The sequence below is a fragment of the Solirubrobacter deserti genome, assembly GCF_027587175.1.
Lineage (GTDB): Bacteria > Actinomycetota > Thermoleophilia > Solirubrobacterales > Solirubrobacteraceae > Solirubrobacter > Solirubrobacter deserti.
The window spans coordinates 1-55,912 of sequence record NZ_JAPCID010000038.1 but is presented as its reverse complement, the minus strand read 5'-3'; the positions used below and the strand labels follow the sequence as shown (position 1 = coordinate 55,912).

Annotated in this window: 52 protein-coding genes (1 of these 52 cut by a window edge); 31 read left to right on the top strand and 21 right to left on the bottom strand. The window is 71.7% G+C overall.

The genetic code is table 11. The features are described from left to right. The 5 genes from OJ962_RS23020 to OJ962_RS23000 form a co-directional block, all read right to left on the bottom strand. Positions 1–1,119 carry the 5' portion of a peroxidase family protein gene (locus OJ962_RS23020; protein ID WP_202953282.1) on the bottom strand. The gene continues 120 nt to the left of window position 1, outside the view, so 1,119 of the gene's 1,239 nt are visible here — the first part of the coding sequence; the start codon lies at positions 1,117–1,119; its stop codon lies beyond the left edge, outside the window. Further along, positions 1,116–1,712: a sigma-70 family RNA polymerase sigma factor gene (locus tag OJ962_RS23015; protein WP_202953283.1), complete on the bottom strand. Its 597-nt coding sequence runs from the start codon at positions 1,710–1,712 to the stop codon at positions 1,116–1,118. Before OJ962_RS23015 ends, OJ962_RS23020 begins: the two co-directional genes overlap by 4 nt. Next, on the bottom strand, positions 1,709–1,948 hold the full coding sequence (locus OJ962_RS23010) for a hypothetical protein (protein ID WP_202953284.1): 240 nt from the start codon (positions 1,946–1,948) through the stop codon (positions 1,709–1,711). Before OJ962_RS23010 ends, OJ962_RS23015 begins: the two co-directional genes overlap by 4 nt. 62 nt (positions 1,949–2,010) lie before the next feature. Next, the gene (locus tag OJ962_RS23005; RefSeq protein WP_270006629.1) at positions 2,011–2,976 is read right to left on the bottom strand and encodes an alpha/beta hydrolase; all 966 of its coding nucleotides are present in this window, start codon (positions 2,974–2,976) and stop codon (positions 2,011–2,013) included. After that, positions 2,973–3,686, bottom strand: a complete 714-nt coding sequence (locus OJ962_RS23000; RefSeq protein ID WP_202953285.1) for an alpha/beta fold hydrolase — start codon at positions 3,684–3,686, stop codon at positions 2,973–2,975. Before OJ962_RS23000 ends, OJ962_RS23005 begins: the two co-directional genes overlap by 4 nt. Before the next feature lie 148 nt (positions 3,687–3,834). Between OJ962_RS23000 and OJ962_RS22995 the strand changes: the two genes are divergently transcribed. Further along, the gene (locus tag OJ962_RS22995) at positions 3,835–4,626 is read left to right on the top strand and encodes an alpha/beta fold hydrolase (protein ID WP_202953286.1); all 792 of its coding nucleotides are present in this window, start codon (positions 3,835–3,837) and stop codon (positions 4,624–4,626) included. Here the strand turns inward: OJ962_RS22995 and OJ962_RS22990 are convergent. Continuing rightward, on the bottom strand, positions 4,595–5,401 hold the full coding sequence (locus OJ962_RS22990; protein ID WP_202953287.1) for an isocitrate lyase/PEP mutase family protein: 807 nt from the start codon (positions 5,399–5,401) through the stop codon (positions 4,595–4,597). The two genes, OJ962_RS22995 and OJ962_RS22990, sit on opposite strands and share 32 nt — an antisense overlap. Before the next feature lie 48 nt (positions 5,402–5,449). On the opposite strand from OJ962_RS22990, the gene OJ962_RS22985 reads away from it, so the two are divergent. The 7 genes from OJ962_RS22985 (at position 5,450) to OJ962_RS22955 (ending at position 12,654) form a co-directional block, all read left to right on the top strand. Then, entirely contained in the window at positions 5,450–5,860 is a 411-nt protein-coding gene (locus OJ962_RS22985; RefSeq protein ID WP_202953288.1) for a helix-turn-helix domain-containing protein, read from the top strand. A 20-nt stretch (positions 5,861–5,880) separates the two neighbouring features. Further along, entirely contained in the window at positions 5,881–7,371 is a 1,491-nt protein-coding gene (locus OJ962_RS22980; RefSeq protein WP_202953289.1) for an Ig-like domain-containing protein, read from the top strand. 57 nt (positions 7,372–7,428) lie between these two features. Beyond that, entirely contained in the window at positions 7,429–9,417 is a 1,989-nt protein-coding gene (locus OJ962_RS22975) for a diguanylate cyclase (RefSeq protein ID WP_202953290.1), read from the top strand. Between the two features lie 62 nt (positions 9,418–9,479). After that, positions 9,480–10,406 (top strand): DUF6282 family protein, encoded by a 927-nt coding sequence (locus tag OJ962_RS22970; RefSeq protein ID WP_202953291.1) that lies wholly within the window; start codon positions 9,480–9,482, stop codon positions 10,404–10,406. Continuing rightward, complete coding sequence (locus tag OJ962_RS22965) at positions 10,399–11,115, top strand: PIG-L deacetylase family protein (protein WP_202953292.1); 717 nt, start codon at positions 10,399–10,401, stop codon at positions 11,113–11,115. Before OJ962_RS22970 ends, OJ962_RS22965 begins: the two co-directional genes overlap by 8 nt. Then, positions 11,112–11,723 (top strand): 4-carboxy-4-hydroxy-2-oxoadipate aldolase/oxaloacetate decarboxylase, encoded by a 612-nt coding sequence (locus tag OJ962_RS22960; RefSeq protein WP_202953293.1) that lies wholly within the window; start codon positions 11,112–11,114, stop codon positions 11,721–11,723. Before OJ962_RS22965 ends, OJ962_RS22960 begins: the two co-directional genes overlap by 4 nt. Further along, the gene (locus OJ962_RS22955; protein ID WP_202953294.1) at positions 11,716–12,654 is read left to right on the top strand and encodes a VOC family protein; all 939 of its coding nucleotides are present in this window, start codon (positions 11,716–11,718) and stop codon (positions 12,652–12,654) included. The genes OJ962_RS22960 and OJ962_RS22955 overlap by 8 nt, the downstream gene beginning before the upstream one ends. Before the next feature lie 3 nt (positions 12,655–12,657). Here the strand turns inward: OJ962_RS22955 and OJ962_RS22950 are convergent, their stop codons facing one another. The 3 genes from OJ962_RS22950 to OJ962_RS22940 form a co-directional block, all read right to left on the bottom strand. Further along, on the bottom strand, positions 12,658–12,795 hold the full coding sequence (locus OJ962_RS22950) for a hypothetical protein (RefSeq protein ID WP_202953295.1): 138 nt from the start codon (positions 12,793–12,795) through the stop codon (positions 12,658–12,660). Between the two features lie 25 nt (positions 12,796–12,820). Further along, on the bottom strand, positions 12,821–12,982 hold the full coding sequence (locus OJ962_RS22945; RefSeq protein ID WP_270006628.1) for a hypothetical protein: 162 nt from the start codon (positions 12,980–12,982) through the stop codon (positions 12,821–12,823). Positions 12,983–13,269: 287 nt separating this feature from the next. Then, positions 13,270–13,851: a hypothetical protein gene (locus OJ962_RS22940; RefSeq protein ID WP_202953297.1), complete on the bottom strand. Its 582-nt coding sequence runs from the start codon at positions 13,849–13,851 to the stop codon at positions 13,270–13,272. Between the two features lie 519 nt (positions 13,852–14,370). On the opposite strand from OJ962_RS22940, the gene OJ962_RS22935 reads away from it, so the two are divergent. The 3 genes from OJ962_RS22935 (at position 14,371) to OJ962_RS22925 (ending at position 15,247) form a co-directional block, all read left to right on the top strand. Continuing rightward, a complete protein-coding gene (locus OJ962_RS22935; protein ID WP_202953298.1) occupies positions 14,371–14,571 on the top strand; it encodes a hypothetical protein in 201 nt (66 codons plus the stop codon). Between the two features lie 107 nt (positions 14,572–14,678). Continuing rightward, entirely contained in the window at positions 14,679–15,110 is a 432-nt protein-coding gene (locus OJ962_RS22930; protein ID WP_270006627.1) for a hypothetical protein, read from the top strand. After that, positions 15,107–15,247: a hypothetical protein gene (locus OJ962_RS22925; RefSeq protein WP_202953300.1), complete on the top strand. Its 141-nt coding sequence runs from the start codon at positions 15,107–15,109 to the stop codon at positions 15,245–15,247. Before OJ962_RS22930 ends, OJ962_RS22925 begins: the two co-directional genes overlap by 4 nt. 39 nt (positions 15,248–15,286) lie before the next feature. Here OJ962_RS22925 and OJ962_RS22920 read toward each other — a convergent pair whose 3' ends face one another. The 3 genes from OJ962_RS22920 to OJ962_RS22910 form a co-directional block, all read right to left on the bottom strand. Continuing rightward, positions 15,287–15,484 (bottom strand): hypothetical protein, encoded by a 198-nt coding sequence (locus tag OJ962_RS22920; RefSeq protein WP_202953301.1) that lies wholly within the window; start codon positions 15,482–15,484, stop codon positions 15,287–15,289. Next, on the bottom strand, positions 15,481–15,762 hold the full coding sequence (locus OJ962_RS22915) for a hypothetical protein (protein ID WP_270006626.1): 282 nt from the start codon (positions 15,760–15,762) through the stop codon (positions 15,481–15,483). The genes OJ962_RS22920 and OJ962_RS22915 overlap by 4 nt, the downstream gene beginning before the upstream one ends. Positions 15,763–16,057: 295 nt before the next feature. Then, positions 16,058–16,366: a metal-sensitive transcriptional regulator gene (locus tag OJ962_RS22910; RefSeq protein WP_202953303.1), complete on the bottom strand. Its 309-nt coding sequence runs from the start codon at positions 16,364–16,366 to the stop codon at positions 16,058–16,060. A gap of 322 nt (positions 16,367–16,688) precedes the next feature. Here OJ962_RS22910 and OJ962_RS22905 point away from each other — a divergent pair, with 322 nt between their 5' ends. From OJ962_RS22905 to OJ962_RS22895, 3 genes are all read left to right on the top strand, one after another. Then, entirely contained in the window at positions 16,689–16,910 is a 222-nt protein-coding gene (locus OJ962_RS22905; protein ID WP_202953304.1) for a heavy-metal-associated domain-containing protein, read from the top strand. A 9-nt stretch (positions 16,911–16,919) separates the two neighbouring features. Next, positions 16,920–17,588: a DUF4396 domain-containing protein gene (locus OJ962_RS22900; protein ID WP_202953305.1), complete on the top strand. Its 669-nt coding sequence runs from the start codon at positions 16,920–16,922 to the stop codon at positions 17,586–17,588. Between the two features lie 177 nt (positions 17,589–17,765). Further along, positions 17,766–19,196 (top strand): MFS transporter, encoded by a 1,431-nt coding sequence (locus OJ962_RS22895; RefSeq protein WP_202953306.1) that lies wholly within the window; start codon positions 17,766–17,768, stop codon positions 19,194–19,196. Between the two features lie 150 nt (positions 19,197–19,346). Here the strand turns inward: OJ962_RS22895 and OJ962_RS22890 are convergent, their stop codons facing one another. Continuing rightward, positions 19,347–20,246 carry a LysR family transcriptional regulator gene (locus tag OJ962_RS22890; protein WP_202953307.1) on the bottom strand — a complete coding sequence of 300 codons (900 nt, stop codon included), beginning with the start codon at positions 20,244–20,246 and terminating at the stop codon, positions 19,347–19,349. A gap of 64 nt (positions 20,247–20,310) precedes the next feature. Between OJ962_RS22890 and OJ962_RS22885 the strand changes: the two genes are divergently transcribed. Then, on the top strand, positions 20,311–21,468 hold the full coding sequence (locus tag OJ962_RS22885; RefSeq protein WP_202953308.1) for an MFS transporter: 1,158 nt from the start codon (positions 20,311–20,313) through the stop codon (positions 21,466–21,468). A 30-nt stretch (positions 21,469–21,498) separates the two neighbouring features. On the opposite strand, the gene OJ962_RS22880 is transcribed toward OJ962_RS22885, so the two are convergent. Next, a complete protein-coding gene (locus OJ962_RS22880; protein ID WP_202953309.1) occupies positions 21,499–21,792 on the bottom strand; it encodes a hypothetical protein in 294 nt (97 codons plus the stop codon). A gap of 184 nt (positions 21,793–21,976) precedes the next feature. Between OJ962_RS22880 and OJ962_RS22875 the strand changes: the two genes are divergently transcribed. The 6 genes from OJ962_RS22875 to OJ962_RS22850 all read left to right on the top strand — a co-directional run bounded on the left by OJ962_RS22875 (position 21,977) and on the right by OJ962_RS22850 (position 28,589). Then, complete coding sequence (locus OJ962_RS22875) at positions 21,977–22,168, top strand: hypothetical protein (protein WP_202953310.1); 192 nt, start codon at positions 21,977–21,979, stop codon at positions 22,166–22,168. A gap of 32 nt (positions 22,169–22,200) precedes the next feature. Beyond that, positions 22,201–25,392 (top strand): BTAD domain-containing putative transcriptional regulator, encoded by a 3,192-nt coding sequence (locus OJ962_RS22870; RefSeq protein WP_202953311.1) that lies wholly within the window; start codon positions 22,201–22,203, stop codon positions 25,390–25,392. 63 nt (positions 25,393–25,455) lie between these two features. Further along, positions 25,456–25,989 carry a YceI family protein gene (locus tag OJ962_RS22865; protein WP_202953312.1) on the top strand — a complete coding sequence of 178 codons (534 nt, stop codon included), beginning with the start codon at positions 25,456–25,458 and terminating at the stop codon, positions 25,987–25,989. Between the two features lie 2 nt (positions 25,990–25,991). Next, positions 25,992–26,522 carry an NADPH-dependent FMN reductase gene (locus OJ962_RS22860; protein ID WP_202953313.1) on the top strand — a complete coding sequence of 177 codons (531 nt, stop codon included), beginning with the start codon at positions 25,992–25,994 and terminating at the stop codon, positions 26,520–26,522. Further along, positions 26,519–27,919: an MFS transporter gene (locus OJ962_RS22855; RefSeq protein ID WP_202953314.1), complete on the top strand. Its 1,401-nt coding sequence runs from the start codon at positions 26,519–26,521 to the stop codon at positions 27,917–27,919. Before OJ962_RS22860 ends, OJ962_RS22855 begins: the two co-directional genes overlap by 4 nt. Positions 27,920–27,956: 37 nt before the next feature. Continuing rightward, complete coding sequence (locus OJ962_RS22850; RefSeq protein WP_202953315.1) at positions 27,957–28,589, top strand: sigma-70 family RNA polymerase sigma factor; 633 nt, start codon at positions 27,957–27,959, stop codon at positions 28,587–28,589. 342 nt (positions 28,590–28,931) lie between these two features. Here OJ962_RS22850 and OJ962_RS22845 read toward each other — a convergent pair whose 3' ends face one another. The 5 genes from OJ962_RS22845 to OJ962_RS22825 all read right to left on the bottom strand — a co-directional run bounded on the left by OJ962_RS22845 (position 28,932) and on the right by OJ962_RS22825 (position 37,672). After that, positions 28,932–33,485, bottom strand: coding sequence for a ThuA domain-containing protein (locus tag OJ962_RS22845; protein ID WP_202953316.1), 4,554 nt, complete (start codon positions 33,483–33,485; stop codon positions 28,932–28,934). 781 nt (positions 33,486–34,266) lie between these two features. Further along, positions 34,267–35,091, bottom strand: coding sequence for a metal ABC transporter permease (locus OJ962_RS22840; protein WP_202953317.1), 825 nt, complete (start codon positions 35,089–35,091; stop codon positions 34,267–34,269). Further along, a complete protein-coding gene (locus tag OJ962_RS22835) occupies positions 35,084–35,827 on the bottom strand; it encodes a metal ABC transporter ATP-binding protein (protein ID WP_270006625.1) in 744 nt (247 codons plus the stop codon). Before OJ962_RS22835 ends, OJ962_RS22840 begins: the two co-directional genes overlap by 8 nt. Then, entirely contained in the window at positions 35,824–36,855 is a 1,032-nt protein-coding gene (locus OJ962_RS22830; protein WP_202953318.1) for a metal ABC transporter substrate-binding protein, read from the bottom strand. The genes OJ962_RS22835 and OJ962_RS22830 overlap by 4 nt, the downstream gene beginning before the upstream one ends. Then, complete coding sequence (locus OJ962_RS22825; protein ID WP_202953319.1) at positions 36,848–37,672, bottom strand: metal ABC transporter permease; 825 nt, start codon at positions 37,670–37,672, stop codon at positions 36,848–36,850. Before OJ962_RS22825 ends, OJ962_RS22830 begins: the two co-directional genes overlap by 8 nt. Positions 37,673–37,978: 306 nt before the next feature. Between OJ962_RS22825 and OJ962_RS22820 the strand changes: the two genes are divergently transcribed. Beyond that, positions 37,979–39,121, top strand: coding sequence for a GTP-binding protein (locus OJ962_RS22820; protein WP_202953320.1), 1,143 nt, complete (start codon positions 37,979–37,981; stop codon positions 39,119–39,121). A 61-nt stretch (positions 39,122–39,182) separates the two neighbouring features. Here the strand turns inward: OJ962_RS22820 and OJ962_RS22815 are convergent, their stop codons facing one another. Next, positions 39,183–41,834 carry an NHL repeat-containing protein gene (locus OJ962_RS22815; protein WP_202953321.1) on the bottom strand — a complete coding sequence of 884 codons (2,652 nt, stop codon included), beginning with the start codon at positions 41,832–41,834 and terminating at the stop codon, positions 39,183–39,185. Here OJ962_RS22815 and OJ962_RS22810 point away from each other — a divergent pair. The 7 genes from OJ962_RS22810 to OJ962_RS22780 are packed head-to-tail and all read left to right on the top strand — an operon-like array spanning position 41,819 to position 47,988. Then, positions 41,819–42,328, top strand: coding sequence for a Fur family transcriptional regulator (locus OJ962_RS22810; RefSeq protein ID WP_270006624.1), 510 nt, complete (start codon positions 41,819–41,821; stop codon positions 42,326–42,328). The two genes, OJ962_RS22815 and OJ962_RS22810, sit on opposite strands and share 16 nt — an antisense overlap. Positions 42,329–42,340: 12 nt before the next feature. Further along, positions 42,341–43,354, top strand: coding sequence for a TIGR03773 family transporter-associated surface protein (locus OJ962_RS22805; protein ID WP_202953323.1), 1,014 nt, complete (start codon positions 42,341–42,343; stop codon positions 43,352–43,354). A gap of 7 nt (positions 43,355–43,361) precedes the next feature. Then, a complete protein-coding gene (locus OJ962_RS22800) occupies positions 43,362–43,967 on the top strand; it encodes a TIGR03773 family transporter-associated surface protein (RefSeq protein WP_202953324.1) in 606 nt (201 codons plus the stop codon). Positions 43,968–43,969: 2 nt separating this feature from the next. Further along, on the top strand, positions 43,970–45,499 hold the full coding sequence (locus OJ962_RS22795; protein WP_202953325.1) for an anchored repeat ABC transporter, substrate-binding protein: 1,530 nt from the start codon (positions 43,970–43,972) through the stop codon (positions 45,497–45,499). Further along, positions 45,487–46,383 carry a choice-of-anchor M domain-containing protein gene (locus OJ962_RS22790; RefSeq protein ID WP_407697536.1) on the top strand — a complete coding sequence of 299 codons (897 nt, stop codon included), beginning with the start codon at positions 45,487–45,489 and terminating at the stop codon, positions 46,381–46,383. Before OJ962_RS22795 ends, OJ962_RS22790 begins: the two co-directional genes overlap by 13 nt. Continuing rightward, positions 46,380–47,099 carry an anchored repeat-type ABC transporter ATP-binding subunit gene (locus OJ962_RS22785; protein WP_202953327.1) on the top strand — a complete coding sequence of 240 codons (720 nt, stop codon included), beginning with the start codon at positions 46,380–46,382 and terminating at the stop codon, positions 47,097–47,099. The genes OJ962_RS22790 and OJ962_RS22785 overlap by 4 nt, the downstream gene beginning before the upstream one ends. 1 nt (position 47,100) lies before the next feature. Continuing rightward, positions 47,101–47,988 carry an anchored repeat-type ABC transporter permease subunit gene (locus tag OJ962_RS22780; RefSeq protein WP_270006623.1) on the top strand — a complete coding sequence of 296 codons (888 nt, stop codon included), beginning with the start codon at positions 47,101–47,103 and terminating at the stop codon, positions 47,986–47,988. A 23-nt stretch (positions 47,989–48,011) separates the two neighbouring features. On the opposite strand, the gene OJ962_RS22775 is transcribed toward OJ962_RS22780, so the two are convergent. Continuing rightward, complete coding sequence (locus OJ962_RS22775) at positions 48,012–49,991, bottom strand: TIGR03773 family transporter-associated surface protein (RefSeq protein ID WP_202953329.1); 1,980 nt, start codon at positions 49,989–49,991, stop codon at positions 48,012–48,014. 222 nt (positions 49,992–50,213) lie between these two features. On the opposite strand from OJ962_RS22775, the gene OJ962_RS22770 reads away from it, so the two are divergent. Together OJ962_RS22770 and OJ962_RS22765 are read left to right on the top strand one after the other, a co-directional pair. Then, complete coding sequence (locus tag OJ962_RS22770; protein WP_202953330.1) at positions 50,214–53,135, top strand: NHL domain-containing protein; 2,922 nt, start codon at positions 50,214–50,216, stop codon at positions 53,133–53,135. Then, a complete protein-coding gene (locus tag OJ962_RS22765; protein ID WP_270006622.1) occupies positions 53,135–55,465 on the top strand; it encodes a choice-of-anchor M domain-containing protein in 2,331 nt (776 codons plus the stop codon). The genes OJ962_RS22770 and OJ962_RS22765 overlap by 1 nt, the downstream gene beginning before the upstream one ends. The last annotated feature ends 447 nt before the right edge of the window (positions 55,466–55,912 follow it).

Sequence of the window (55,912 nt, the reverse complement as noted above, 5' to 3'; positions counted from 1 at the left end):
CCGGCCGCCGACCGGGCCGAGCTGGTCGCCGCCGTGCAGCACCTCGGCCTCTTTGAGGATGTAGAACCACAGCGGCGTCTCCGTGGTCCAGCCCAGGCCGATCTGCTCGGCGGGCAGCGGCTCCACGCCCAGCCGGCGCGCGATCGCCTCGCCCGAGGGGAGCCCGACCGCCTGGCCGCGCTGTAGGTCCCGGTTGGCCAGCGACGCGTAGTCGGTCCCGGGCCGCGCGCCCGAGATCTGGGTGGGCAGCGTGATCAGTGACGTCGGCAGGCGCACGTCCATGCGCTTGGCGCGCTGCTCGAGCGGCAACGCCCAGTCGATCGCGTGCTCCGGCGCGACCGTCCCGAAGCCCATCAGGTCCGGGAACAGCGGCACGGGGCCGAACGTCGCGTTGACCTGGTAGCGATGGCGGATCTGCGCGTGGCCGTAGCGGTACGCGGCGTCGGCGAACTCGAGCGGCACGTACGGCTCGTCGTCGGCGCGGTGGAGCCGCGGCCCGTCCTCGAGCAGCTCCGCGGTCAGCGGCGCGCCGATCAGCCCGGGCAGGAACTCGCGCAGGATGACGTGCTGGTAGTGCCACGTGAGCTCGCGCCGGGCGGCGGCGAACACATCCGCCGCGCCTTCCGCCCGCAGGCGATCCACGAACCGGTTGTGCAGGCGGATGAACGCCACCGCCATCTGGCTGGTGAACAGGTTCGCGTCGTTGCGCGGGTCGCCGACCAGCGCGATGCCCTCGTGGTTGCGCGGGACGTCGACGCCGGAGGCGGAGAGCAGCAGCTTGGCCGGGTCGTCGCTGCGGTACAGGTACGGCTCCCCCACCGGCCCGGCGCCGTACAAGGCCTCCAGGTCCGCCCGCGGTGTGCGGGCGTTGAGCAGGCGCGCGGGATCGGCGCGATCGACCAGCGGTGAGCGGTCCGCGGTGATGTCGTGCGCGAGGAACTGACCGAAGAACGGCCACACCGCCGCGACGGCCGAATCGGTGTCCTGCGCGCAGTCCTCGCCGAGATCGCACGGGCCGCCCGGCCGGCCGAGCGCGTGCAGGGCTTCGGGGTCGACGTGCAGCGGCGCCAGATCCGCGAAGAACGAGCGGTAGCTCGGGTGCGCCAGCGGCGCGGTCATGCCGCGAGCTCGCGCTCGAGCCGCGGGAGGTCGCCGGTGCGCGCAGCGGCGACGAACGCTTCGACGAGCCGCGCGTGCGTGCCGGGATCGGCGGTCCCGTGCGGTTCGCCGTCGAGCCGGCGGCGCGCGCGCCTCGCGACCTGGCGGACGTTGGCCTCGCTGAGGCCGACGACCTCCGAGATCCGCCGGTGCGGGTAGTCGAACGCCTCCCGCAGCACGTACACCGCGCGCTCGGTCGGCGACAGCGTCTCGCACACCGTCGCCAGCGCGTGAGCGACCGCCTCGCCGCGCTCGGCGTCGCGCACGGGATCGGCGGCCGCGTCGACGATCTCGGGCGAGGACGCCCCGAAGTCCGTCTCGTGGCGCACCCGCGCCGAGCCACCGACGTTGAGCGCGAGCCGCGCCGTGGTGGTCGTCAGGAACGCTGTCGGGTCACGCACGACGCTGCGGTCGCTCTCCTGCCAGCGGACCCACGCGTCCTGGACGACGTCCTCGGCGTCCGCGGGGCCGCCCAGCACGCGCCGGGCGACGCCGACCAGGCGGTGGCGCACGTGCAGGAACGACACGGTGTCGGTGTCGGAGACGGCGCTCATGCGGAGGCCCGGCGGAGCATCGTCACGAGGCCGGCGGCGAGGGCCGTGACGGCGGCGAACGCCGCCACGGTCCCCAGCGCGAGCACGAACGCGGCGCTCAACATCACGCCGACCAGCAGCCACGGCACGACGAAGAACAGGATCGGCGGGCCGTAGATGGCGACCGAGCAGAGCAGCGGCATGATCTCGCCGAGCTCGGCGCCGACGGTGGGGGCTTTGGACTGGGTTGGGCTCATGCCGCGAGCCTCCTCCGCCTCCGCCCCCCCGCTCGTCAGGGGAACTCCCTAGTCGTGGGTCCCTAGGGGCCCAAGGTGTCCCGCAGGAAGGCGAGCGCCTGGGCGATCGCGGCGCGGGTGGCGTGCGTCCCGCTCAGCGGGTTGAGCATCATGAAGTCGTGGATCGCGCCGTCGTAGCGGACGGTCGTGACCGCGACGCCGTTCGCCCGCAGCCGCGCCGCGTACGCCTCGCCCTCGTCGCGCAGCACGTCCGCCTCGTCGACGATCACCAGCGCGGGCGGCAGCCCGGCCAGCTGCGAGTCGGCGGCCTGCAGCGGGGACGCGTACGCCTCCCGCCGGGTCTGCAGGTCTGGGGCGTACGCGTCCCAGAACCACGCCATCGCCTTGGCCGACAGGTGGTAGCCCTCTCCGAACTCGCGGTAGGAGCCGGTGTCCATGCCCGCGTCGGTGACGGGATAGAACATCGCCTGCGACACGAAGCGCACGTCGCCGCGGCCCTCGGCCATCAGCGTCAGCGCCGCGGTCATGCAGCCGCCGACCGAGTCGCCCACGACCGCCATCCGGTCCGGATCGAGCCCGTGCGCCGCGCCCTCCCGCACGATGTGGCGCGCGACGGCGTAGCCCTGCTCGATCGCGACCGGATAGCGCGCCTCGGGCGAGCGGTCGTACTCGACGAACGCGAGCGCGGCGTGCGCGCCGACGGCCAGCTCGCGCACGAGCCGGTCGTGCGTCGTCGTCCCGCCCAGCACCCATCCGCCGCCGTGCATGTAGAGGATCACGGGCAGCGTGCCGGTCGCGCCGGCGGGCCGGACGATCCGCACGCGCACGTCGCCGACCGCGGCGGGCACGACGATCCAGTGTTCGTCCACCTCCAGCAGCTCGATCGGCTCGGACTGGACGTCGTCGAGGACCTTGCGGGCGGCCTCGGGGTCGAGCTCGTAGATGAACGGCGGGTATGCGGTCGCGTCGGCGAACGCCTGCGCGGCCGGCTCGAGCACGACCCGCGTCTGCGTCACCGGCGCGCTCACGACGCCACCACGCGCAGCGCCGCGGCCTCGCGGATCATGTGGGCGGTTGCCAGCGGATGCGCGACGGAGATCGCGTGCGACGCGCCCGGGATCTCGACGGTCCGGTGCGCCCGCGCCCGCTCGGCCATGTGGTGCATGGCGGCCGCGGGGATGTTGCGGTCCTCCTCGCCGAAGATGAACCATGACGGGCACGTCTTCCACAGGGGCCGCTCGCCGGAGGGCTCGAGCAGGGCCTCCTGGGTGACGGGACGCTGCGTGACGGCCATCCGCGCCGCCTGTGCCTCCGGCACGTCGGCGGCGAACTGCGCGTGGAAGCGGTCGGCGGTGATGCGCAGGTCGGTGGTGCCGTCGCTGCGGCGGGTCATCTCCAGCGCGTCGCCCAGCGTGCTGCCGGGGTACTCGCCCGCGAGCGTGAAGCAGCTCTCACCCGGCGCGGGGGCGAAGCCGGCCACGTAGACGAGGCCGATGACATCGCCGACGTCGGCGACGTTGGTGATGACGGCGCCGCCGTAGGAGTGTCCGACCAGGATCACGGGGCCGACGACGCCGGAGACGACGTCGCTGACGGCGGTGGCGTCGGCGGCGAGGCCGCGCAGCGGGTTGGCCACGGCGATCACGGGATGGCCGCTGTCGAGCAGCGCGTCCACCACGCCGTCCCAGCTCGCGGACTCGGCGAACGCGCCGTGCACGAGCACGATCGTGGGTTCCATCAAGGGGTCCCTTCCGTTGGGTGCGGTTGCATCAGTGCTTGACCGGGCGGCGCGGGGCATCCGTGACAGCGCCGTGCCGCTGTCACAGAACGGCAGGGCCGGGCGGTCCCACAGGTGCCCGACCCACCACCGGAAGGAGCCCTTCCCCGTGCACCCGTTCGCACGCTCGCTCGTCACCTTCGCCGCCGCCACCGCGGCCGCGATCGCCCTCCACGCCGGCGAGGCCGCGGCCCGCACGCCGGCCAAGCCCACGATCGCGTTCGTCCATGGCGCGTTCGCGGACGCGTCCGGCTTCGGCGAGGTGACCAGCCGTCTGCAGGACCGCGGCTACACCGTCGTCTCCCCCGCCAACCCCCTGCGCGGGCCGGCGAGCGACGCCGCCTACGTCGCCAGCGCGCTGCAGCCGGTGAAGGGCCCGATCGTGCTCGTCGCCCACTCCTACGGCGGCGCCGTGGCCACGCCCGCGGCCAAGCTGGTGGGCAACGTCAAGGCGCTCGTCTACCTCAACGCGCTCGCCCTGGACGCCGGCGAGAGCAACTTCGGCATCATCGAGCGCTTCCCCAACCGCTTCGGCGAGGCGCTGCGGACGCGGCCGTTCCCGCTGCCCGACGGCACCGAGGGGACCGACTTCTTCGTCGACCCGGCGCGCTTCCGCGAGTTCTTCGCCGCCGACGTGCCCGCCCGGGCCGTCGCGCGGATGGCCAGCGCGCAGCGGGCCGTGTCCCTGTCGGCGGTTCAGGAGCCCGCGGGCGAGCCCACCTGGAAGACGATCCCGTCCTGGTATCTGATCGGTCGCCAGGACGAGGTCATCAGCCCCGCCGCGCAGCGGTTCATGGCCAAGCGCGCCGGCTCGCGCACGGTCGAGATCAACTCGTCACACGCGTCCTACATCTCCCAGCCCGACCGCGTCACCGAGTTGATCCTGCGGGCGGCGCGCTGAGGCTCGCCAGCTCCTCGCCGAACCGGGCCATCGCGTTCCAATGCAAGAACGGACCCCAGCTGATCCGGGCCACGCCCAGCGCGGCGAGCTCCGCGGGCGAAGGCGCCTGCGGGAGACGCACCACGTTGACCGGAACGCTCACCTGGGACAGCAACCGGCGGAGCGCGTCCGTGTCCCAGAGACCGATCGGGTACACGCAGTCGGCGCCGGCCTCGGAGTAGGCGTCCGCGCGCCGGACCGCCTCCGGGACGAGCTCCGCCAGCACGTCCGCACCGGCGCCCGCGAGCACGGGGGCGAAGAAGACGTCGACCCGGGCGTTGATGACGAGCGGGTAGCCGTCGGCGTCCGCGGCCTCACGGACCGCGCGCAGCCACTCGGCGTGCTCGTTGGCGTCGCGCACCGAGCCCGTGGCGTTGTCGGTGTCCTCGAGGTTGCAGCCGGCGGCCCCCGCGGAGCGCAGCATGTCGACGAGCTCCGCGGGCGGCAGCCCGTAGCCGCCCTCGGCGTCGACGGTGACGGGAACGTCCACCGCGCGCGCGATCCGCGCGGCGGCGGCGAACATCTCGTCGGCGGGCGCGCGCTCGTGGTCCTCGTGGCCGAGCGCGGCGGCCACGCCGGCGCTGGTGGTCGCGACGACGGGGAACCCGGCCGCGACGACGGCCCTCGCGGTGGCGGCGTCCCACGCATTGGGAAGCAGCACGGGCGCGCCGGGGCGGTGCAGCGACCGCAGCCGGTCGCACCGGGCGGACAGCTCGGTGTCGGTTGAGAGGCGCATGCGGCGAGCCTACGCCTGATTGGTGCGCGGGCGATAATGCGCCGCTCCATGCTCGCGGCCCCCAGCCTGGTGAACCGCGTCAGCGAGTGCGGCGCGCTCGAGGCGCTCGTCGCCGGCGTCCGCGGCGGCGAGAGCCGCGTGCTCGTCCTGCGCGGTGAGGCCGGCGTCGGCAAGTCCGCGCTGCTGCGCCACCTGGCGGCGTCCGCCGAGGGGTGCGAGATCGTGACGGCGTCCGGCGTCGAGTCCGAGATGGAGCTCGCGTTCGCGGCTCACGCCCGACACGCGCGACGACCTGACCCCGCAGGAGCTCCAGGTCGCGGGCACACCAACCCGGAGATCGGCTCGCAGCTGTTCATCAGCCCGCGCACGGTCGAGTACCCCCTCCACAAGGTCTTCCGCAAGCTCGACGTGCACAACCGGCGGGAGCTGCGCGCGGCGCTCGCCGCCACCGCTGCATGAAGAGGGAGTAGTGTCGGCTCATGAAGCGTTCGCTGCTGGTCGTGGGTGTGGTCGTGAGCTCCGGTCTCGTGGGTGCGGCGCCGGCGGGAGCGGCGACGCTGACGCTGGCCAACGGCACGTTGACGTACGTCGCGGGGGCCGGCGCGTCCAACAACCTGGCATTCAGCGGGGACGCCGCGCAGGTGATCGTCGAGCGGCGGATCGACACCGACGCCGACGTCATCGCCGGCGCGGGCTGCACCGGCGTGCCGGAGGGTGAGCGCTACGCGTGCGCGGGCGTCAGCCGGGTCGTGGTCGAGGCCGGCGACGGCGCCGACCGGGTCGACGCGCCGACCCTGGCGGTCCCGATCACCATCAACGGCGGCGAGGGCATCGACGCGCTCACGGGCGGCAGCGGCGCGGACGCGATCAGCGGCGGCCCGGGCGATGACCAGGAGCTCGGCGGCGGGGCGGGCGCGGACGTCGTCGACGGCGGCGTCGGCGACGACCTGATCGGCGGCGGCTCTGGCCCGGACGCGTTGGGCGGCGGCCCGGGCCTCGATCGCGTCTCCTACTCGAGCCGCCCCAGCGTGACCGTGACCCTCGACGGCGCGGCCAACGACGGCTCGCCGGGCGAGGGCGACAACGTCCTGGGCGACGTGGAGGACGTGACGCTCGCGACCACCGCGGACGGCGCGGCCAGCCTGATCGGGGACGCCGGCGGCAACTTCCTCGACGTCGACGGCGGTCCGGCGACCATCGACGGCGCGGAAGGCGCGGACGTCATCTATGGCAGCGACTACAACGACACCATCAACGCCCGCGACGGCTTCCCCGACCGCATCTACTGCAACGCGGGGACCGACACCGCGGTGCTGGACCAGTTCGACGTCGTCTCCGCCTGCGAGAACGCACCCGTGGTGGTGGTGGCCGGCGCCCCGACGCTCGACGACGCACCGCCGGTCCTGACCTGGACCGCCCCGGCGGCCCGCGTCAGGTTCCGCGGCGATGTCCCGCCGGTGCTGTCCGTGAACGCCAGCGACGACCGCGGCGTCGCCAAGGTGCAGTTCTACGACGACGACCGCTTCGTGTGCGAGGCGCTCGCGCCTCCCTACGCGTGCACGTACACGGTGCGTGGCGCGGATGTCGGCTCTAACACGCTGACCGCCGTGGCGATCGACGGCGCCCGCCAGCAGACCAGCGCCGTGCGCGTCGTCACCGTGACGCGCTTCCGGCCCCGGTTGTCGCTCACGCTGCGGCCGAGCCGTGACCGGCGGATGCCCTACCGGTTCGTCGTGCGCGGCCGGCTCGCCAGCGCCGGCGCCTGCTCCGGCCGCATCCGCATCACGGTCAAGTCCGGCCGGCGCACCGTGTCCGCGCGCCGCACCGCCCTCTCACGCCAGTGCCGCTACTCGATCGCGGTCAGTTTTCCGACGCGCGTGGCGGCCCGCCTGCGCTTCGGCGCGCGCTTCGAGGGCAACGCCAGCACGCTTCCGCGGTCCGCGAAGGTCAGGAGCGCGCGGCTCGGTTAGACGACGAAGTCTCCCTCGCTCACTCAAGACGGCGACAAGCTCGTCGATTGCTAGATAGTGGAGCTTCTTCGTCGTCCGTATCTCCAGACGTGGTTGCTCGCCGCCGCGGCGGCGAGCCTCGTCGCCGTTCTCCTGCGCGTCGTCGGCGTCCTTCCCCCGGGCCCCGGGGACAAGGCCTACAACGCCGTCGAGTTCCTGGTCGTGATCGTGTGTGGGCTGCGCGCCCGCGCCTCCATGGGCAGCGAGCGCACGGCCTGGGCGGTGCTGACCGTGGGGTTGCTCGGCTACGCCGCCGGCGACGTGTACTACACGGTCGCCCTCGAGGACCTGGACGCGCCGCCGTACCCGTCCTGGTCGGACGCGGGCTACCTGAGCATCTTCCCGGCGGCGTACGGCGCGCTCGTGCTGTTGCTGCGCGCCCGCGCCGGCCGCGTCTCCTCGGTGCTGTGGCTGGACGGGCTGGTGTGCGGGCTCACGATCGCCGCGGTCGGCGCGGCGCTCGTCTTCGGCGTCGTCGCGAGCACCGAGGGGACGTTCGCCACCGTCGCGACCAACCTCGCGTATCCGCTCGGGGACCTGATGCTGCTCGCGTTCGTCATCGCGGTCATGGCGATCACCGGCTGGCGCGTCGGCGCGGCCTGGGCGCTGCTTGGCGCGGCGTTCGCGATCTGGGCCGTCGGCGACGTGATCTACCTCTACCAGGCCGCCAAGGGGACCTACCAGGACTACACGCTGCTGGACCTCACGTGGCCCGGCGCCTACCTGCTGATGGGCGCTGCCGCTTGCCTGCCCGCCCGGCGCCTGGACGCGCGCCGCCTGCGCGGCGGTCTGCTCGTCCTGCCCGCAACGTTCACGCTGGTGGCGCTCGGCCTGCTGGTCGCCGACCACTACGTCCGTCTCAATCACGTGGCGATCTGGCTCGCCTGCGGCGCGATCGTCGCGGCCGTCGTCCGCTTCGCCCTGACGTTCCGGGAGAACCTGCGCACGCTCGGCGTCAGCGAGACCGAAGCGCTGACCGACGCGCTCACGGGCCTCGGCAACCGCCGGGCGCTGCTGCTGGACCTCGAGCGCGCGATCCGCGACGCCCGGCCCGGACGCGGTGCCGTGCTGGCGACGTTCGACCTGGACGGCTTCAAGGCCTACAACGACAGCTTCGGCCATCCCGCGGGCGACGCGCTGCTCGTGCGGCTCGGCCACAACCTCGCGGCCGAGATCGGCGGCCTCGCCCACGCCTACCGCATGGGCGGCGACGAGTTCTGCGTGCTCGCCACCCACCCGGACATCGATCCCGAGCGCCTCGTCAAGCAGGCGACCGCGGCGCTCAGCGAACGCGGCGAGCGCTTCACCATCGGCTGCTCGGCGGGCGTGGTCCTGATCCCGACCGAGGTCGCGGACGCCGCGGACGCCCTGCGCCTGTGCGACCAGCGCATGTACGCCGCCAAGGGCCGCGGGCGCCGCACCGCCGACGAGGCCGTCCACCACGTGCTGTTGCGCGTCGCCGCCGAGCACGACGGCGACCTGCGCGAGCACGTCGACGACGTCGCCCAGCTCGCCGAAGCCGTCGGCGAGCAGCTCGGCCTGGACTCCGCGGACCTGCTCGACCTGCGCCGCGCCGCCGCGCTGCACGACATCGGCAAGATCGCGATCCCCGACGCGATCCTGCACGCCCCGCGCGCGCTCGACGAGGCCGAGTGGCAGTACATGCGTCAGCACACGATCATCGGCGAGCGCATCATCGGCGCGACACCCGGCCTGCAGACCGTCGGCCGCATCGTGCGCTCCAGCCACGAGCGCTACGACGGCAACGGCTACCCCGACGGGCTCGCGGGCGAGGAGATCCCGCTCGCCGCCCGCATCGTCGCCGCCTGCGACACCTACGACGCGATCGTCACCGACCGCGCGTACCGCGCCGGCCGCTCCCCCGAGGAGGCGATCACCGAGATCCAGCGCTGCGCGGGCACGCAGTTCGACCCGTGCGTCGTGGACGCTCTCACGACCGCGCTCGAACGCCTCCGCCGGCGTGAACCGGCCGCCCACGTGCGCTGAGCGGCCGGCGCACACCGCGGTGACCGATGCGTCGTGCGCGCGGTCGGAGGAACATCCCGGCTGTGCCTGAGCACCCCGTCCCCTCTGCTCGCGCGCGGGAGCTCGTGCGTGGCGGCTTTGACCCGTACGTGCACGCGGCGCCGGACTTCGCCCCGCGCCGCATCACCGACCTCGAGCTGGCCGCCCGCCATCTGGAGCTCGGCCTGGCCGGCTTCGGGCTGATGTCGCACTACACGGCGACGGCCGAACGCGCGGCCGTGGTGAACGCCGCGGTCGGGGCGCCGATGGCCGTCGGCTCGATCGTGCTCAACCACGCGGTCGGCGGGCTGAACGCGACGGCGGTCGAGGTCGCCGCCCGCCAGGGGGCGCGTTTCGTCTGGCTGCCGACGGTCAGCTCAACGGGCGAGTTCGACAAGGTCGAGCGGGCGCAGCTGCACGGCAACGTCCCCGTCTGGGTGCGGTTCGAGCGCGAGCTGCGCGAGGCGGGCGCTCCGCCGCGCGCGGTGCCGGTGCTCGACGCCGAACGCGCCCCGCTGCCCGCGCTGCGCGCCGTGCTGGACGTGGTGGCGCGCCACGGGCTCGTGCTCGCGACCGGGCATCTGTCCCGCGACGAGATCTTCGCCGTCGTCGACGCGGCCGTCGACGCGGGCGTGGAGACGGTCGTGGTGACCAACCCGGAGTTCCCGTCGCACCGCGTCGGCCCGGCCGACCAGCAGCGGCTGGCCGAGCGCGGCGCGTTCTTCCAGCGGGCGCTGACCACGCCGTATACCGGCAAGTGCACATGGGAGCACGTCTTCGAGGCAACCCGCGCGGTCGGCGCCGCCCGCACCGTGTGGGGCAGCGACCTCGGGCAGGTCTTCAACCCGCCGGCGGAGGACGGGCTGGCCATCCTGGCCGACCGCTTCCTCGCGGCCGGCTTCAGCGAGGAGGAGATTCGAGTGATGGCTGTAGAGAACACGCGGCGGCTGGCGGGGCTCGACGGTGCCTAAGAGGGTCCAGGTCATCGGGGCCCATTCGGCCGACTTCGTCTGGCGGGCCGGCGGCGCGGTGGCCAAGGCGGTGGCGCTGGGCGGCGAGGCGGAGGTGATCGCGCTGTCCTACGGGGAGCGCGGCGAGTCCGGCGAGCTGTGGAAGGCACCGGACCAGACGGTGGAGAACGTCAAGCGGCTGCGCCACGCCGAGGCCGCGGCCGCCGCCGAGCACCTTGGCGCGTCGTTCCGCTGCCTGGACTTCGGCGACTATCCGCTGCAGATCGACGGGGATCGGCTGCTCGAGATCGCGGAGGCGATCCGCGCGTTCGGGCCCGACGTGCTGATCACGCACACCGACACCGACCCGTTCAACCCCGACCACCCGGTCGCCTACGCGGCGGTGGACCGGGCCCGCTCGCTGGCGGCGGGTGCCGGCGTGCCGAGCGCGTTCGGCACCGTCAAGCCGCCGCAGCTGTTCCTGTTCGAACCGCATCAGCCCGAGCTGTGCAACTTCACGCCGACCGTGCACGTGGACATCACGAGCGTGTGGGACCAGAAGGTGGCCGCCATGGGCGAGATGCAAGCCCAGCGGTACCTGCAGGCCTACTACGCGCAGCGCGGCGAGCAGCGCGGCAATCACGCGCGCCGCGCGTCGGGGCGCTCGGAGGTGCGCTACGGCGAGTCGTTCATGCGGGTGCTGCCGCAGGTCGTGGAGGAGCTGTCGTGAGTGTGACCGGCGAGCTGGCGCGGCTCGGCGCCGCGACCGTGTACGAGGCCTCGGGCCGTGAGGGCCTCGTCGACGCGGAGTTCAAGCGGCTGGTGCCGCGTTCGCGCGCGTGCGGGCCGGCGCGGATCGCGCTGTGCGCGCAGGACGACAACCTGATGGTGCACGCCGTGATGGAGCGGCTGCAGCCCGGTGAGGTGCTCGTGCTCTGCATGCCCGAGCCGCGCCCGGTCGCGCTGCTCGGCGACCTCCTGCTCACCCAGGCCGTCGCGCGCGGCGCGGCCGCCGTGCTCGTCGACGCCGCGGTCCGCGACAGCGAGGAGCTGTCCCAGATGGCCGTTCCGGTGTGGTCGCGGTGGATCCGCTCCCGCGGCGCCGCCAAGGAGACGGCCGGGCAGCTCGACGTGCCGGTGGTGATCGGCGGGTGGGAGATCCGCCCTGGTGACCTGGTCGTGCTCGACGCCGACGGCGTGACGGTGGTCGACGCCGCGCGCGCCGACGAGGTCCTGGAGGCGTCGCTCGCGCGCGAGGCCAAGGAGGCCGACAAGCGCGCGCAGCTGGAGGCGGGAGCGTTGTCGTTCCGGCTCGACGGGTTGGACGCCCGTGTCTGAGCTCGCGCACCTCGGCCCGGTGGAGCTCTTCACGCCGCGCTTCGACGAGAGCCTGGCCTTCTTCGTCGACATCCTCGGCATGGACATCGAGGCCCAGGATGGCCCGTCCACCTACCTGCGCGGCTGGGGCGACTACCAGCGCTGGTCGGTCAAGCTGACCGCGAGCGACACCAGCGGGATGGGCATCCTCGGGCTCCGCGCGTGGAGCCCGCAAGCACTCGAACGACGCGTCGCCGGCGTCGAGGCCACCGGCCTCGGCGTGGGCTGGACCGAAGGCGACCTGGGCCGCGGCCCGTCCTACCGCTTCCGCGATCCCGACGGCCACGTCTTCGAGCTCTACTACGAGTGCGAGCGCTACCTCGCCCCCGAGCACCGCGCGCCGGCCCACAAGAACGTCCCGGGCCGATACACCGGCCGTGGCTGCGCGATCAAGCGCCTGGACCACATCAACCTCCTCGCGTCCGACGTGCGCGCGAACCGCGAGTTCTGCGTCGACACGCTCGACTACCGCCTCTACGAACGCATCGAGCTCGACGACGGCTCCGAGGCCGGCGCCTGGATGAGCGCGACCATCGCCGCCCACGAGCTCATCTACACCCGCGACGCCCACCGCGCGCACGGCCGCCTCCACCACGTCGCGCTGTGGGTCGACACCCGCGAGGAGTGCATGCGCGCCGCCGACATCTGGGTCGACGCCGGCATCCCGATCGAGGCCGCACCTTCCAAGCACGCCATCGCCCAGGGCTTCTTCCTCTACGGCATCGAGCCGGGCGGCAACCGGATCGAAGTCACCACCGGAGGCCGCTTCGTGTACGCGCCCGACGAGCCGGCGGTCGTCTGGACCGAGCGGGAACGAGCCAAGGGCCAGGCCTGGGGCGTCAAGACCGTCGAGTCCTTCCACACCTACGGCACGCCACCCGTCGACGCCTAGCGCTCACCGCGCGCCGCCGAGCCACACGCCGGCCGCGGTGAACACGAGGCCGATCAGGAGCAACATCACGATGCGACCTGCGCCGAACCTGGCTCGGTCGATGCGCGCGTGCTCGGGCTTCGCGGGGCGGCGCCGGAGCAATTCGCCATCGACGCTCAGGGCGTCGTCAGCGCCGTGACGGCGCTGCGCGGTATCGGCGGTCGGCCGACCGCCGCGTCGTGGCGGCGGGCAAGACGCTGACCAGTGTGAGCGTGCCGATCGAGCAGACGAGGCCGAGCACCCATGCCCCGGCGCCGAGCGAGTCCACGAGCACCGCGAGGGCGACCACTATGGCGACGATCGCCGCGCACGTCAGGATGCGCTCGACAGGCACACGCTGCGGACGCGGGGATGGTCGGGCACTGCTTGCGCGCGGCCCGCGCTGCACGGCACGGGCTCTACGGCGTTCGTCACGCTCGGCCACAGGGTCCCAGCGCGGCGGTGCCTCCGGTTCTTGCGCGGCTTGTGGCGAGAGCGGCTGTGGCTCCCCGTTGGACGGCTTCGTATGCATGTCAACGACCTTCCTGAGGGCGCTCGCCGCTTCGGCGCGCACCGCTTGTCGGCTGGGCCTGAGGGTCAGGACCGATCGCCGATTCCTGAGTCGCGCCGCCAGGAACGCCAGCTGGCATCGACCCGGTCGTGGAGGTCTCGCAGCTCTGCGGAGCCCAGGAGCGAGGGGTCCTCGGCTGCGAAGACCGCGTCGGCCAACAAGAGTTGCACCAGCTCCCGCAGGTCGGCCACAGCTTCGAGGGCGGTGACGGCCGCGGCGATCGGCGCAGGGTCGACGTCTGCCGGAATCAACCGAGCGACGACCCGCGGTTCGGGAAGCCGCTCAAGGCCTTCGCGAACCAGGTCTGGCTCCCAACCCGTCAACTCGACCAGCCGCTCGAACGGGACGCCGGACGCCGCCGCCCTCCGCAGCGTGAACGACACAAGGTGCACGGATCGGGCGAGACCCTTGACCGCCACGTGCTGACCGGCCTGCGGAAGGCCGGGCATCTCCAGGGACGCCAAGGCCTCGCGGTGTCGCTCGGCAGCGGCGGCCAGTTGCCGTTCAGCTTCAAATCGAGGTTCGTGCGTCTGCTCGGACGGGATGACGGATGTCATGTCGCCGTCCTTTGCCGCAGCACCGTCGGATGCCAGCAGTCGGTCGCGCATGAGGTCAGCGCTCTTTCCCGAGGGCGGCCGCCCGTCAGGCGTACGCTGGCTCGCTCGTGGGACGGCGCTCCGCTCGTGAGCGAAGCGCCTGGCCGCGACTATATCCCCTGAGTCCTCACCGCTCTGGCACCGCTAGGGAATGCCAGGGGGTCTATGCTCGTGATACGCGCAGGCACGCCCCTTCGCCTGTCGCGTCTCTGGTCACTCTGAAGGAGCTCAGATAGGAGCACCGATGCTTGACCGACACACACCGCGGCTCTGCAGCGGATGCAGCGCGCCGATGGCGCGGCAGTCCCAGCGATGCTGGCGCTGCCACACCGACAGCTCGGAGCCGGCTGGGCCCCCGCGCCGATCGCTGCAGGAGAGCACCACGCATGTCCTGAGCGCCCGGGCACGCAGACACGCCGACGGACTCCGTCGCGACCGGACGGCCGTCAAGCGCCGGCTCGGCTTGCCGAAAACCACTGCCTGATGCCGCACAGCCCGTAGATCACGAGTCAGAGAACCCAGGAGGACGAATTGGCAGACAAGCAAGCAGCAAAGCTTCGCCGGCGCAACAATCGCGAACAGCGCGAACTCGACAAGTCGGCACGCACAGGCGACTCTCCGGCCCAAAAGGCCGAACAGGCGCGCAGGGCCAACGAAGCAGCCGCCGACGGAAAGCTGAACGGATCCGGGCGTGCTGCCGCACGACCCGACATCACCGAAGGCGGGGAGTAGGCTCCCTGGCAAGCGCTTGGGTTCCTCTTCTCCTCGGCGTCTCCATTTCAAGAAGGGGCAGGAAGCGAGGCCGACATGGCCGCGAGCGTCAACGCAGGAGCCGTCGCATGAAGCGCTCCACCAGAACCTTTCTCCGGCACTTCGGTCGCGGCCGGGGCGACGCCGCCGCAGACGGGAGCCAGCCAGCAACCGCGGCGCTCCGTGAAGCCGGCGCGGGGTCCGGGCCGGTGACCACCCGCTACGACAAGCTCACCGTCGATCAGGTGCTCGCGCACTTGGAGGAGCTGGCCCCGCGCGACCTGGCTCGGCTCGGAGATCACGAGCGCAGCCACCAGAACCGCGTCACGGTGTTGGCCCACATCGACGCGCGGCTCGGTCAGGAGCCGTGGCCAGGCTACGACGCGCTCGACGTGGACGGCGTCCGGTTCGGGCTCGACGGCGCGGAACCCGAGCGGTTCGTCATTGTCCTCGCGTACGAACGGGCACACCGGAACCGAGCCGGCGTCGTGCTGGCTGCGCAGCAGACCCCGACGCGGTGACGTTCGCGGTCGACCACGGCAACAACCGCTGGGGGAGGCGGCTACTCGGCGCGCACGACCAGCGTGATGCCCGAGAAGCCCTGCTGCTCGAATGGTGCCGCAGCAGCGAACAGCGCCTGCGTCAGCAGGCCATCTGACGGTTCGTGCTGCGGCGCTCGCCCACCTCGGCGAAGTCGTCAGCGATCCTCTTGACGATGCAGGTCGCGCATTTCGCGGCGAGCGCGCTCTGCGGCCTCACCCATCACCACGGCCTCCTTGGCGTCACGCCGGCGCATGGCGGCGGCCTGCGCGATCTCGTTGCTGCGTGCGACTTCCTGCAGGTGCGCCCGGTATGCGGCTTGGCCCCGAAGTGGCTCGGTCTGCGACTTCTTCATGACAGTGAGCCCAGTGCCGCCGCCGGAAGGACGTACCGACCCGGCGTCCGCCCACCGAGCGGGGGCGCGTCGCGCCGGAACGGGTGAAGCCCTTCGCCTGGGCGATCGAGCGTCACAACCTCAGGCTGGCCGCCGTTGTCGATGACCCACGCCTCGATCGCCGCGGAGCTCTTGCCCTCGGCGATGATCGCGGCACGCTCGATGACCGCGCCACCCTGCCCGTCGGGCCGCGACAGGCGCCGCACGACCGCGCGGATCGCCGCTTTGGAATCGTGCAACTCGCTCGAACTACTGGCGGGCATGCGCCCTCCCTGCTCGGGGCGACAACCGGCGCCGCGCGTCGCTACGGCTGGGCGAGGTCGTCTGCGTTGTCGCGGAGACCTCCGCGACTAGCCCGAACACTACCGCAGCCACTCCAGCCGCTCGCCCACAAGACCCAGCGCAGTCAGATCCCGCCCGTCAGCGCCGGCCAGTGTTGACGGCCCACGAGCACCAGGAGTGCCGGAGGTCGTCGACGATGGGCCGGGTGACGCGGTCATCCGCGACGTGATCGTTGACGATTTCGGCTGAGACTTAGCCGCGGCGCATGAGTCGGCCCACGGCCGCCATCAGCTCGTCGGCCTTCTCGGCCTGCTGGTCCGGCTCGACGCCGATGACGCAGTGGCGGGCGTGCTCGTCGAGCAGGCCGAGCGCCACCTTGTCGAGCGCGGCCTGGATCGCGGAGATCTGCGTGAGCACGTCGATGCAGTAGCGGTCGTCCTCGACCATGCCCTGGACGCCGCGGACCTGACCCTCGATGCGGCGCAGCCGCTTCTGGAGCTGGTCCTTGGTTGCGCTGTAGCCGCGAGTGGGCGTTGTCTGCTGGGCGTCGGTGGCGGCCATTGCGGAATCTCCGGGAGCTGTCGTGGTACCACCACTATACCCGCTGGGGGTACTTTTACGGGGCTCACCTAGGCATATCTCCGTCGCGTGACAGGAAGAAGACGATGAGCCAGATCTCCAGCGAATCGCCCGCGAATACGGGCAGCGATACGGGCGACCACGGCTCCGGCCACGGCTGACCCGGGGCCCAGCAACGGCGGCGGGACCCGCTCCCGTCGCCGTTCCCTGGCCGCAGATACCCCCCTGGCGTATTTGACACCAGCGGGTAGAAGGTGTTACGGTTCGCCGCGCCAATACCCCCTCCCCGTATTTAGGAACCCACATGACCGAAACCACCCACGTTGACGAGTCCCGCGAGTACAGGGTCACCGGTATGACGTGCTCGCACTGCGCCGCGTCGGTCCGTGAAGAAGTCGCCGAGCTCCCGGCCGTGCGCACGGTCGACGTGGACGTCGCCGCCGGCCGATTGGTGGTGACCGGCACCGATATCGACGACGACGCCATCCGCGCCGCCGTCGCCGACGCCGGGTACGAGGTCGTCTAGGCGCGCGTCATGGAGGCCCACGCGCAGCACGGCCACGCCAGACACGAACATCACGGCGGGCACGAGCACCACGAGCTGCCGACGTCCGGCCGAGCGCTCACCAACACCGCGATATCCGCGACACTGCACTGCCTGACCGGGTGCGCCATCGGCGAGATCCTGGGCATGGCGATCGGCACAGCGCTGGGCTTCTCGCGGTGGGGCACCGTGGCGCTCGCCGTTGGCCTCGCGTTCCTGTTCGGCTACGCGCTCACGAGCCTGCCGCTGCTGCGCGCGGGCCTCGCCGTCAGCGCCGTGATCCCGATCGCCCTCGCTTCGGACACCTTCTCGATCGCGGTGATGGAGATCATCGACAACGGCGTGATGCTGCTCGTGCCTGGTGCCATGGAAGCCGGACTGGGGTCCGTGTTCTTCTGGGGCGCGCTCGCGTTCGCCCTCTCGGTGGCCTTTGTGGTCGCGCTGCCAGTCAACCGCTGGCTGATCGCCCGCGGCAAAGGCCACGCCGCCGTCCACCGCACGGGCATTCACGGCGGGCCGAATCCTCGAGTGGTCGGCGTCATCCTCGCAGTGGCGTTCGTGTTCGGCACCACCGTCCTCGCCATCGAGGCGCTCGACGGTGACGACGGCGGCCACCTCGGCGAGCCGCACGCTTCCCTCATGCTCGGAGCCCAGTGGTGACTGAGCGTTGGTTCCGTCGCTGGGCTGCTCGCGCGGGCGCGAGCGGTTGCGGCCGATGCGCCGTGGCCGTCTAGCGCCTTAGCGCGCCAGACGGCCGGCCGGGTCCGCACCCGGCGCGTCGCACGCATCCACTCACTCCTGCGGGCCGGCCTCCCCACGGCCCAGAAAGGCTTCCTCATGCAGACCGCACATCCGCGGCGCTGGACGGCCCTTGCCGTCATCGCGCTCGCGCAGTTCATGGTGATCATGGACACCTCGATCATCGGCGTCGCCCTTCCCGAGATCCAGGCCGACCTCGGATTCACACCGGACTCCCTCTCGTGGGTGTTCAACGCCTACGTCATCGCCCTCGGCGGCCTGCTCCTGCTCGGCGGCCGCCTCTCCGACCTCCTGGGCGCCAAGCGCATATTCAGCCTCGGCTGGCTCGTCCTCGCCACGGGGTCCCTCGCCGCCGGACTCGCTGACTCCACCGGGGTCGAGATCACGGCCCGCGCCGTCCAGGGCGCAGGCGCCGCGCTCATCGCGCCGTCAGCCCTCACCCTCCTGATGATGCTCTTCGGCAACCAACCCAAAGAGCTGATGAAGGCGTTCGCCATCTACGGCGCGGCCGCCCCCGCAGGCGGCACCGCCGGCGTGTTCCTCGGCGGGGTCATGACCGAGTGGATCTCCTGGCCGTGGGTCTTCTACATCAACATCCCGATCGCCCTCGGCGTCCTCGCCGTCGTGCCCGGCCTGATGCCCAGCGCTCCCCCGCGCCGCGGCTCGATCGACTTCGCCGGAGCCCTCACCGCCACGGCCGGTCTCGCCCTCACTGTCTTCGGCGTCGTCCGCGCCCCGGAGCAAGGCTGGAGATCAGCCGCCACGCTCGCGAGCCTCGCCGGCGGCGTGGCGCTCCTCGGCCTCTTCGTCGTCGTTCAGGCCGCCCGGCGAGAGCCGCTGATGCGGCTCGGCATCTTCCGCGCCCCGAACCTCGGCGCCGCCAATGTCGTCCAGCTGCTGCTCGGCGCCGCGTGGATCCCGATGTGGTTCTTCCTGAACCTCTACCTGCAGCAGGTCCTGGGGTATGGCGCGTTCGAGAGCGGGGCGGCGCTCCTACCGATGACGGTCACGATCATGGTGCTGATGGTCGCGGTTGCGCCGAAGGTCACCGCTCGGTACGGCCCCAAGTCGCCGATCGTCGCCGGCTTGCTCCTCCTCGCCGCCGGTATGACCCTCATGGCGCTGGTGCGACCGAACGGGTCCTTCCTGGTGGACGTGCTCCCGGCCTCTCTGATCGCAGCAACCGGGATGAGCCTCGCGTTCATCCCGTCGCTGGGTACCGCGATCCAGTCGGCCAAGCCCGAGGAGGGCGGACTCGCCTCGGGCATCGTCAACACGAGCTACCAGGTTGGCTCCGCCCTGGGCCTTGCTGTCATGACGGCGCTTGCCACCAGCCAGGGCGCCGACCATCTCGGCAACGCCAGCGCCCTGACCGACGGCTACTCAGCCGCCTTCCTCGGCGCAGCCGGCATCGCGCTGATCGGCGCGCTCGCCGCGATCGCGCTCGTCCGCATTCCCAAGACGACCGCCGCCGAACCGTCCGAAACCCCCGAGGCCATCGCAGCCTGATTACCGTGCCCGGCGTCGCCGGGCACGGCTGTACCGCGCGGCGACGACCGGCGAGCAGCAAGACACCTCGTTCGGGTCACGTTGTCGGGGCTCGACCCGCGCGGAGCAGCTCAAGCGGCGCTGCGGCATTGACGCTGTCGCCGGGCTGCTTCAGCGCGCTAGCGGGCCTGGAATTCCCGGCCACAAGAATCGGCCTCGCCTTCCAGGTCGCGCCTTACAAGCGCTCGCGAGGACGTCGAGAAGCCGGCGCATGGCCGGCGAGCGAAGTGATTCGGCGCGCACGGCAACCGAGAGCCGCCGCGCGGCACGATGATCACCCACCGCACGCGCCGGCAGGCGCAGCGACGTCGATGTGCATGAGGGCCACACGGCGACGCCGTCACCGCGCGCGACCAGCCCTTCGGCGTGCACGAGCGAGGCCGCCATCCGCTGCGACCCGCCGGATTCGGCGAAGCGTCCTCCGCAGTCCGGGTGCGGGGGCGAGACGACGTCCTCGCCGCGAAGTGCCTCGAGCTCGAGCGCGTGGCCGGTGAGCAGACGATGGCGAGACGGCAAGAGCACGACGTACGGTTCGAGCAGGAGGTCGAGGACTGCCAGACCGTCTGGGCGGTCGTCCGGTCGCCACTCGGTGATGACCGCCGCCTCCGCCTGCCCGTCGGCCACCACTTGTAGCTCACGGCACGCTTCGAGCGTCCTGGGCCTGAACGCCTGGGAAAGCTCGGCCGGCATTCGGTCCAGCAGCCTTGGGACCAGCCAGCCCTCCACGCTGGCGAGCACACCGAGAACGGGCCCAGATTCGCTCGCGGGCCGCTGGAGATCCACGAGCAGCCGCACGACCTGCCGCGCACGAGCGACCAACGCCTGCCCGTCCCGAAGCAGCACGCTCCCGTGCGGTCCTCGACGGACAAGCGACTGGCCGACCTGGCGTTCAAGGCGCTGCAGTCGGCGCGTGACCGCCGGCTGCGACGAGTTCAGCGCACGGGCGGCGGCCGCGATCCCACCATGGTCGGCGACGGCGATCAGCGCTTCGAGATCGCGTGGGTCGAACATCGTCACGAAGCTTATGCCCGATTGGCATACCCGGGTGGGGCATACCGCTTCAGCCTCGGTTCCGATGAACGCGACGCTGAGGACGGCAGGACAACTCGCCGGCGCACCCGGCCTGCTCGTAGCCGTCGGGATCGCGCGGCTCGGCGTCCCAGCGCTCAGCCTGGCGATGCTCCTTGCGGCGCGCGACGCGTCGGGCAGCTACGGCGCCGCCGCACTGGTCAGTGCGGCGTTCGCGATCGCAGCGGCGGCCTCGCAGCTGCCGTGGGGACGCCTGGCCGACCGTCACGGCGCGCGCCCGGTCCTCCAATGCCTCGCGATCGGGCAGGGACTTGCGCTCGTCGCGTTCGCAGCCCTTGCACACCGTGAGGCCGGGGTGGCCGCCATGGGCATCTCCGCCGCGCTGGCCGGCCTGTGCTTCCCGCCGATGGGGACGGTGAGCCGTGCAGCCTGGCAGCAGACCCCTGACGAGGAGACTCGCCGCGCGTTGTTCGCGCTCGACGGCCTGACCACCGAGCTGACCCTGATTCTCGGGCCGCTCCTCGCGAGTGCGCTTGTCGCCGCCGGCGGCGGGCCCGTCGCCGTCGCAGTTGGCGCAGCGATGGTCGTGATCAGCGTGATGGTCGGCGCGCGGTCCCGGCTGTTGCCGTCGGGAGGCACCCACCCCCTCCCTTCGGGCCTCGTCGGCTTACCGCCACGGGCGCTGGTCGTCTTGCTTGTGGCCACGGTGGCGATGGCGGCTGCGCTCGGCGCGGCGACGGTCTCCGGAGTCGCGCTCGCCGACCGAGCCGGGTTCCCGGAGGGCTTGCCGCTGACGCTCATGGCGGCCGGAGGCGTCGTCGGCGTCCTGGCATGGAGCTCGCGCCCGGTGGCGCTCAGTCGACGTGCACAGCTCATTTGCGGGCTGGTGCTGTACGCCACCGTCGTCGCGGGAATCGGGATCGCACCGACCGCCCTGGCGGTGCTGCTCTTCGTCGTAGCCGGCGGTTTGATGGCACCGTGCGACGCGCTTCAGGCACAGCTGTGCGGTGAGGCGGCTCCGCCCGTCCGCCTCTCCGAGAGCTTCGCGTGGCTGAACTCGGCGAACTGGATCGGCTACGCCGGCGGAACGGCGATCTCCGGTCCGCTGCTGGATCAGGCCGGCATTTCGGCCGGCTACTTGGCCTGCGCGGTAGCCGCCGTCGCCGCCGCCGCCCTGCTCACGCTGGCACGACCTGACCCGTGAGCGACCGCCGAGGAAGCTCGTGGCGGCCGCTCAACTCCGGGCCTTCACCGCCGTCACGATGTCCGCGATCGCCCGGCCGGAATCGGCTGCGTCCGGCCTTGTCCTTGACGAGTGAGGCGCGTGTCGAGCCCGCACGGTGCGGTGGGCAGAGGTGGTCGACAGCCGCGCCAGGTCGTCCTGCTGGGCAGCCCACTCTGCCCGCGAGCCGGTGGCGGCGGTGACGACGCTGCGCGGGCGGTCGCCGAGGGTCGTCAGCCTGGCGGCGCGGTTCAGCGCGGGCGGCGTTGCCTCGATGTCGCGAACGAGCAGCGCGGCCTGGCTCACCGGCTCGCCGTCACGGGGATCGAGGAAGAGCCCGCGCGAGGCGAGCGACTGAACGCCATCGACGGCGAGAACGAGGGGCGTCTCGTCGACCGGCCGCGCTTGACGACGCCGAGCGTCGTCAAGCGAGCGTCAAGCGCCGAGCCGTTACATCGGCCGCGTTGTCGACGCCTCAGGAGAAACTGACATGTGGGAAGTCCTCGAGCTGTTCACCGGCTTCGTGATCCTCGCCGGTGCGCTGTTCCTGCTCGCCGCGCCGGCGGCCGTGCTGATCGCGGGCGCACTGCTGCCGTTGCTGGCCGCCGCGCTCGTGCTCGGGCCGATCGCCGCGCTCGTCTGGCTCGCGCGTCGCGTCGGTGCGCGCGCACTCGCGCGCTGACCGGGCGGGGGCGCGTCCGATAGCGTCGCGCCATGCCGCGAGTGGTCAGCCGGCCACGGATCACGCACCGCCTCGCCGCGGCGCTCGACGACGGCCATGCGCTGCTCGTCGCTCCTGCCGGGTACGGCAAGACGACCGCGGCGCTGGAGGCGGTCGCCGGAAGGTCCCCGGTCGCCTGGCATCCGTGCCGGCGGGGGCACGGCGACCCGTTCCGCCTGCTCGCCGGTCTCGCCGCCGCCGTCGAGCGCGCGCAGCCCGGGCTGGCCGGCGGTGTGCTCGACGCGCTCGCCGATCCTGGCGACCCCCTCGCGTTGGGCGGGTTGCTCGCGCGCGACCTCGACCGGCTGCTCGTCGACGACCTTGTCTTGGTCGTCGACGATGCCGAGCACCTGAAGGCCTCAGACGACGCCGTAGGGCTGCTCGACGTGCTGCTCGAAACGCAGCGGCTCCGCATGCTGCTCTGCACCCGGGTCGAGCTGCCGCTGCGCTCCCGGGCGGCGCTGCAGATGACGCGCGTGACCGCTGACGAGCTCGTCTTCAGCGGAGAGGACACGGCGGCGCTGCTCGAGGACCGGCTCGGGCGCGAGGCGAGCGACGAGGAAGTGCAGAGTGTGCTCGACCGGACCCTCGGCTGGCCGCTCGGCATCGCGCTCGGGTCCGGGCTGGCCGAGGACCATGACCCGGAGGTTCTGGCCGCACGGTTGCTCGATCGCGTGGACGAGGCGGCGCGCGCGGCGTTGCTCGACTCGTGCGTCGTGGACGAGGTGACGCTGGGCGTCGCGCGGGCCCTCGGGGTCGATGTGGCGGCGGGCCACTCTGCCGGCCTGGTCGCGCGGCCCGGGCTTGCCGACGGTTCCGTGGCGTGGCATCCGCTCGTGCGTGAGGCGCTGCGCGCCGTGTGGCGGCGCACGGTGCACGAGCCACGGCAACGCTCGGTGCTGGGCCGGGCGGGCCGCGCGCTCGTGGCCGACGGCCAGACACTCGCGGGCGCGGAGGCACTGATGGCGGGCGGCGACCACGCTGCCGCGCTCGACGCGTTGCTCGAAGACGCGGACCGGCTGCTCCGTCGGACCCCGGCCACGGTCGCGGCGTTGCTCGACGCGCTGCCGGCATCGGTGGACGAGCCGGCTGCGCTGGTGCTCCGTGGGTGGCTCGACAGCGTCCGCGGCCACGCTGCGGCCGCGGTGGGACCGTTGCAGGAGGGACTGCGACGGCTCGAGGACGAAGGGAGAGCCCACGACGGCGCGGGCGCGCGCCTGGCGCTGTGCGAGAGCCTGTACTTCCTCGGGCGGCTGGACGAGGCGATCGTCGAGGCGGGGCGCCTCGCGGACGATCCGGGCGCACCGGTTCCGCACGCCTGGATCGCCGCTGCCTGGCGCGCGTTGTACGAGGCCGCGGCGGGCCGGCCCGAGCAGGCGCGCCTGCGGATCGGCGAGGTGCTCGCGCGCGACCGTACCGGCGCCGCGGCCGGGCTGATCGCGTCCGCGGGGGCGTTCATCGCGGCACCGGTCGGCCGCCACGAAGTCGCCATCGCCGAGCTCGACGCGGCCTACGCGCGCATGATCGGCCGCGAGCGCGCGGCGGGCCGCCCCGAGTATCTGAGCTCGCTCGCCGCGTTCCTGCTCGCGGACATCGGTGAGCGCGAGGAAGCCGTGCGGCGGGCTGACCGCATGGTCAGCGACCGCGAGCCGGACGGCCTGCCACCGTTCGTCGCCGCGCTCGCTTATGGGTTGCAGGCGTGGACGCGGGCGCTGGCGGGTGACTTCGCGGGAGCCGACGTGGCGTTCGTCGCCGCCGAGGCGGCGGGCCCACCGGACGGCTGGCCGTTCGGCTTCGGGCTGGCCTCGCGAGCGATCGTCGCCGCAGCACGCGGCGAGCCGGCGGTCGCCGCGGCGGAGCGCGCGCTGCGCGTGGGAGCGACCATGCCCGACGCCCACTACGCGATGCTCGCGGTCGAGCTCGCCTCATGCCTGCTGGTCGCGCGTGACCCGGGCGCGGCCCTGGCGATCCTCGACACGCTCCTGACGCGGCTGCCGGAGACGTCGACCTATCCCCGGGCCCGTGCGCTGGCGCTGCGCGCCGCCGCCCGCGCCGCCCACGGCGAGCCGTGGATGGACGACGCGCGCGCCGCGTTTGCGCTCATCGATCGCCCGAATCTCACACGTCTGCTCGCCGCCGACTGGCGTCACCTGCGACCGCTCGCCTGGTCCGCGCTGGACCTCGACGACCGGCGCGACGGCGCGCTGGCGGGCGACGGGACCCGCGCGGCGGTGCTCGCCGCCGTGCCGGCCGAGGATCTACCCGACTTCGCGGCGCACCCGGCCGCGGCGACGCGTGCGGCCGTCGCGCCCCCGCTGGCCCGGACCGGGCACCCCGCCGTCGGCGAGACCCTCGCCGCGCTCGCGGACGACCGCGACGAGACCGTGCGGCGCGCCGCGCAGGCCGCCCTCGAAGACCTGCACGCGCGGCCGCTCCCCCTGCGCTTCCGGCTGCTCGGCGGCTTTGCGGTCGCGCGCGGCGGCTGGCCGGTCGACGACCGCGCCTGGACGCGCCCGACGGCGGCGCGGCTCGTGCGGTACCTGCTCGTCGCCGGAGGCCCGGTCGACGAGGACCGCGTCGCGCACGACCTCTGGCCAGACCACGACGGCGAAGCCGCGCGAGGCGCGCTGCGCATGGCGGTGTCCCGAGCCCGGCAGGTACTCGACGCCCACCGCGCCGGGCCATCACTGCTCAACTACCGCGATCGCACCTATCGCCTTGAGCTCACCTGCGCCGACGAGGTGGACGCGTGGCGTTACCGCACCGAGGCCGAACAGGCCCTCGACGCCTCCGGCCCCCAGCGGCGCCTGCTGCTCATCCGTGCGGACGAGCTCTACACCGGCGAGCCGCTGCCCGAGGAGCGCTACGCCGACTGGGCCGAGCCCTGGCGCGAGGAGCTCATCTCCCTGCGCCGACGCGTGCTGCACGCGCTCGCGCTGGAACACCGCCGTGCCGGGGACGAGCACGCCACCGCCGCGATCGCACGACGCCTGATCGCGAGCGACGAGCTCGACGAGAGCGCCCACCGGCTGCTCATAACGGCGCTGTCGCGCAGCGGCCTGCGGTCGCTCGCACTGCGCCAGTACCTCGAGTGCCGACGCCGGCTGATCGACGGCGCCGGCCTCGAGCCCGACGCGGAGACCGCCGCGCTGCAGCAGCGGCTGCTCGCCGGGCTGCCCGTCTGACTTGCGAACCGGCGCAAAGCGTCCCATCGGTCCTAGTCGACCCCGACTGAAAGGACCACCCCCGTGGCCACTACCGAAGCGACCATCATCCCCGCCGGAACCTGGGCCGTCGACCCGGCGCACACGACGCTCGAGTTCGCCGTCAAGCACCTCGGCTTCGCGACCATCAAGGGCCGCGCCCAGGTCACCGTGGGCAGCATCGACAGCGAGACGATCCGTGCGACCGTCGACGCGACCAGCCTCACCACGCTCGAGCCCGATCGCGACCGCCACCTGCGCACGCCGGACTTCTTCGACAGCGACCGCCACCCGACGCTGACGTTCGAGAGCACGCGGATCACCACCGACCACGGCCGCCTGGCGGTCGAGGGCCGCCTGACCATCCGCGGTGTCACGCAGCCCGTCGTCCTGTCCGGCACGGTCACCGGCACCGGCACGGACCCGTGGGGCGGGGAGCGGCTCGGGCTGGACCTCGAGACCGTGATCGACCGCCGCGACTTCGGCGTGAGCTGGAACGAGGCGCTGCCGGGCGGGGACGTGCTCGTCGGCAACGCCGTCCGTATCTCGGCCAGCGTCTCGGCCGTGAAGGAGGACTGACGGTGCGTGTGCTCGCCGTCTCCGGGAGCCTGCGCAAGGCGTCCCACAACACCGCGCTCTTGCGCGCGATGGCGGAGGAGGCGCCGGAGGGCGTCACCTTCACGCTCTTCGATGGGCTGGAAGCGGTCCCGCCGTTCAACGAGGACCGCGAGGATCACCCCCAGCCGCCCGGCCTCGCCCGCTGGCGCAACGCGCTCCGCACCGCCGACCTCGTCGTGTTCGCCACCCCGGAGTACAACACGACCATCCCCGGCCAGCTCAAGAACGCCGTGGACTGGGCGTCACGGCCGTTCGGTGAGGAGTCGGTGCTGTGGGGCAGGCCCGTCGCGGTGCTCGGCGCGAGCAAGACGGGCTACGGGGCGATGTGGAGCCAGGCCGATCTGCGCAAGGCGCTGGCCAAGGCGGGCGCGCGCGTGCTCGACGCCGAGCTTGCGATCCCCTACGCGCACCGCGTGACCGGCGACGTGCTCCGGCGCCGCGCCGGCGGCTACCTGGCCGACGTGCTCGACGCCGTGAAGGTCCCCGCGCGATGACCATCCGCATCCTCGCGCTCGTCTGCGCCGCGCAGTTCATGCTCGTCGCCGACGACACGATCGTCAACGTCGCGCTGCCCTCCATCCAGAGCGACCTCGATTTCTCCGAGAACGCTCTGGCATGGGTCGTCGACGCGTACCTGCTGATGTTCGGCGGCTTCCTGCTCGCGGGTGGGCGCGCCGTCGACCGGCTCGGCCGCCGCCGCGTGTTCCTCGGCGGGATCGCGCTGTTCACGCTCGTCTCGCTCGTCTGCGGGCTCGCGCCCGACCAGGGCAGCCTGGTCGCCGCTCGTGGACTGCAGGGCTTCGCGGGCGCGGTCGTCTCTCCCGCCGCGCTCGCCATCCTGCTTTCGACGTTCCCCGAGGGCCACGGCCGCACACGCGCCCTGGGTGCTTGGGGCGCCGTGATGGGCATCGCGGGCGCGAGCGGCGTGCTGCTCGGCGGCGTCATCACCGACCTGCTGGGCTGGCGCTGGGTGTTCCTCGTCAACGTCCCGATCGGTCTGACCGTGCTGGCGCTCGCGGCGCGGCTGATCCCTCGCGGCACCGAGCCACGCAGCGGCTCGCTCGATCTCGCGGGCGCCGTGCTCGTCACTTCGGGCCTGCTCGTGCTGCTCTACAGCGTGCTGGACACGCGAGACCATGGCTGGACGTCGGCCCGCACGCTGCTCGGCTTCGCGCTGGCGGTCGTCCTGCTGGTGGCGTTCGCCGTCAACGAGCGCCACCACCGTGATCCGCTGCTGCCCGCGGCGCTGTTGCGCAGACGCGCCGCGACCGCCTCGCTCGCGCTCGTGATGCTCGGCTCCTCGGCGCTGTTCGCGATGTTCTTCTTCCTCACGCTGTACATGCAGAACATCCAGGGCTGGTCCCCGATCGAGACCGGTTTGTCGTGGCTGCCCTTCAGCGCCGCGATGTTGATCACGAGCGGCGTCCTGTTGCAAGTGCTGCCCGGAAGGCCTTTGCGACCGTTCCTGGTCGTGGGTGCGCTGGTCACCAGCGGCGGGTTCGTGCTGCTGACGATGCTCGACGCCGGCGAGTCGTTCTTCACGGGCCTGCTGCCGGCGGAGATCGCGCTCGGCGTGGGCATCGGCGCGCTGCTCGTGCCGACCCAGTCGGCCGCCACCTCCGGTGTCGGTGAGGCGTTCTCTGGCATGGCCGCGGGTCTCATCACAACGTGCCAGCAGATCGGGGGCGCGCTCGGAATTGCCGTGCTCGTGACCGTCGCGGGCGACCGCACGGCCGGGCTCATCGAGGGCGGGACGAACCCGCTCGAGGCGGCGGTCAGCGGCTATGCCACCGCGTTCTGGGTCGGCGCTGGCCTGACCGCCACCGCCGCCGCCACGGCGCTCCTGCTGCGCCGCATGCGCGCGCCCCACGAGGCGGTCGCGATCGCCTGACAAACGAGCGTCAAACGCCGCTTGGGACGGTGCCGGCATGAGCTCCGAGATCGAGGATCATCTCCGCCTCGTCGCGTCCCAGGCGCGCCGGTTCCGCGGCCGCGGCCTGCCGTTCTCCGACCTCGTCCAGGAAGGCGCGGTCGGGCTCGTGCAGGCCGCGGCACGCTTCGACCCGGCGCGCGGCGTGCCGTTCGGCGCGTACGCCTTGCACTGGATCGAACGCGCGATGAACGCGGCCGTGCAACGTCAAGGCCCGGCCCCGAGCCTGTCGGTGCGCGACGCGCGGCGGGCGGCGAAGCTGCGCGTGCTCGAGGGTGACGACGAGTCGCTCGCCGCGCGGCTCGACACGTCACCGGAGCGAGTTGCGGCCCTGCGGCTCGTCACCGCGCCGTCCGTCCCCCTCGACCGCGACGCGCTCGAGGCCGAGGAGCCGTGGCCGGAGGTACTCCGCGCCGAGGTGGCACGCGAGCTCGAACGCGCGCTCTCGGCGCTTCCCGAGCGCGAGCAGATCATCGTCCGACGACGCTACGGCCTTGGCACCGACGTCCCGGAGACGTTCGTCGAGATCGCGCGCTCGTTCGGCCTCACCCCCGAGCGCGTGCGGCAGCTGGAGCGCGGCGCCCTCGCGCGCCTCGCCGAGGACGAGGGATTGCGTGCGTGGGCGGCATGAACGCCGGCCTGCGCGCAGCCCGCTGGGCGCGCGAGCGCTCAGCCGCCGAGGAGGAGGGCCCGATCGCCGCCCCAGGAAGCCGCAGTCCGAGGACGGAGCGCGCCGCCGCCGGCTGCGATCAAGATCTTCATCCCGACGACGCTGCACAGCCGGCGAGGACGATGGGCCGGGCAGGATTCGAAGTTTGCGCGACGGATTATGAGTTGCCGGGAGCCTGTCCGAGACGGTCCAGAGCGGAGCACGAGCGTGCAAGAGGACCGGGCCGTCGGCGGACGAGGCATGGGCGACGCTCAGGACAACCGCGGGCGGCCTGCGTGCAGCAGGCCGCCCGCGATCGACGCGCTACGGGGTGGTCGTCGACAATGTGAAGGTCAACGCCTTGCTGTAACGCCCGGTGCGCAACGGATCGTTCGCACCGATCGCCTGCTTGAGGCCGATCGCCGCCGTGCCATTGCTCACCGGCCCGGTGTACGACACGAGCGAGACGGGCGAGCCGAGCGGCGAGAACGCCCCCTCGCCAGCCCTGATCTGCAGCGGCTGAGCGAGCGCGTGGCTGCCGTTGACCAGCCGGCCGGACTGCGGCCCTGCGTCCGAGACCGACAGCGTCGTGTCACCGGCGGTGCTGGTGACCGTCGCGGTCAGCGAGCTCTCGTACTCGCGCGCGACTCCCGGGACGAAGGGGCCGAGTGGCTCCGCGGCTCCGATCGACAACGCCAGCGTCGCCGGCACCGACCCGCCGACGTCGACGTTCACCGGCTCCCCGACGCACGGACGGACAGAGTCGTCGAGTGCCGTCCAGTCGAACGCCGCGACGGGGGTCGCACCGAGCGCTGCCCCGCCGTTGTTGGCGTACACCCCAAGCGTCGGGTTGGTGATGCCGTTCAGGGTCGTCTCGCCGACGCTCGTCCAGCGCGCGCCGTCCGCCGACCAGAACGCGCGCACGACGTTGCCCGAGCTGAACGTGAGCCGCAGGTACACGGACGAAGGCGTTCCCGTGGGCACCGGCACGTTGGCCGAGGTCACGACGGTGCCGTCCTCCTTGACGAGCTCGATCCGGCGCCCGCCTTGGTAGGCGTGCGCGAGCCGGATGAAGTTGTCGTCGTTCTGGTAGAGCAGCACGCCGGCCTGCTCGCCGTTGGCGGACGGGTTGAACGTGAGCTTGGTCGTGTAGGTCCACGACGCGGTCGTCGGGCGCGGCCGCAGCACAACCGGCGGACCGGACCCGCCGGCGCCGTCGAGGGTGCCGAACCCGGCCACGAGGTTCAGCGCCCCGTCGCCCACGGTGTAGGTGCCGGGCGCGTCGCGTACGACCGTCGGCCACAGCGTCCGGTCCAGCGCGGAGCCGTTGAAGCGGTCCGAGCCGGGTCCGTAGCAGTTGCCGTCGGGCGGCGGCGCGTTGACCGTGATTGCCACGGTCGAGGACGCCGAGCGCCCGTTGGCGTCGGTCGCGGTGAAGCGCGCCGTGTGCGTGCCCAGCTGCGTGTAGACGAATGACGCGTCCTTGGTGGTCGCGTCGACCGTTCCGTCGGACGTGAAGTCCCACGCGTAGGTCAGCGGGTCGTTGTCCGGGTCGCTCGCGGTGCCGGTGAACGAGACGGCCAGCGGCGTCTCGCCCGCCACCGCGGACGCGGACGCCGACACCAGCGGCTTCGCGTTCACGGCCATGCCGCGGCCGTTGAACGTCATCTCATCGAGCTGGAACAGATTGTTCGCCGGCCCGCCCGCGAGCTGCGCGAAGACGAAGTACACGCGGTGCGTGCCGGTCGTTGGCGCGATCGGCGCGGTCACTGTGCGGTAGGTGTTGTTGCTGCCCGTGACCGGTAGGTCCAGGGTCGAGATCACCGGGCCGTCCGGCGCGCCGAGACGCAGCTCCACGCGCCCGCCGGTGTTCGCGCCCGCCGAGTAGAGCATCGAGATGGAGTCGATGTTCTTGAAGTTCATCGGCTCGAAGTACAACCAGTCGCCGGGGTTCGCGTTGCCGACGCGTACCCCGCCCTGCGCGGTGTTTTGATTGGAGTTGGTGACGCCGCTCATTCCGGCGTAGTGCTCCATCTGCATCTGCTTCGGGTTCAGGCGGTTCGACACGCCGCTCGACAGCGCGACTGAGCCCGGCTGGCCGCCGCCGTCGGTGTAGCTGCCGGTGACAACCTGGGAGATGATCGCGCTCTTGGCGTGGCCTGACTCGGCGTCGGTCGTCACCGTGCCCGCGCAGCCGGTCTTCTGCGTGCCCGGATGCACGTGCGGGTTATCGCCTTCGGCGTGGAAGAGCCCGAGCGACACGACCGCCCGGTCACACGCGATCGTCGCGTCCTCGGGGTCGGTGATCGTCAGCTTGTACTCGAGCTCGTCACCGAAGTCGAAGAAGCCGCCGTTCTCCGGGAACTCGACCTTGACCGTCGGCGCGGTGTTGCCGGCGTTGATCGTGATCGTGTGCGTGGCGACCTTGCCCGTGGCGTCCGTCACGGTCAGCTTCGCCGAGTAGGTGCCCGCCTTGGTGTAGGTGTGCGTCGGGTTGGCGGCCGTCGACGTCGCGCCGTCGCCGAAGTCCCACGCCAGGGCGACGGTGTCTCCGTCGGGATCGTAGGTGCCCTCGCTGGAGAACTTGACCGTCAGCGGCGCGGGCCCGTTCTCGCGGTCGGCGGACGCCTCGATCACCGGCGTGCGCTTGCCCTTGGCGTAGTCGATCCGGTACAGGCCGGAGTCCGGGTTGACGTTGGCGCCCGCGTAGTTGAAGTCGACGCCCCACTCGAGCACGTAGAACGAGCCGTCGGGGCCGAACGCCATGTCGTGTGGGTGGCGGAACTGCGTGTTGGCCATGAAGCGTTGGATCTCGGCCGGCTTGCCGTTCGCGTCCAGGCGCATGTAGGCGATCCAGTCGCGGTTCCAGTCGGCGAAGAACACCGCGTCGTCATAGAACGACGGGAACTTCGTCTCCGACGCGCCGTCCGTGCGGTCGTGGTGATACACGTCGCCCATGACCGCGGTGCGGCCGGGACCGGTCGGCACCGCCAGCGGCGGTGTGCCCCATGGGTACCCCGCCTCGTACGGCGTGTAGCCCCACCACAGCAGCGCGGACCTGCCGGGCGGGACCTTCGACAGACCCGTGTTCCAGGCCGAGTCGTTCGTCGGTCCGCCCTCGCAGTCGAACGCGCCGCCGCTGGTCAAGGTCGTGAAGTCCCAGTCGTGGTAGGCCTTATTGTCGGCGATGCAGTACGGCCAGCCCATGTTGCCCGCTTCGCGGATCTGGTTGAGCTCGTCGTAGCCACGCGGCCCGCGGTTGGCGATCGGATTCTGGGCGTCCGGGCCGACTTCGCCGTTGTACAGCCAGCCCGTTTCGGGGTCGACCGCGATCCGGAACGGGTTGCGGTGCCCCATCGTGTAGATCTCGGGGCGGGTCTTGTTGCCCGGATCGAGCGCCTCATCGAACAGGTTGCCCGACGGGACGAGGTATGTGCTGCCCGGGCCAGGCGTGTCACCCGGGTTAGGCAGCGGCCGGATGCGCAGGATCTTGCCGCGCAGGTCGTTCGTGTTGCCGGACGTACGACGCGCGTCGCGCGCGTGGTCGGCGTCCGGATTGTCGCCGGGCTCGTTCGCCAGCCGGTCGTCGATTGGGTTGAAGCCCTGCGACGTCGCGTGCTGGGAGTCGTCGCCGGTCGAGACGTAGAGGTTGCCGTCCGGGCCGAAGTCCATCGAGCCGGACGAGTGGCAGCAGATGATGCGCTGGTGCGGGAACTCCAGCAGCTTCTTCTCCGAGCTCAGGTCCAGCGACCCGTCCGGCGCGACCGTGAAGCGCGAGACCCGCTGGATCTCGGGCGAGGGCACGCTGTAGAACAGGTACATCCAGCGGTTGACCGAGAAGCTCGGATCCAGAGCGATGCCGAGTAGCCCGTTCTCGTTGCCCCGGTGCACCGGGATGGTCCCGATCACGCGCACGTTCTGGGTCTGCGCGTCGTAGTGCTTGACCTTGCCCGCCAGCTCGACGTAGTAGACGTCCAGGTCAGGCGCGACGGCGATCTCCATCGGGTTCTCGGTCGTCGTGTCCAACGCGACCTTGTCGAAGGACGAGTCGCTCGGGATGCCCTCCCGCTCGGCGCCGCAGTTGCCGGCCTTGGCACCCGCGGCCCACTCGATTGCGCCGAGCAGGTGGGTGCGGAAGTGCGGCTCGTCGTAGTAGCGGCCGTGGTGGCCCATGGCCGTGTAGAAGCTGCGGCCGCCGTCGTAGTTCGAGCACCACGAGATCGGATGATCGTCGGCGACGGGATCGTTGCCGTCGTCCTCGAAGATCGTGTTCTCGTCGAGCGTGGCGAGCACGTGCACCTTGCCGCGCGGCTCGTTGGTGTGGTTGTACCACTCGTCCTCACGCGACCAGTCACCCGGCAACCCGGTCGTGGACGGGTGCGACGGATCCTCGATCTTGACCGTCCCGGTTTGGAACTGGTTCGCGCCGCCCGCATGGTTGCGGAACTGCGCGCCGCCGTGCATGTCGGCGAACCAGGCCCAGTCGCGGTTCATGTTCGACGCTGCGTGGATCGCGACCGAACCGCCCCCGCGCTGGAACCAGTGCTCGAACGCGACCTCCTGCGGGTTGGTCAGCACGTTCTCGCCGTCGGAGTTGAGCCACACGACGACGTCGTACTGCGCGAGGTTGTGCTCGGTGAACGCCGCCGAGTCCTCGGTCGCGTCCAAGGAAAAGTTGTGCTGCTCCGCCAGCGCGCGGATGGCGGGGATGCCGGCGTTGATGGCATCGGTGTGGCGAAAGCCCGTGGTCTTGGAGAACACGAGCGCCTTGAAGCGAGGCTCCTGCGCGTACGCGGCCGCGGTCGGCACGAGCAGGATGAAGAGCGTGGCGAGCAGGGCGAGGCCAAGCCGCCGGTCAACGGTGCGTGAAGTACGCATGGTCCCTCCGGACGTGATTTCCGGGACGGCTCTCCTCCGCCCGGCTCCCCCTCTACGGACCCCGAATCCGTATTAATTGGACTCTCACACAAATCGAGAGACGAGTCAACGCAAAAAGGCTGTTTTGTCCTGCTGAACGACGTAAATCGGCGGTTCGGTTCGCGGTCCGACAGACCGCTTTGCTGACTACCGGATCCGGGTCGTGCGTGAAGTCGCCGAAGTGCGTGTCGCTAACGGTGATCGTGATTCCGCGCTCCGGGTGCGAAGTGCGGCTCGACCATGCGGACGAAGACGTGGTTGGCGGCCTCGTTGACTTCAGAATCCAGTTCCGACTACCGCGCCGATCGGTGCGCCGACCCCGAGTATCCCGGCCATGGCGCCTCGCCTTCGCGGTTCGACGTTGTCCACGTCCGCCCTCGCGTCAGCCAACATCTCCTCGAGGCGAGCCACTGCCGCCTTCGGAGTACGCCTCCCGCTGTCCTGGATGTGCGCAGGGCCCAATCAGAGATCCATCTGGACGTCCCCGTAGAGCCAGGAGCGACGATGGGCCGGGCGGGATTCGAACCTGCGCGCGACGGATTATGAGTTGCCGAGATGCTCGTCCGGCACGGTCCGGAGGCGTCCGTTCGGTTCATCAAGCCCGCCGCGGCCCGTTGAATCCGACGATTCAAGAGTACGTGGAGAGTAAGGCTCTCGCCGATCCGAAAGTGCTCGCGGCAGTCCACTGCCACCGGCGAGGCGCCGGAGGAGAACTTAGCGCGGCCTCGGGTGGTGGCGAAACTCAGATGTCACTCGTCGGCAGCCGAGCCTTGGCGAGTGCTGCGATCGCGGCAGTGGTTACCAATAGTCCTGCGATGGCGGCGCCGGCGGCGACGTCTGCGTAGTAGGAGAGGTAGAGCCCGCCGACGCCGCACGCGACGCCAAGCGCGCTGGCGGCGGCGATCAGCGGGGGCACGCGCCGCGTGAACGTGCGGGCCGCGACCGCCGGCCCGATCAACGCGGCGACCACGAGCAGATTGCCTAGTGCCTGCACGCCCACGAGCACGGCCGCGGTCAACAGCAGGGCGAACGCGGCCTCGGCGACGCGCGGACGCGCGCCGAGGGAACGCGCCGCGGATGGGTCGAACGCGTACGTGAGCAGGTACGGGTACGCGAGCCAGCTCCCGATCAGCGCGGCCGCGGCCAGAGCGGCCGCGAGCGCGAGATCGGATGGACTCGTGGCCAGGACGTCGCCGAACAGCAGGTTCTGAAGGCCGGGCGGCGAGTCGGCGGAGAGCGCGAACACCGTCCCGATTCCCAGCAGGGAGGTGATCACGACGGCCACCGCCGTGTTGGAGCCCAGTGAGCGTAGGCGCGCCCCGGCCGCGATCGCGAGCGCCGCGACGATCAGCCCGACTGCGCCGCCCAGCACGAGCGGCACGCCCAGCAGCGCAGCGACGACCAGGCCCGGGAACATGCCGTGGGCGAGTGATTCGGCGCTGTAGGAGCGTCCGAGCAGGACGACCCACACGCCGAGCGCCCCACACGCCAGGCCGACGAACACGACCTCCAGCAGCGCGTCGCGCAAGATCGGCTCACGCCAGGGTTCCAGCAGGGCGTCAAGCACGTGCGGAGGCGCCCGCTGACTGTGTGACGCCGCGCGGCCAGCCGTCCGGTATGCGGATGACGGCGTGCTCGTATGTCTCAGCCAGCACCGTCTCGGTCAGGACGTGCTCCGGCGGTCCGAACTCGATCATGCGACCGTTGAGGCAGAGCACGTGGTCCCAGGCTCGAGCCTGGCCGACGTCGTGCGTGGACACGAGCACGCTCCGGCCCTCGGCGGCGAGCGCGTCGATCAGCGCGGTGAGCCGAGCGGCGCTCGGCGTGTCGAGCCCGGTGAAGGGCTCGTCGAAGAGCACGATGTCTGCGTCCTGCATCAGCGCGCGGGCGACGAGCACCCGTTGGCGCTGGCCGCCCGAGAGCTCGCCGAACGTCTCGCGTGCGCGGTCCTCGAGGCCGACGCGCTCGAGCGCCGCCTGCGCAAGCGCACGCTCAGCGCGCCCGGGCCGGCGCCACCAAGGGCCGCGGCCGAGTGCGCCCATCAACACGACGTCGAGTGCAGAGACGGGATAGTCGAGGCGCGAGCGCTCGGTCTGCGGGACGGTGCCTTGGCGGCCTTCGATGGTGAACGTGCCGGCGCGTGACTCGAGCTCGCCGAGCAGGGCGCGCATGAGCGTCGTCTTGCCGCCGCCGTTCGGGCCGAGCACGCCGACGCGCTCGCCGGGCATGACCGAGAAGGTCACGTCCGTGAGGACGGTCGGCCCGCCGCGATACCCAATCGCGAGGCCGCGTGCGTCGATCACAGGCCCGCGATCGTGCACCCTTGCGCGTCCCCGGTGAAGCCCTTGACCATCGCGTGGGCGTTCGCCTGTTCCATCTGCAGATACGTAGCGCCTGGTGAGCCCTCGGGACCGAGCGTGTCGCCGTAGAGCACGTAGTCGGCCTTCGCGCCCGTCTGGCGGGCGATCGTCTGAGCGAGTTCGGGGTTGACCGCGCTCTCCGGGAAGACCGCCTTGACCTTCTCGCGGCGGATGACGTCGGCCAGCTCGGCCAACTCACCGGCCGACGGCTGCGCGGACGCGGAGTTGGACGGCGTTGCGGCGCCGATCGTGGTGATTCCGTAGCGCTCGGTGAAGTAGCCGAACGCGTCGTGACTCGTGACGAGCTTGCGCTCCTGCGCCGGAACCTGGTTCATGCACGCCTCGATACCGGCGTCGAGCGCCTGCACCTTCTTCAGGTACGCATCGGCGTTGGTGCGATAGGCGTCCGCGTTCTCCGGAGCGGACTTGACCAGCTCGTCCCGGATCGCGGCGACGGCCGTCTCGACGTTGCGCGGGTCGTGCCACCAGTGCGGATCCCACTCGCCGGCGTGCTCTTCTTCCTCGCCGGCGTGCTCCTCTTCCTCGCCCGCGTGCTCTTCCTCCTCGCCGTGGCCGTGACCGCCCTCCGCAGGCTTGACCTTGTGCGGCGTGTGATCGGGCGCGATTACGAGCTCGGCGGGCTTCTCGCCGGTCTGCTCGACGAGCTCCTCCATCCAGTGATCGAGATCGTTTCCAGATTCGATGACGACCTTCGCGCCCGCGACCGCTTTTACATCGTCCGGCCGCGGCTCGTAGTCGTGCGGGTCCGCGTTGGCCGACATCACCTGCTTGACCTCCGCGGCGTCACCGGCGACCTGACGGACGATGTCGGCGACCACAGGCGTAGAAGCCACCACGAGCGGACGTTCCGCGGCGGAGGCCCCGCCGCCTGCCGCAGGCTCGTCCTCGCCGCCGCAGGCGGCGAACAGCAACGGGACAGTCAAGAGCAGAGCAGCGACTGGCTTACGCATGCCGCCGACGATAGAGGGAACCACTCTCATTTACCAGGGCGGAGATGAGAAACGCCACACCGCCCAGCGCCGCGATCGTCGCCCCGGGCGGCGCGTTCGTGCGCACGGACAGCCACACCCCGGCAACGCCCAGCGCAGCGGTCAACGCCACGCTGGTGAGCTGCCACGCCAGCAGACGATTCGTCCACAGCCGTGCGGTCGCCGCCGGGACGACGAGCAGCGCCGTGGCCAGCAACGCGCCCACGGCGGCGAGGGTCGCCACCGACGCGAACGCGACGAGCGCCAGCAGCACCAGATCCGGCACGCGAGACCGGACGCCGAGCGCGCGGGCGCCGGTCGCGTCGAACCCCGTCGCCAGCCACCGCGGTCCCAGGCCCACCGTTCCGAGCAGCGCCAGCACAGAGGCCACGCCAGCGAGCACGAGGTCCAGATCGGTGAGCGCGAACAGGCTGCCGAACAGCAGCGAATCCACTTCCGCACCCGAGTGGAACACGTTCGAAGCGAGCACCACCCCCGCCACCAACGCACCCACGAGCGCCAAGGCCGTCGCGACGTCGTAGTGGGCACGACGGCGAGCAGAAGCCCCTCCGACTCCCGCGGCGACAAGTGCCCCGGTCCCCGCCGCGCCGACCATCGGCGCGAAGCCCAGGCCCGCCGCCAGCACCAGACCCGGGAACGCCGCCGCCGCGACGGCGTGCGTGTAGAACGCGAGCCCGCGCAGGACGATCCACGTGCCCAGCAGCCCGGCGCCCACGGCGATGAGCAGCACCTCGTACAGCGCACGCTTCTCGAAGGCGTAGAGCCCGATGAGAGTCATTCCCACGAGAGTATCCGGAGCCGCCGCGAAGCAAGGATGAACTGCCGGCCGCCGGCCCTCGAGCGATTAGAACGTGATCGCCGCGGCGGCGAGAGCGGCGACTACGGAGACGACCGTCAGGCGACGCAGTCGACGCGGTGTCAGTCAAGTCCAAGTTCGGGTCTTCAGCTGCACCCGAACTCTGGAGGCGCCGGCCGCGGCGGTAAAGGCACAGGGTTGCGCACATCGCCACGACCGCGCTCACCGCAGAACCAATTCCCGTGACGGTCTGGTGAGATTCAGTCTCATTTACAGTACGGTGGACACATGCCCTCCTCCCCTCGCCCACTCGACGGCCGTCTGCCCGTCACCGTGCTCTCCGGCTTCCTCGGCGCCGGCAAGACGTCAACGCTGAATCACTTGCTGGCCAACCGCGAAGGCCTGAGGATCGCCGTCATCGTCAACGACATGAGCGAGATCAACATCGACGCGCGGCTGGTCCGGGACGGCCTCACGCGCGTCGACGAACGCCTCGTGGAGCTGACCAACGGATGCATCTGCTGCACGCTGCGTGAGGACCTGCTCGTCGAGGTGGCGCGGCTGGCTCGTTCCGGCCGGTTCGACTATCTGCTCATCGAGTCGACCGGCATCTCGGAGCCGTTGCCGGTGGCCGAGACCTTCACGTTCGACGGCGTCGACGGGCGCAACCTGGGTGATCTCGCGCGGCTGGACACGATGGCGACCGTGGTCGACGGCGGCGCCTTCGTCCGTGACCTGGGCTCGATCGACGACCTGCGCGACCGCGGCGCCGGCCTCGATGCCGAGGACGAGCGTACGGTCGTCGACCTGCTCGTCGACCAGGTGGAGTTCGCGGATGTGTTGATCGTCAACAAGACCGACCTACTCGCAGAGGGCGAGCTCCTGCACCTCAACGCGCTACTGCGGCGACTCAACCCCCGTGCGCGCATCCTTCACGCCCAACACGGTCGCGTCCCGGCGGACGCGCTCATCGCCACCGGCGGCTTCGACTTCGACCGTGCCGCGGAGGCCCCGGGCTGGCTGGCGACGCTGCGCGGCGACGAAGAGTCTGAAGCCGACGAGTACGGCTTCACGTCCTTCGTCTACCGGCGCGGCCGTCCGTTTCACCCGGCACGGCTCTGGGCGGCGCTCGAAGAGGCATTCCCGGAAGTCATCCGTTCCAAAGGATTCTTCTGGCTCGCCTCGCGCGTCGGGATGGCCGGGGAGTGGTCGACGGCCGGCGGGGTCATCCACGTCGGCCCGGGCGGGACCTGGATGGACGAGCCCGGCCAGGAGATCGTGTTCATCGGCATCGGGCTCGACGAGCGCGCGCTCACCGCGCGGCTCGACGCCTGTCTCCTCGACGATGCCGAGCTGGCCACCGGGCCGCGCGCCTGGGAGCAGCTCTCCGACCCGTGGCCCGTCTGGCACGACGACTACGCCGTGGCTTAGGCGACCAAGCGCTTGGAAGCGACGGGGCCATGGCCGTGACCATGGCCCCGTGCACTGGCGGCTACGCGCGCAGGCTGAGCGTCGTCGCGGAGACCACCGGCTTCGCTCCTGGGGCGGTGGCGATGACACGGATCGTCACCGGCACCGCCCGTCGGGACTGCGCGAGTCGCTTGCGGATCGCGGCGCTCGGCCGTAGGCGAAGCGTCAAGGTGCCGTCCGCGGCGACGGACCGCGTGACGACCGCGAGCCGCGTGCGTGTGCGCAGGCGCTTCGCCGTCGAAGCGGAGACGCGGATCTCCGCGCGCACCTTTGTCGCGCCGCGCACCGCAGCCGTGACCGCCAGCCCGGCACGCAGACGAGCCACGGTGCGGTGGGCGCGCTTCACGCTGGGCTTGCCGGCCGAAACGGTGAGCGGTGCCGCCGGGGTGATCGGCTGGGGCGTGGCGGGCTGCGGCGCCGCGGGAAGTGGGGTGACGGCGTCGGGCGTTGCTTCCGGCGTCGGCGTAGGTGTCGGCTCCGGCTCCTCCACCTTGTCCGCAGCGAACTCGACCAGGCGGATCCGGTTGTTGCCGCCGTCGGCGATCAGCACATGCCCGGCGGGTGTGATCGCGGCGTCGTAGGGGGCGGCCAGCGCGGTCGTGAGCGATCGGCCGGCCTCGCCGGTGAAGTCCCGCGTGCCCGTGCCGGCGATGCGGTTGACGTGATGGTGGTCGCCGTGGCGCTCGGCCTCGTAGACGGCGTGTCCGGTGCTGTCCACGAGCACGATGTGGCCGTCCGCGCGCTCGGCGACGCGCACGACGCTGTGCGGCTCGCCCTCCGGCTCGTCGCCGTGGCCGTGATCGTGGTCATGTTCGCCGAGCGCCTCCACCTCCTCGGTGATGACCCCGGTGGCAAGGTCGATGCGGCGCACGGCGCGGGCCGTGTTGTCCGGAATCAGCAGATCCCCGTCGAGCGCGAACGAGATGCCGAGCAGGCCCTGCAGGGTGGCTTGGGCGGCTGGGCCCCCGTTGCCGGTCGCGCCGGGCGTGCCGGTGCCGGCGATCGTCGTCACCACATCCTGCTGGAGGTCGATCCGCCGCACGCGGCGGTTGTTGGTGTCAGCGACGTACAGGTACCGCCCGGCGGCGTCGAGCACGAGACCCTGCGCCTCGTTGAAGCGGGCGTCGCGCGCCGGGCCGCCGTCCCCGGCGAAGCCGATCGCGCCACCCGCGACGCGCGTCAGCCGGCCGGTCTGGGGATCCAAGCGGCTGATGCGCGAGATCGCAGCGTTGCTCTCGAGCACGAACACGCTGCCGTCCCGACCCACGGCGATGTCCCACGGCCGCGTGATCTTCGCCTCCAACGCCGGCACGTTCTCCACGCACGTCGCGTCGCTCGCGTTCGGGCACGTGGTGCCGCTGCCGATGACGGTCGTGATCTTGCCCGTCGCCGGATCGACCCGGCGCACGCGGGCGTTGGCGTTGTCGGCGATGTAGTAGCTGCCGTCCGGAGCGACCGTGATGGCGCGGGGGTCGGCGAGCTGCGCCTCGACCGCGGGCGTCGTGTGCCCGGAGAAGCCGTTGCTGCCATTGCCGGCGACGGTCCGGATCGCCGTCAGCGCCCCGGTGGCGGGATGGATCGTGACCTCCTGCACCCGGCGCGTGGTCGCGCTCGTCTCGGCCACGAACAGCCGGTCCGCACCCCGCACCGCAAGCGCGGCGGGCGTGCCGAGCGCCGCGGTCGGGACGGTGGTGATCGTGGCATCAGGGCGAACGAGCCGGAGCCGGTTGCCCGTCCCCTCGGCGACCGCGACGGCCCCGTTGGGCAGCACGGCGACGGCGCTGGGCGCGTTCAGGCGCGCGGCGGACGCCGGCCCGCCGTCGCCGAGCGTCTCAGCGGTGGCGGCGGTGCCGTCGCCCGCGATGGTGGTGATGGTGTCGGTGGCGCCGATGCGGCCGTCGGCGCCGGCCGCGATCCGGCGCACGCGGTGCCCGCCGAACTCGGCCACGAGCAGGTCCCCGGTCGCGGGATCGAGCGCGATCTGCCGCGGATCGCTCAGCCGCGCGGCCCCCGCCTCGCCGCCGTCGCCCACGGTGGCGCCGCCACCGGCGACGGTCGTGATGACGTTGGTCGCCGGGTCGATGCGCCGGATTCGGCCCGGGCCGCCGTCCGCCAGCAGGATCGCGCCGTCCGCATCGACGGCCAACCCGCGTACCAGGCTCAACCCCGCCTCCAGCGCCGGGCCACCGTCACCGGCGCCCGTCGAGGAGAACGTGCCGGTGCCCGCGATCCGCGCGAGCGTCCCGGTCGTGCGGTCCAGGCGGCGAAGCGTGCCGCCGCTGCCGATGCTGAAGACGACGTCGCCGTCCGGCGCCACGGCCACGGCCAGAGGGCCGGCGACGCTCGCGCCGTAGCCCGGGAGCTGGGTAAGCGTGCCCGCGCGGCCGGTTGTCGTGTTGGCGGCGCTGGAACCGGCGGCCCCGGTCCCGGCCAATGTGATGACGCCACCGGTCGACAACGCCACGGAGCGGATGGCGCCGTTCTGCTGATCGCTGACGACCAGATCACCACCGACGACGGCGAGTCCGGACGGGACCAGGCCGAGTCCCGTGGCCAACCCGCCACCCGGTCCACCGGCGATCGTGGTCAGATCGCCGGGCGCGGCGAGCGCCGGCGGGGCAAGCAGCAGCGCGAGAAGACCCGCACCCAGGAGGCGGGATGGAAGTGCAGACATGCAGCGATCATACGGCTGGGAACCAATCCCATCAATCTGATACGGTCCGGCCGATGGACCGAGTGCTCCGGGATCAGTGGCTTGAGCAGGCAGACGAGACGCTGTCCTCGAACGGCCGCCGCGCGGGCCCCGCCAGGACCGCGATCGTCGAGTTGTTCGCTCGCGAAGGCCAATGCCTGCTCAGCGCTCACGACATCCTCGAGCGCCTGCCGACCGCGTCCCCCTCGTCCGTCTACCGGACACTCGAGGAGTTGTACGGGCTCAAGCTGCTGTCGCGCTTCATCGATCACGACGGCGTCGCTCGCTACGAGATCGCGCACCCGCGGCACCATCACCACCACTTCATCGACGAAGCGACCGGAAGCCCCACGCCGTTCACCGATGAAGGCCTCGAACAAGCGATCAACGACGTCGCGCGCCGACTCGGCGTCACACTGAGCGGCCACGACGTCGTCATCCGAGGCCACAAAGTCGTAAATGGGACTGAGTCCTGATACGGTGACGCCGTGCGTGTTGTACTCATTCCCATCGCGCTTGCCGGGGCCCTGCTCGCTCCCGGGCCGGCTCGCGCGCAAGTGCTCTCCGATGGCCATGTCGACTATGCGGCCCGCATCGTCGACGGACAGTTCCGCAGCCAGATCAAGGACGGCACCCGTGGCACCACCGTCTGGCGCGACGTCCCCGCCGTGACCTTCGCCGTCCTGGACGCGGCGCGGACGACGGTGCCGTCGTCGCCGTCCTTCGCCTTCCTCGGCACCCCGGGAAGCGCGGTGTGGATGCTGCCACAGACCCAGCGCGCCGGCCTGTTGTGGCCCGGCTGGAACACCGAGGAGCTCTCCAACGCCCAAGTCGACGGCGCGGTGAGTTGGCGCCTCGACTCGGTCGACGGACCGGGCAGCGTCAGCGTCTTCCAGAGCGGGACGTTCGGCAATCCGGAGATCGTGTTCCGCAGTAACGACGGGCTACCTGACACCTACTCGATCCCGCTCGGCACCCACGCGCACGCCAACTGGGCTTTCAGTCGCGAGGGTGCGTACCGGCTCACGTTCACGATGAGCGCCCGGCTGAGCGGCGGCCAGACCGCAAGCGACACGCAGACGCTCGCGGTGACGGTCGGCACGGCAACCAACCCGACGCCGACACCGACGCCGGACCCTGGCGCCCCGGGAGGCCCGAGCCCGACCGCCACGCCGACTCCGGGCATCCCCGGAGCACCGGACACCCCCGCGACCGGCGACACCACCTCTGCGCCGGCGCTGCGTCCGCTGTCCGCGCGCCTCAGCGGCCGCACGCTGCGCCTGCGTGTGCGGCTTGATCGCCGCGCGAAGGTCGCCGTGACGCTCCGCCGATCGGGGCGCACGACGGCCCACGCCAAGACACGCACGGTCTCCCCCGGCACCCGCACCCTGAAGCTGCGACTGAACAAGCGGCCCAAGGCCGGCCGCCACATCGTCCGTATCACCGCAACCACCGAAGGACGCTCCCGCACGCGAACGATCGCGTTGCGCGTCCGGAACTGAGCCTCACATGAAGACCTCTCTCGTCACCCTCGCCGTCCTGCTGGCCGGCGCCGCCCCCGCGCACGCCGCGGTCACCCTGAGTTCCGGGCACGCCGACTACGGCGCACGGATCATCGGCGGCAAGTTGCAGGCCCAGGTGAAGGACGCAACGCGCGGGGGCCGCACGGTGTGGCGCGATCCCTCCGACGTCGTCGTCTCACTGAACTCCAAGGCCCGCTACACGCTCCCGAGGGCCAACTTCCTTGGCCGCAAGGGGACGCGCGTGTGGATGATCCCGCAGACGCAGAAGTCCGGCGTGATCTGGCTGGGCTGGAACACCGAGGAGCTCAAGACGAGCCAGCTGCGCACCGGGCTGACCTGGACGCTTGAGCGCGTCTCCGGTCCCGGCCGCGTCGCGGTCTTCACCACCGGCTCCTTCGGCGACGCGAACGTCCTGTTCGACTCCAACCGCTCACGGCCCGGGACGCGCACGATCCCGCTCGGCGTTCATGCGCACGCCAACTGGTCGTTCTCGCGTGCCGGCACGTACAAGCTGCGCTTCAAGTCCAGCGCGACGTCGCGGTCGGGCAAGAGCCTGTCCGACACCGCGACGCTGACCGTACGGGTGAGCTGAGCGTGCGCTGGGCGCTGCTGGCCGCGCTCGTCCTGCTGACCGGCTGCGGCGCCCCCGAAGGCCTGTCCAGCGCCGACGACCGGCTCCAAGTGGTCACCACGACGAGCCTGCTGCGCGACATGGTCGAGCAGGTCGGCGGCGACCGCGTCCGGGCCGTGAGCCTAGTCCCGGACGGCGCCGACCCGCACGCCTACGAACCGACCCTGCGGGACGTGCGCGACGTCGTCTACGCCGACGTCGCCTTCAGCAACTACATGATGCTCGAGCAGCACAACGTCATCAAGACGCTCGACGCCAACCTGCGCGACGGCGTGCCGAACATCTCGCTGGCCGAGGACGCGACCAAGTACGCGGCCGAAGTTATCCCGCTCGTCGAGAACGTCAACCTCGACACGATCTGGCTCGGCCTGCGCGCCCGCGGCACCGGCGCCCGGCACGGCACCAATCGCTCCAGCGACGTGCTGCTGTCCGCGATCGACGTCAAAGGTCCGGGCGCGATGTACGGGTACCTGACCGGCACGTTCGGCGAGACGGAGCTCTACTTCGACTCCAGCGACGGCTTCGACGCCGCGAGCGGCTACAAGGACGACACCGCGACGCTGCCCGCGGATGCGCACACGCACATGTCGTGGGTGTTCACGAAGCCCGGGATGTACACCGCCACCTTCAAGGCGGCGCTGCAGGTCAGCGCGACCTCTCGGCCCCTCCCGCTCGGGCAGGCCACGTTCACGTTTGCCGTCGGCGTCCGCCCACCCGCCGGCGCGACGGTCCTCAACCAGGGGCACGCCGACCTCACCGCCGACATCGACCGTGGCCGCCTGCTCGCCCTCTATGACCCTGAGGGCGGCGGCGACCACACCCAGACCGAGTACGAGGCCGACGACATCGTCATCGAGGTCCCATCCAAGGCGATCGCCGAGGTGCCGGCCGGGCGCGAGTTCCGGTTCATGGGCCGCGCCGGCGAGCAGATCTACCAGCTGCCGCAGGCCGTCCTGGGCAAGCACGTCCACGGCGAGATCGATCCGCACCTGTGGCAGAACGCACGGAACGTGATGGCGTACTCCGAACTGATCCGCGACACGCTGATCGAGGCCGATCCGGAGGGTGCGAAGACCTACCGCGAACGGACGGACGCCTATCTCGCGCGCCTGGACGCGCTTGACCGTGACCTGCGCCGGACGATCGCCGCGATCCCGGCCCGCCAGCGGTACCTGATCACCACCCACGACGCGTTCGGCTACCTCGGCGCCGCCTACGGGATCGAGATCGCCGGGTTCGTGACGCCCAACCCCGCCGTGGAGCCGTCGCTCGCGGACCGCCGCAAGCTCTCGGAGACCATCCGCAATCTGAAGGTCCCGTCCGTCTTCCTCGAGCCCGGTCTGGCCGGGCGCACCACAACCCTGCGCGAGGTCGCCGAAGAAACCGGCGCCCGTCTCTGTCCCATCTACTCCGACACGCTCGACGACACCGTCGGCACCTATGAAGCCATGATGCGATTCAACGCCCGCTCCTTGAAGCGATGCCTGTCATGAGGCGCCTGCTCATCGGGCTCTGCGCCCTGCTGCTCACGCCCACCTCCGCGTTCGCGCAGGGCGACCTCGAGCAGAAGATCGACGAGGGTCAAGCCGTCGTCGCCGGCCGCACGGTGCTGTCCGAGGGACACGTGGACATCGGGCCCCGCTTCGTCGACGGCCGCTGGACGCTGCTCGTCCACGACGACCAGGCCAAGGCCGATCCCGACGGCGAGAGTGTCTGGCGGCCGACGGACCACACGGTGCTCCAGGTTCGCGATCAGGCGATCCTGCAGATCCCCGACGATCCCAATTACGCGTTCCTGCGCGGCACGCCGGGCGACGACGTGTTCGTTGTGCCCCAGACCCAGGACCCGGAGGTGGTCTGGGTGGGCTGGAACACGCAGGACCCCGAGGTGATGGAGACGATCGACCGCGGCGTCACGATGACCATGACCGGCGTCGAGGGCCCCGGCAGCCTCGTCGTCTACCTGCAGTCCGGCGACTTCGCCGAGCCCGACGTGCTGTGGGACTCCGAGGGCAAGCCCGAGCCCGTGTGGGTCGACGTCAACACGCACACGCACGCGAACTGGGTCTTTTCCAAGCCGGGCGTCTACCTGGTCCAGGTCAAGATCGAAGCCGAGCTCGTCGACGGCAAGACCGTCTCCGACACCCAGGTGCTGCGCTTCGCGGTCGGCTCGAAGACGAGCACGGATGAGGCGTTCACGGCGGCCTTCCGGGAGACGCCACGGGCCGCGGCGTCCACACCCGCCGCCGCGACGGCCGAGAGCTCGGGCGGGGTTCCGCACGGTGTGCTGCTCGGCATCGGCGCCGTGCTGCTGGCGGTCGGGTTCGCCTTCGTGCTCGCGCGCGGGCGCGGCGCCAAGCGCAGGGCACGCACGTGATCGCCGTCGAAGGGCTCGCAGTTCAACTCGGCGGCCGCCTCGTGCTCGAGGACGCGAACCTCACCGTCCACCCCGGAGAACTCGTCGGCTTGATCGGGCCCAACGGCGCCGGCAAGACGACGCTGCTGCGGACCGCGCTCGGGCTGCTCAAACCCGTACGCGGCGGCGTGGCGGTGAGCGGGAACATGGGCTACGTCCCGCAGCGGCACGAGTTCGCCTGGGACTTCCCGATCTCGGTCGAGGACGTGGTCATGACCGGCCGCAGCGGCCGGCTCGGGCTGCTGCGCCGCCCCAGCACCGAAGACTGGCAGGCGGTGGACGAAGCCCTCGAACGCGTCCGCATGGCCGACCTGCGCACGCGGCCGGTCGGCGAGCTCTCCGGTGGCCAGCGCCAACGTGTGCTCGTCGCCCGCGCGCTCGCGCTGCGCCCCGCCGCGCTGCTGCTCGACGAGCCGTTCACCGGCCTCGACGTCCCCACCCAGGAGCTGCTTTCCGAGCTGTTCCTGTCACTCGCGCGCGAGGACCGCGCCGTCCTGATGACCACGCACGACCTCGCCGGCGCCATGTACGGCTGCGACCGCATCGCCCTGCTCAATCGCACCGTCGTGGCCGTCGGTACTGCCGCCGAGCTCGCCGACGAAGACGAGCTCTGGATGCGCACCTTCGGCATCAGCGAGCACAGCCCCCTCCTGCGCATCCTCAAGGCGGTCGCCTGACATGTCCCCTCTCGAATTCATCCGCGACCTCACCAACCCCGACCTCGGCTTCCTGTGGAAGGCGCTGCTGATCGCCGTCATGTCGTCCGTCATCTGCGGCGTGGTCGGCTGCTACGTCGTGCTGCGCGGCATGGCGTTCATCGGCGACGCCGTCGCCCACGCCGTCTTCCCCGGCCTGGCGGTCGCGTTCGTCATCGGCGGCAACCTCATCATCGGCGGCATCGCCGCCGGCGTCGTCACCGCGGTCCTGGTCGCCGTCTTCTCCCAGAACCGCCGCCTCAAAGAGGACTCCGTCATCGGCGTCTTCTTCGTCGCCGCGTTCGCGCTCGGCATCGTCATCATCTCGCGCGCCCCCGGGTACGCCGGCTCGCTACAGGACTTCCTGTTCGGCTCGATCACCGGCATCCCGGACGAGGACCTCTACATCGTCGCCGGCACGGGCCTCGCCATCCTGGTCGCGCTGTTCGCCCTGCACAAGGAGCTGGTGACGATCTCGCTCGACCGCGAGACCGCCCGAGCCATGGGCATCCCGGTGTTCTGGCTCGACCTCGCCCTCTACGTGCTGGTCACGCTCGCGGTCGTGATCAGCGTGCAGACGATCGGCAACATCCTCGTGCTCGCGCTGCTCATAACCCCCGCGGCGACGGCCCGGCTGCTCACGGACCGGCTTCCGGTGATGATGATGCTCTCGCCTGCGATCGGCGGGATCGCCGCCCTCGTCGGCCTGTACATCTCGTGGTCGTGGGATTACCCCACCGGCGGGACGATCGTTCTCGTACTCACCGTGTTCTTCCTGCTCGCGTGGTGCTTCGCGCCCCGCCAGGGCCTGATCGCGCAACGCCGCCTTGCGACCGTGGCCGTCCGCGACGCCGAACCGCACGCCGCCTGAGCGGCGCGCGGCTCCGCGCGGCTTCAGCGCACCCGCAGCTTGATGGTGCGCGTGACCGTCCGGCCGTTGGCTTGGGCGCTGACGCGGACGGTGTAGCGGCCGGCGGTGAGCCGCCGGTTCAGCTTGACCTTCAGCGACCGGCTCGAGGCCGCGACGGTCCGGGCCTTGGATCGCGCCACCGTCTTGGAGCCGCGGCGGACGACCACCGTCACGCGGCTGCGCGTCGTCAGGCGCGCTCCCAGCGTGAGCGTCCTGCTGCGCAGCTTGGCCGCCGTCAGCCGCAGCGTCGGCCGCACCGCCGGCTGGGTCGGTGTGGGCGTAGGGGTGGGCGCGACCACCGCGGGGGGCGTGATCGTCTGGCCGCCACCGTCGGGCGTCGGAGTCGGAGTCGGCGTCGGCGTCGGCGTCGGCGTCGGCGTCGGCGTCGGCTCGGGTGTCGGCTCCGGCGTCGGCTCCGCGTCCTCGTTCGGGTACTCCGGCAGCGCGGCCAGGTCACCCACATAGAACCAGTACTCGAGCGGCCCGCTGTCGAGGGGCTGTCCCGCAGTCGTGCGGCCCGTGAGGGTGAACCGCAGCTTGTAGAGGCCGGGCTTGCTGAACGCCCAACTCGCGTGCGCGTGCGCGTGCGCGTTCATCGGTGTCGTGTCCGGCAGCCCGTCGGCCGAGTTGAACAGGATCTCGGGGCCCCCGAACGAGTTCGTGGAGAACAGCTGAAGAGCACCCGGTCCATCCACCGACAGCAGCCGGAACGCGAGCGCGTCGCCCTCGACGGATCCCGCGGGCACGCCCTCCGTGTCCCACCCGGGCCACAACAGCGCCTGCTCCTGGACCTCGGGCAGCATGTAGATCGTCTCGCCCGGCCGGCCGAGGAACCCGTACTCCGGCGGGAGGTCCTCGGTCAGCAGGAACCGCGACTGCGGCTTGGCGTGCAACAGCACGTCGTGTGGGCGCCGCAGCACGGGCTCGTCACCGCTGTCGTCCTTGAGCTGCACCTTCAGCGCATTGCCGTCCAGCGCGACCTCGAGCACGTCGGCATGCCCTTGCGACATGATCAGCCGCGGACCCCAGGTCCCTGACCGCACGCTGACCAGCGCCTCGTCCGAGCGCAGCAGCTCTCGGCCGGCGTCGTCGCGGAGCGCGACGGTCAGCCGGCATGCGTCGTGCGCACGGGCGACGGCGAAGGTGTACGTCGCGCCGGCCGCGACCTCCTTCGGCTCCTGCTCGCCATCGCACTGTCGCAGCCAGCGAAAGTCGGTGAACCGGCTCGTCGTCCCGTTCCTTGCCGTCAGCGACGCGGTCGCGCCCACGTCGTAGCTCGGCTCCAGGCCCTCGACGTAGACGTACTCCGGCGGCAGGTCGGCGAGATCGCCGACGAACACCCGGTAGTTCGCGTAGCCCGACGTCTCCGTGCCGTCCGGCCGCTCGCCGGTCACGTCGAAGTTGAGCGTGTACGTCCCTGGCTGATGAAAGACCCAGTTGAAGTGCGCGTGCGTCCCAACCGCTCGCGTGTCCGTGTCCGGAAGGCCGTCAGCCGAGTCGAAGAACAACCGGACTTCCCCGAGCGCCCCATTCTCGTAGAGCTGGACGGGTCCCGGACCGTCCACCGAGTTGAGCCTCCAGCGCAGGGTCTCGTTCTTGAACGCTCCGGGCGCGAGGTTCTCGCTGGACCAGCCTGCCCAAAGCAGATTGGCGTCGTTGACCTGAGGCAGCACCCAGACGTCGCTGCCCGGTGCGCCAAGGAACGCATAGCTCGACGGGAGCCCTTCCGGCACGGTCATCCGGGCCTGTGGCTTCACGTGGAGCAGGACGTCGTCCGGCTCGCGCATCACGGCCGGGCCGGCGACGGTTCCGTCCTTGACCCGTAGTGCCATTCCGTGGTCGACCAGGACGGGCGCCACGGCGTCGATGTGGCCGGCGGACAGGACCAGCCGATCGGCCGACGCCGTTCCCGGTGCTAGAGCGACCGCCGCGGCGGTCGCGAGCAGAGTTCGATACAGCTTCATAAGCGCTGAACCGTACCGAGACCAAGTCTCGTTACCTAAGATGCGACGTCCAGACACTGGTCCTCGCCGGGTGACAGGACCAAGAGCGCATGACGTCTCCCGACCATCCTGGGACCGAATCCTCCTTTAGGATGAGGCGCCCTGCCCATCGTGCGCATAGTGTTCGAGACTCGGTCTCACACTGAAAGGATTCTCGATGGCCCCGACGTACTCGCTGGCCCCGTGAGGGCTCGCCGACTCACACTTGCCGCGCTGCTCGCCTGCACGGTGAGCTCGTCCGCGGCACACGCCGCCCCCGGCGACATCGAACCGCTCGCGGGCGGCCACGGCGCGGGGCCGGCGCGCGAAATCGCGTTCACGCCGCGCGGCATCGCCGCCTGGAATGGCCGGCTGGCCGCGGTGGACGACGCGGGCACCGTCCGAGCGATCGATGTCGCCACGGGCGCCACCACGATCCTGGCCGGGGCGGGCTTCAGCGCGATGGACCCGACGGGCACCATCAAGCCAGGCGCGACGCTGAGCAGCACGCACGCCGTCGCAGCGGCGCCGGACGGCGGCTTGCTGGTGACGGACCAATGCGGCGTGCTGCGGTTCGATCCGCTGACGCTCGCCGGAACCCGCATCGCAGGTGACTGCGCAGCCGACAGCGAGGTCGAGGACGGTTCACCCGCGCGATCCGGGCTGCTCACGCTGCCGCAGGCCATCGCCGTGCAGCAGGACGGGACCATCCTCTTCGTCGACCACGTCCAGCGACTGCGCCGCATCGATGCGACCACCGGCACCGTTTCGACGCTCGGCGCGCCGTCTCCCGACCCGAACACGGGCGTGGCCAACGGTGTGGCACTTCGCGATGCGTACTTCAACGGCATCAGCGGTGTCTCGCTAGACCGGTTGACCGGCGACCTGGTGATCGCCGAGGACCAAGGGCACCGCGTGCGGCGGGTGGTGGCCGGTGTGGACCGCCGCATCGACGCCGGCGATCCGGTGACTGTGGTCGCTGGCACCGGCGCGGAGGGCGACAGTGGCGACGGCGGGCCGGCGACGGCCGCGCAGTTGAACCGTCCGGGTGGTGTCGCGGTCCTGGCCGACGGACGGATCGTGGTCAGCGATCGCTTGAACCGTCGCGTGCGGATGATCACGCGCGACGGCGCGATCTCGACGATCGCCACGGGCGTGCAGGCCGCCGCCGCAGCCGGTCGTCCCACGTTCGAGAGCCACCTCGTGCGCTTCACCGCCGCTGCCGAGATCGGCGAGCACGTCTACATCGCCGACGGCTACGCAAGCGGTATCGCGAACGGCTCGCTGCACCAGGTGCTGCAAGTGGATCTGGCCACGACCCCTCCGTCGGTGACCCGCGTGGCCGGCAACGGCACGCCCAGCTTCTCGGGCGAGGGGGTTTCGGCGACGGACGCACAGCTTGGCCGTCCCACCGACGTGGCCACGCTGCCGGACGGTTCACTGGTCGTCGCCGACAGCGGCAGCCGGCGGGTGCGGCGGATCGACCGGCAGGGCCAGATCACGACGCTGGCCGGCACCGGGAGCTCGTGTGGGGTGCCGGGTGAGTGCGGCGAAGGCGGCCCGGCCCGCACGGCGCGGCTCGACGGCCCGGCGGCCGTGGCAACAGCTGCGGACGGCTCGGTGTTCATCGCCGACACGAGTTCGGAGCAGTGGATCGCGCGCATCGTCAAGATCGATGCCGAAGGCCGCCTGCAGATCGTGACGGGCCCTGCCGACGACTTCGTCGAGCCGGGGCTCGCGGACGGCTCCCTCGCCGACGCTCGCTTCAGCGAGAACATCGACGCGCTCACGCTGAGCGCCGACGGCCGCCGACTGTACGTGGCCGACTCCGGCAACAGCCGCGTGCGGCTGGTCGACCTGCAGGCCGGGACGGTCAGCACCGTGGCCGGCAACGGCTTCCCGGACCGCGCGCCCGACGACGAGGGCGGCCCGGCGCTCGACGCCCAGATCGGCCCGGGCGGCCTCGCCCTGCTGGCCGACGGCGACCTGCTGGTCAGCGACACTCCCAACCACCGCGTCCGGCGGATCGACGCCGAGACGCAGCGGATCACGACCGTGATCGGCAACGGCCGCGACCCGGACGCGCTCGAGGACCCGACGACGTTCGACTACGAGGAGGACGGCGAGGTGCTCGAGCCGCTCGCGGCGCCCGTGCTCACCCCTCGCGGGCTCGCGGTACGCGCTGATGGTGCGATCGCAATTGCGGCCGGCTCGAAGGTCTGGCTGCAAGAGCCGGGCGGCCCCGGCATCCGACGCGTCATCGGCGCGCAGACACGGATGGGCTTCACCGGCGACCGCGGACCCGGATTGCAGCGGCTGATGTCCCACACGCGCGCCGTGGCGTTCACGCGTGACGGTTCGATGGTGACCGCGGACGCCGCGCTCGGTCGGCTGTTCCGGCTCACGCCGCCCGCGCCGCTGGTCCGCCTGACCGCCGTCGCTCCGTCCCGGTTGGTGGCCGGAGGCGAGCCGGTGCGTGTCGAGCTGCGAACGGGCGAGGCGCTCGTCGCAGCGGGCCTCGACGCCGGCCCGGGCGTGTCGGTGACCGAGCTCGCCCGCGACGGGAGCGACCCGACCCGATGGACGGCGGTCCTGCGGGCGAGCACCGACACCGCGACCGGCCCGCGCAACGTAACCCTCATCACCCGCGACGCGGCACACGCGACCTGCGCAAGCTGCCTGACCATCGACGCGGCGCCGGTCCCGGTCCCGGACCCGCCGGAAACCGCGCCGATCACCCGCCCCGCGCCGCCGGTTCCCATCCCAACGCCGGCGGCGCCTGTCCGGTCGACGACGAGCGTGCGGGTCCCCGCCACGGCCCGCCGGGCCACGCTGCGTCGCGGCCTGCCGGTCACGGTCACGGCGAGCGCGGGCGGTCGGGTCACGGTGGAGCTGCGGATCGACCGCGCCAAGGCGCGCCGGCTCCAGCTGAGTTCCGGTCGGCTCGCCCGCGTGTCTCGCTCAGCGACCGCCGGGCGCGCGCTCACCGTGCGCCTGAAACCAAGTGCGCGGACGCAGCGGGCGCTGCAGCGCAGCCGGGCGGGGCTGCGCGCCACCGTGACGATCACGATCGTCGGCACCGACGGCACGCGCGCGAAGACGGAGAAGAAGCTGTGGCTGCGCTGATGCGTGTGCTGCTCGGCGTCCTGCTCGCGCTCGTCGCCCCCGCCGTCGCGAGCGCCGCACCGCCCGTTGTGCTCGACGCCGGCCATGCCGACATCGGCCCGTTCTGGGTCGGTGAGGAGCTCCGCATGCAGGTCAAGGCCGGTGACGTGAGCCACGAGTTCGACGACGTCGTCATCCGGATCGGTCCCGAGGGCCGCATCCGGGTCCCAGCCAGCGGCAGCGCAGGCAAAGAGTGGGAATACGTCGGCAACCGCGGCGCGTGGGTGTGGCGACTGCCTGAGGATGCGAGCCACAACCTGCTCTGGGCCGGGTTCGGCAACAGCCCGACGCAGGACCTGCTGCGGCCGTTCAACATGACCCTCGACGGCGTCTCCGGCCCCGGCGAAGTCGTCTTGTGGGCGATGGGCGCGGACATGCCGTTCTGGTCCACGCGCCAGGGGCTGCCGATGGCCCGCACGTCGACCGGCCATTTCCACATGGCGTGGTACGTCACCGAACCCGGGGTGTACTGCCTGAACATGGGCGCGTCCGCCCGCCGCGCCGCCGGTCGCGCCACCGCGCAGGCGCAGCTCACGATCGTCACCGCCACCGACGCCGCCGGAGCGCCGATCGACGCGTCAACCATCGTCCCGTGCGGACGCCGCGGCTCGGAAGCGCCGGTCGCGTCGCCGACCGCGGTCCCGGCGGCCGCCGCGGGCGGCCCCGCACATGTCGTCACGAGCGACCGCTACGAACTGCGGCCCCGGCTGGACGGCGACGCGCTCGCCGTCGACCTCGCGCAGTTCTCCGGCCGGGACCCGGGTTCCACCCGCCGCCCGGAGGATGTGGTCTTCTACCAGCGCGCGCCGAGGCTCCCGCCCACGGCGCCCTGGCAGTCGCCGAGCGGCGGCGACGTCGCCCAGTTGCGCCCCGGCACCTCGGGCCCGCAGCTCGGCTGGTCGACGACCCGGATCGCCGACGGCGACCTGCAGTGGCGGCTGGTTAACGTCGACGGCCCGGGCACCGTGACGATCGACGACGCCGTCTCCCGCACCCACGAGCAACGTCCGGTCCTCGGCGGCGGACAGAACACCTACACGCTGTGGCCGGGCTCGACGTCGGAGGGCACGTGGTCCTTCAGCGCTCCCGGCGTGTACTGCGTCGGCCTGGAGTGGCGCACCGACAACGGGGCGAGCGTGCAGCACAAGCTGACGTTCGCGATCGACACCCCGCCGGGAACGCCTGCGACGATCGATCCCGCGACGGTGAAGCCCTGCGCGCGTCCCGCCGGCGAGCCGGCGCGGCGCGTCCTGTCGACGGGCCACGTCGACTTGTCGGCACGCGTGCTCGAAGGGCGGCTCGAAGTGTCGATCGGGGACGACACAGCGGGGGCGCGCACGTACCGCGCGCCGGGCTCGGTCACCCTCGCCGCCCGGGCGGCGGCACGTCGCGCCGTTCCCGCGGACGCCGGCTTCGCGTTCCTGGGAGCAGCGGGGGACCCGGTCTGGGTGCTTCCGCAGACCCAGGACCCCGACCTGCTGTGGCCCGGCTGGAGCACCGAACGCATCCCGGCCGGCACGCTGCAGGGACCGTTGCGCTGGACGCTGCGAGCCGCCCGTGGACCGGGACACGTCGCGCTGTGGCAGAACGCCGACCTGGAAGGGGCACCGCGTGTGGTCTTCAACACGCGCGATGGCGTCCCGGACGCCGCGGACGTGCCCCTCGGAATCCACGCCCACGGCAACTGGGCGTTTTCACGCGAAGGCGTCTACTGCCTCGACGTCACGATGAGCGGCACCTATCGCTCAGGGCGCGTCCTGACCGCCGAGGCGACCGTGCTCGTCGCGGTCGGCGCCATCGACGCCGCGGCGGCCTCCGAGCGCGATTGCACCCCTGGCGTCGACCCAGTTCCCGACCAGGATCCGCCGCCAGGCAGCGACCCACCGGTCGACCAAGCGCCGCCCCCGGCGACGATCGTGCCCGCCCCGCCACCCGCACCCGCACCCGCGGTGACGCCGGTGCCGCGTCCGTCCGCGCCCAAGCTCACGATCGCGAAGCGCGTGCGGCTGAACACGAAGACGATCCGCGTCGACTGCCAGCTGGCCGCGGCCGGCCGGTGCACCGTCACGGCGACGCTCTCGCGTGCCACCGCTCGCCGTCTGGGTCTGCGTACCCTCACCATCGGCCGCGGCTCGGCGAGCCGGTCCGCCGCAGGCACCCACACGGTCACCGTTCGTCTGAGCACCAAAGCACGCAAGGCGCTGAGCCGATCCAAGCGCTCCGTCGCCGTCACCCTGACCGCCTCGACGGGCGGCGCGTCCACGACAAAGACCGTCGTGCTGCGGCGATGAGGGATTTCGGTGCTCGCCGGCGAGGAGGGTTGTCGCGAGGAGGACATACGCCGGCGAGCACCGGCTCCTAGAGGGTGAGCGGCACCCAGTATACGGGATTGTATCTCATTAGCAAGGCGTCCCCAGGAGGACGGCAGGCCGCCCCGAGCGAGGACGAGCGTGAAGAGCGACGCGAACGCGGCCCGGCGGGTACGCCGTAAGGAGCGGCCTTGCCCGATGGCAATTGCACTTGTCGCGTAGCCACGCTCGCGTCACGGTCCCAGCATGCATCGAACAAACGCTGCGGCGCACGAGGACAGTCCTTCGGCCGAGCTCTGGGAGTGGATCTACGAGAGCCGTACCCGGCCGCCGAATGGACGACCGAATCCCATCTTGGCCGAAATCTGTCAAGGCCGGTTGAAGATTGGGCCGGTTTGGCCGGTTGAAAAGTGGTCCACCTGAGCGAGA

Bases quoted from the DNA above. Each gene is read 5' to 3' on its own strand.
- OJ962_RS23015 (WP_202953283.1), bottom strand. From the start codon at position 1,712: ATGAGCGCCGTCTCCGACACCGACACCGTGTCGTTCCTGCACGTGCGC.
- OJ962_RS23010 (WP_202953284.1), bottom strand. From the start codon at position 1,948: ATGAGCCCAACCCAGTCCAAAGCCCCCACCGTCGGCGCCGAGCTCGGC.
- OJ962_RS23000 (WP_202953285.1), bottom strand. From the start codon at position 3,686: ATGGAACCCACGATCGTGCTCGTGCACGGCGCGTTCGCCGAGTCCGCG.
- OJ962_RS22990 (WP_202953287.1), bottom strand. From the start codon at position 5,401: ATGCGCCTCTCAACCGACACCGAGCTGTCCGCCCGGTGCGACCGGCTG.
- OJ962_RS22985 (WP_202953288.1), top strand. From the start codon at position 5,450: ATGCTCGCGGCCCCCAGCCTGGTGAACCGCGTCAGCGAGTGCGGCGCG.
- OJ962_RS22980 (WP_202953289.1), top strand. From the start codon at position 5,881: ATGAAGCGTTCGCTGCTGGTCGTGGGTGTGGTCGTGAGCTCCGGTCTC.
- OJ962_RS22940 (WP_202953297.1), bottom strand. From the start codon at position 13,851: ATGCGCGACCGACTGCTGGCATCCGACGGTGCTGCGGCAAAGGACGGC.
- OJ962_RS22930 (WP_270006627.1), top strand. From the start codon at position 14,679: ATGAAGCGCTCCACCAGAACCTTTCTCCGGCACTTCGGTCGCGGCCGG.
- OJ962_RS22920 (WP_202953301.1), bottom strand. From the start codon at position 15,484: ATGAAGAAGTCGCAGACCGAGCCACTTCGGGGCCAAGCCGCATACCGG.
- OJ962_RS22910 (WP_202953303.1), bottom strand. From the start codon at position 16,366: ATGGCCGCCACCGACGCCCAGCAGACAACGCCCACTCGCGGCTACAGC.
- OJ962_RS22905 (WP_202953304.1), top strand. From the start codon at position 16,689: ATGACCGAAACCACCCACGTTGACGAGTCCCGCGAGTACAGGGTCACC.
- OJ962_RS22900 (WP_202953305.1), top strand. From the start codon at position 16,920: ATGGAGGCCCACGCGCAGCACGGCCACGCCAGACACGAACATCACGGC.
- OJ962_RS22895 (WP_202953306.1), top strand. From the start codon at position 17,766: ATGCAGACCGCACATCCGCGGCGCTGGACGGCCCTTGCCGTCATCGCG.
- OJ962_RS22890 (WP_202953307.1), bottom strand. From the start codon at position 20,246: ATGTTCGACCCACGCGATCTCGAAGCGCTGATCGCCGTCGCCGACCAT.
- OJ962_RS22885 (WP_202953308.1), top strand. From the start codon at position 20,311: ATGAACGCGACGCTGAGGACGGCAGGACAACTCGCCGGCGCACCCGGC.
- OJ962_RS22875 (WP_202953310.1), top strand. From the start codon at position 21,977: ATGTGGGAAGTCCTCGAGCTGTTCACCGGCTTCGTGATCCTCGCCGGT.
- OJ962_RS22870 (WP_202953311.1), top strand. From the start codon at position 22,201: ATGCCGCGAGTGGTCAGCCGGCCACGGATCACGCACCGCCTCGCCGCG.
- OJ962_RS22855 (WP_202953314.1), top strand. From the start codon at position 26,519: ATGACCATCCGCATCCTCGCGCTCGTCTGCGCCGCGCAGTTCATGCTC.
- OJ962_RS22850 (WP_202953315.1), top strand. From the start codon at position 27,957: ATGAGCTCCGAGATCGAGGATCATCTCCGCCTCGTCGCGTCCCAGGCG.
- OJ962_RS22845 (WP_202953316.1), bottom strand. From the start codon at position 33,485: ATGCGTACTTCACGCACCGTTGACCGGCGGCTTGGCCTCGCCCTGCTC.
- OJ962_RS22830 (WP_202953318.1), bottom strand. From the start codon at position 36,855: ATGCGTAAGCCAGTCGCTGCTCTGCTCTTGACTGTCCCGTTGCTGTTC.
- OJ962_RS22825 (WP_202953319.1), bottom strand. From the start codon at position 37,672: ATGACTCTCATCGGGCTCTACGCCTTCGAGAAGCGTGCGCTGTACGAG.
- OJ962_RS22820 (WP_202953320.1), top strand. From the start codon at position 37,979: ATGCCCTCCTCCCCTCGCCCACTCGACGGCCGTCTGCCCGTCACCGTG.
- OJ962_RS22810 (WP_270006624.1), top strand. From the start codon at position 41,819: ATGGAAGTGCAGACATGCAGCGATCATACGGCTGGGAACCAATCCCAT.
- OJ962_RS22815 (WP_202953321.1), bottom strand. From the start codon at position 41,834: ATGTCTGCACTTCCATCCCGCCTCCTGGGTGCGGGTCTTCTCGCGCTG.
- OJ962_RS22800 (WP_202953324.1), top strand. From the start codon at position 43,362: ATGAAGACCTCTCTCGTCACCCTCGCCGTCCTGCTGGCCGGCGCCGCC.
- OJ962_RS22790 (WP_407697536.1), top strand. From the start codon at position 45,487: ATGCCTGTCATGAGGCGCCTGCTCATCGGGCTCTGCGCCCTGCTGCTC.
- OJ962_RS22780 (WP_270006623.1), top strand. From the start codon at position 47,101: ATGTCCCCTCTCGAATTCATCCGCGACCTCACCAACCCCGACCTCGGC.
- OJ962_RS22775 (WP_202953329.1), bottom strand. From the start codon at position 49,991: ATGAAGCTGTATCGAACTCTGCTCGCGACCGCCGCGGCGGTCGCTCTA.
- OJ962_RS22765 (WP_270006622.1), top strand. From the start codon at position 53,135: ATGCGTGTGCTGCTCGGCGTCCTGCTCGCGCTCGTCGCCCCCGCCGTC.